Genomic DNA, 56895 nt, shown 5'->3' with positions numbered 1-56895 from the left:
GTTGGAGTTGGGCGGGCTTAACGCCTGCAGAGAGGCAATCTGCCCGCCCGAAAGGCGTAGCTCAGGCTTTGATGAGATCCAGCGGCGCAAACCGGCCCGCCAGCACCGATTGGGAATCCATCCCCCACCAGCGCTCCAGCACCGTGGCGTAAAGCGAGCGGAAATCGACCGACGGGTCGAGATTGCCGCCGCCGTCCAGGCGTTCCAGCACCGGCCCCTGCCCGGCCAGACCGCCCTTTACGCGGCCACCGGCCACGAAATGCGCGGCAGCCGTGCCGTGATCCGTACCGTTGTTCAGGTTCTCACGCGGGCGGCGGCCGAACTCGGAATACGTCACGATCAGCGTGTCGTTCCAGCGGCCCAGCTCCGTCAACGCGCTCTTGAGCGAAGCCATGCCCTCACCCAACTGGCGCAGCAAGTTCGCCTGCGTGCCCTGCTGATTGGTATGCGTATCGAAGCTGCCGAGCGACAGGCACACCACGGCAACATCCGCACCGCCATGGCCTGGCGCCGCCACCACCTGCATCGCCGCCTTGATCGAGTTGCCGAACCCGCCGTCGGGAAAGTGCGTGTGGAACGCAAACTTACCGGACTTTGGACGCAGCCCGTCGGCGGCTTTGACAATGTCCGCCTCGACCTTCAGCACGTGCGCGAGCGTGGCGTTGCCCATCGCGTGGGAAGGCATCGCGAGCTTGGCTTCGTTGAGGAACGCATCGGGATTGGCCAGCGCGACGGCACGTGCGCCGCCGTCGAGGGGGCCAAGATCCGCGCTGCCGATGATCACGCCATCGGCGCCGAACGATGGCGGCACGGGCCGCGCGGCAAACGCACGCGTCAACCAGCCTTCGCGCAGGTATTGATCGGAGCGCGAGGCGGTGTCCCAGATCTCGATCGAGCGAAAGTGCGAAAGATTCGGCTGCGGATACGACAGCCCCTGCACCACCGACAATTCACCCGCCTGCCACAGCGGCATCATCGCCTGCAAAGACGGATGCAGGCCGTAGCGGTCGTCCAGCTGCAGCACCTGCTCCCGCTTGATGGCGATGCGCGGGCGCAGCGCGTAGTACTGCGCGCTCGTGTACGGCACCACGGTGTTCAGCCCGTCGTTGCCGCCCTTGAGTTCAATGAGGATGAGCAGGTTGCCGTAGCCCTTGCGCTTGTCTTGCCCTTGTGCAAAGACAATCCCCGGCACTGCGCCACCCATGCCGAGCATGGCGCCCGCCTTCAGAAAATCGCGACGTTCCATGATGTGTGCTCCTGCAGCGGTGGCGTTACTTCAACTGGTACGCCGGGTCCATCATCAGCGTGCGCAGGTATGCCGTACCGGCCAGCTTGACGGGAATGGGCGCGGTCGGCTCGATCGGCAACACCGCGCGCTGGATTGAGATGCGCGGTGCAAGTTGCGGCGGCTCATCTCCGTCCGCACCGAACTGCGCGAGCCACTTGGCCGAGTTGAACGACACCATCGTCTGCGACTGCGCCAGCTTGAAGCGGCCTTCCTGCCCCATGCCCTTGAGCGCCTGGCCCAGGCCCTGCACGGTGCCGCCCTGCTTCAGGTCTTCGCGCATGGCCGCCACCATCATGCCGGGCTTCTGCTGTTGCGCCTGTTGCTTGGCCGGGGGCGCCTTCATCTCCGTCGAGCGGAACAGTTGATCAAGAAACTGCTTGCGCCCCAACAGCGTGGTCGAGTTGATCCAAGCATCCCCGCCGGGCCAGCCCTTCACGTTGGGCGGTGCCAGCAGGTTCTGCCCGAGCTGCGCGGACTTGATAGCAAACGGCGTCGGGTCGGTGTACTGCACGTTGAACTGCTTGAGCGTGCCGACGATCATCTCCACCGGCGACTTCACCAGCGTCGCGTGCGATTGCGGCGCCCAAAACGCCGGCGTCAAGAACAGCTCGCGCAACGCCACCTTGATGTCGTAGCCGCTTGCCCGGAACGCATCGGCCACGCGCTGCGCCTGTGCCGCATCCACGTCCGGCGAAACGAACTCGTGCCACAGCTTGGTGACGATGAAGTTGGCCGTCTCGGGGCGAGACAGCAGGATGTCGAGCATCTGGTCGCCGTCGTAATCGCCACTCTGGCCAAACACCGTCTTCACGCCCGTGTCGTGAATCTGCGGCCGCCAGACGTAGGCGAAATCGTGCTCGCGGTCGATGCTCCAGCCCGTATAGGTGCGCGCGGCTTCCTTGATGTCCTGCTCGGTGTAATGGCCCTCGCCCAACGTGAACAGCTCCATCACCTCACGCGCGAAGTTCTCGTTCGGCTTGCCCTTGCGGCTTTCGGCCCCGTCCAGGTAAATCAACATCGCCGGGTCTTTGCCGATGGCGTGCAGCATCGTGCCGAAGTTGCCCACGGCGTTCTGGCGCAGCAGCACGTTTTGCCGATACATCAACTGCGCGAACGGCACCTTCTGCGAACTGGAAACGAAGTGGTTGTGCCAGAACAGCGTCATGCGCTCGGTCAGCGGCGATGGCGTCTTGATCATCTCGCCCATCCACCACGCGCGCAGTTCCAGCTCGTGCGCGGCGTTCTTCTGGCGTGCCGCCTTGCGGGCGTCTTCGTCCGGCAGCTTGTTGTACGGGATGATCGGATCGTTCACCCAAGCTGGCGGCGTCTGTGTGGCAACGGTGCCCGTTTGAGCAAGAACGCGGTCGACAGCTTCGCGGTGCGTGAGCCCAGCGTAGGCATCGAGTTCACTCTCGGAAGGCGCAAAGCCGATGCGGGTGAGAAAATAGCGCGCATCGTCGCGGTCCAGGCGCTGCTCATCGGCGGCGGACGCCTTGGCTTGCGTGGTATGGCGATGCGGCTTGTCCTGCGTTGCCGCATGCGCAGTCTGCAGTGAAAGCGCGCCGGCGGTTGCCAGCGCCAAGAAGATCGTGGTGCTACGGATTCGCATGTCGGTCCCCCGAAACGACCCTACTGCCTCGCCGGGACAGCGACTCGCGCGCCTTTCCTCGGCCCTTACCTAGCCGCCACGGTGGTAGATATCCCGCGTGACGTCATAGATGTTCTGACGCAATTGCTTGCGTTCCTCGGGAGACAGCTTGCGTTGCGGAGCCCCACGATCGGCATTCTCTCCACGGCGGTTTTCCATCGCAGCGGCTCGGCGGCTACGTTCCTCGCCCCCGCGGCCGCGCGCCGGACCCTGTCCACCCTTCTTATCAGGCGCGCCGGCGTGCATCGCATGCCCGCCGCCGAAGAAGCCGCCGAATCCGCCAAAGCCACCGCGTTCGCCACGCGCGTGCGCCTGCGAGCCGGCCGCACAGAGGGCAAGAACACAGGTCAACAGCGCCGCGCGCCGCCGAGACATCACCGAGCGTTTCGAAAAAGGAAGTTGAGAAGCCACGTCTTTGTTGCTGGAAACCGATGCGCCATGCATCATTGCGCGACAATCGATAACAGGCAACCGCATTGCACGCCAGTCCCCTCCGCGGGGGTCGACAGACCCCAGACCGTTGCGAGGAACTGCCTGAGCAGTGTAGCTGCGCGTCCTACAGACTGTTCGCGTGACTCGGTAAATAATGTAACCGTCTGTTTCAATTGGGCTTTTCCTGCCTTCTGTTGTCCATTGGGCCCATGTTTTTGTCGTTACCATTAGCGCCATGGAAAATTCCGGTCAAAAGATTCTCGTCGTCGACGACGACCCCCGCCTGCGCGATTTGCTGCGCCGTTACCTCGGGGAACAGGGCTTCACCGTGCTGGTGGCAGAAAACGCCACGGCCATGAACAAACTCTGGCTGCGCGAGCGCTTCGATCTGCTCGTGCTCGACCTGATGATGCCGGGTGAAGACGGCCTGTCGATCTGCCGTCGCCTGCGCGGCGCAAACGATCAGACGCCGATCATCATGCTCACCGCCAAGGGCGAAGACGTAGACCGCATTGTCGGCCTCGAAATGGGCGCGGACGATTACCTGCCCAAGCCATTCAACCCCCGTGAGCTGATCGCGCGCATCCACGCCGTGTTGCGCCGCCGCGGTCCGGCGGAGATTCCCGGTGCGCCGTCTGAGACGCCTGAAACCTTCGCCTTTGGCGATTTCGTGCTCAATCTGGCCACGCGCACGCTCAAGAAAAACGACGAAGAGATCACCCTCACAACGGGTGAATTCTCCGTGCTGAAGGTGTTTGCACGCCATCCGCGCCAACCCCTATCGCGCGAAAAGCTGATGGAAATGGCGCGCGGCCGTGAATACGAAGTGTTCGACCGCAGCCTGGACGTGCAGATTTCGCGCCTGCGCAAGCTGATCGAACCGGACGCCAGCAACCCCCGCTTCATTCAAACCGTGTGGGGCCTGGGCTACGTGTTCATTCCCGACGGCGCCAAGTAAGCATCCGAGCAACCCTTCTTTTCCGCATCCGACTTGCGCATTCCGCGTCCGGCCGCGTTGCGGCGTCTGCTGATCAGTGTGTTTGGTTCGCTGTTCTGGCGAACCTTCATGCTGATCGCATTGCTCATCGCGATCTCTCTGGGCGTGTGGTTCCAGAGCTTCCGTATTTTCGAGCGCGAACCGCGCGCGCAGCAGATCGCCATGCAGGTGGTCAGCGTGGTCAAGCTCACGCGGGCCGCGCTGCTGTATTCCGATCCGTCGCGACGCCGCTTCCTGCTGCTCGATCTGGTGCAGAACGAGGGCATCAAGGTCTACCCGCGCGAGAAGGAAGACGAATACCGCGAGCCGCACACCAACCCGTATCTGACACAGCTCGTCCAACAGGAAATCCGCAACCGGCTCGGCGCCGACGCGGTAATCGCCACGGCCGTCAATGACATCCCCGGTGTGTGGGTGAGCTTCCAGATCGAGGGCGACGACTATTGGGTCGCCATCAGCCCCGACCGTTTCGAGCACGTGCCTGGGTTGCAGTGGCTGTGGTGGTCGATGGCAGCGCTGGTGCTGTCGGTGCTTGGCGCAGCGTTCATTACGTCACGCGTGAACCAGCCGCTCAAGCGCCTGGCCGATACGGCGCGCGCCATCAGTGCGGGCGACGATCCGAAGTCCCTGCCCGAAGGCGGCGGCACCGAAGTGGCGCAGGCGAATCACAGCTTCAACCAGATGGTGCGCGACCTCAAACAGCTTGAGGCCGATCGCGCCGTCATGCTGGCCGGCATCTCCCACGACCTGCGCACTCCGCTTACGCGCCTGCGCCTGGAAACGGAGATGAGCCCCGTCGACGAGCAAACGCGCGAACTGATGGTGGCCGACATCGAACAGATGGACGCGATCATCGGCCAGTTCCTGGACTACGCGCGCCCCAGCGGCGAGATGCTCGAAGACGTGGACCTGACCGAACTCGTGCGCGACACGGCGCCCGTCTACTCCGCACACGACGATATCGACCTGACGCTCAAGCTCGCGCCCGAGGCCATCGCCCGCTGCAACCGCATGGAAACGCAGCGCATTCTCGACAACCTGATCGAAAACGCACGACGCTACGGCAAGACCCCCGGCACGAACCGCGCCGAGATCACCGTCAGCACGTTCCTGCAAGGCAACGAAGTTGTATTGTGCGTAGCCGATCGCGGTGCGGGTGTGCCAACGGATCAGCTTGCGCTGCTCACACGGCCGTTCTACCGCCTTGAATCGGCACGCAGCGAAGCCAAGGGCGCCGGGCTCGGCATGTCGATCGTCAATCGCATCTTGCAGCGCAGCGGCGGCTGCCTCCTTCTTGAGAACCGCACGCCGCCTGAGACGGGGCTGCTCGTGAGCGCGTGTTACGCGCGCGCCTGATCCGGCACCCGGCCTCGATCTCCTCGGGCATATCCCCTGCTTCCCACCGCTGTCATGCGCCGCCGATAAGGTGCGGCGGCAGGCAGCACTATGGCCGGCGTTGAGAATATCAATTGGCCGGTTTCGAGTTCATCGCCAATACTCCAGCCGCCAGGCTGCGCGCCTGCGCGTTCTTCGTCTCCGTCCGATTCCCCCGTCGGACCCGGGCGGCCGGTGAGCGTGTGTCTGCAAGTCCCCGTTTGGGTTCCGCACCCATTGCCACACAACTCCAGGAGAAGCTCATGAAGACCATTGGTGACAAGCTCGAACCGTTCAAGGTCGTCGGCGTCAAGCCCGGGTTCAACAATCACGAGGAGAATGGCCAGTCGGCGTTTGAAGACATCACCGAGACCTCGTTCCCAGGCAAATGGAAAGTCATCTTCTTCTATCCGAAGGACTTCACCTTTGTCTGCCCCACCGAAATCGTTGCCTTCGCCAAACTGAACGACGACTTTGCCGATCGAGACACCATCGTGCTCGGCGGTTCGACCGACAATGAATTCGTCAAGCTCGCATGGCGCCGTGAGCACAAAGATCTGAACAAGCTGAATCAGTGGTCATTTGCGGATTCGACCGGCGCGCTGGTCGACCAGCTTGGCGTACGCGAGCACGAAGCCGGCGTTGCGTTGCGCGCCACCTTCATCGTCGACCCGGACAACGTGATCCAGCATGTGTCGGTCAACAACCTGAACGTGGGCCGCAATCCTGACGAAGTGCTGCGCATTCTCGACGGTCTGCAGACGGACGAGCTGTGCCCGTGTAACCGCGCGGTTGGCGGCGCGACGCTGTAACGGCCACGCAACGCCCTCCGAAGCCGAAGCCCGCCCTTGCGCGGGCTTTATTTTTTCGCTGCCGCTGATAGGAGAAATCGATGGAATTTCTGCAGACAATCAAGGGCCGGATTCCCGACTACGCCAAAGACATCCGCCTGAACCTGGATGGCACAATCGCGCGCTCGTCGCTGGAGGGCAATGACGCGGTGGGCGTCGCGTTGGCGGCCGCTTTCGCCACGAAGAGCAAAGTGCTGACCGACGCCATCCGCAATGCCGGCGTGCTCTCGCCCGAGGAGGTGAATGGCGCGCTGACCGCCGCCGCCCTCATGGGCATGAACACCGTCTGGTATCCGTACGTCGAGATGGCCGACGACTCCGACCTTGCGCAGCAGAAGGCGGAATTGCGCATGAACGCCTACGCCAACAACGGCGGCGTCGACAAGCGCCGCTTTGAGATGTATGCCCTGGCCGCTTCCATCATCGGGAAGTGTCATTTCTGCATTAAATCGCACTACGACTTGCTGAAGAATCACCAGGGGATGAGCGCGCAGCAATTGCGGGATGTTGGTCGCATCGCGGCCGTGATCAACGCAGCGGCGCAGGTCATCGCGGCCGAATAGCTACGCCGATTCCGCAAACGAAAACGGCAGCCCGGATCGCTGCGGTGCTGCCGTTTGCCTCGGCGTCATACCAACGCGAACTCAGTCTTGATCGGCGGCTTCTGCGCGATAGATCAACACCACGGCCTGCGCGACGATACCTTCCTCCTTGCCTTCAAAACCAAGCTTCTCGTTGGTCTTGGCCTTGACGTTGCACCGCTCGGGCGCGATGCCCAGGTCCTCTGCGAGGTTGGCGACCATGCCTGGCACATGTGGCGCCAGTTTCGGCTTCTGCGCAATGACGGTTGCGTCGACATTGCCGACCGCATAGCCCGCCTTGTGCACGCGGCGCACAGCTTCGCGCAGCAGCACACGGCTGTCGGCGCCGGCAAACGCCGGATCCGTGTCGGGAAAATGCCGGCCGATGTCGCCCAGGCCGGCGGCGCCGAACAACGCGTCGGTAATCGCATGCAGCAGCGCGTCAGCATCGGAGTGGCCGAGCAGGCCGCGGGTGTGCGGAATCTCCACGCCGCCCAGGATCAGCTTGCGGCCCTCCACCAGCGCGTGCACGTCGTAGCCCTGGCCAATGCGGATGTCCATCCAGTTCATGCTTGCGGTGCCTCGTTGGGTTGTGCGTTCTGCGCGAGGATGGCCTCGGCGAGCGCGAAATCGTCGGGATACGTCACTTTGAAGTTGCGCAGCGCACCCGGCACAAGCAGCGGCGGATGGCTGGCGGCTTCAATCGCGCTGGCTTCGTCGGTGACGATGCGATGTTGCGACAGCGCTTCCCGCAAGGCGCGCTCCAGCAGGCCAAGCGGAAACATCTGCGGCGTCTGCGCTTGCCACAGGCCATCGCGCGGCACGGTCGCGCCGATGTGCTGGGCTGCATCGGCACGTTTGAGCGTGTCAGCCACGGGCAGTGCAAGGATGCCCCCCGCAGCTTGCGTGCCTTCGGCCTCTACAGCCGCAACCAAACGTGCGATCAGGGCGGGCGTCAAGCCAGGGCGCGCCGCGTCGTGCACGAGCACCCAATCGTCATCGTGCGCACCCAGACCACGCAACGCCGCCAACCCGTGGGCGACGGATGCGTGGCGCGAATCGCCACCGCAATCGACCTCCACAAGCTGCGGCGCGTCGAAACCGCCGTCGGGAAAGCGCTGCACAAGCGGCTGTGCGCCGGGCGTCGTCACCACAAGCACGGCATCGATTTCGGGGCTGGCCAAGAACGCCTGAGCCGTGTGCCACAGCATCGGCCGCCCGGCGATCACCTGATATTGCTTAGGCAGATCGCCGCCGGCGCGCGAGCCGGTGCCGGCCGAGGGAATCAGCGCAAAACGGCGTCGGCCGGGGAGGGAAATCGACATGACAGGCGGAAATGTGAACGTGGGCGCGGCATTTGCGTGGTTTTGGTGCTCGTCAAGCGCGCGGCTGGCGCGGATTTTATAATAGCGGTCTGCGTCACGACACCCCGCCTGCAAATGCCGGCGGGGTGTCGTGCTTTGTCTTGCAGTCGTGCCCCACAGAACCTGACACCTCATGTCCGATTTTTCGCTCTCCGCCCTGCCCGCCGTCAAACCGGGCTCGCGCTTCGTCTTCAGCGGCCTGCAGGGCGCGGCAGACGCCCTGCTGCTTGCGCGCTATCTGGAGCAGCATCGCGCCGCCGTGCCGATGCTGGCGGTGGTTTGCGCCAATGCCGTCGACGCCCAGCGCCTGGCGGAAGAGCTGCGCTGGTTTGCCCCGCAGGCGCGCGTGAAGCTGCTGCCGGACTGGGAAACGCTGCCATACGACAATTTCTCGCCGCACCAGGACTTGATCTCCGAGCGGCTGGCGACGCTGCATGACCTGCAGAACGGTGCGTGCGACATCCTGCTCGTGCCGGCCTCCACGGCGCTGCAACGCGTGGCGCCCCCGTCATTCCTGGCCGCCTACACGTTCTTCTTCAAGAAGGGCGAAAAGCTGGACGAGGCCGCGCTGAAAGCGCAATTCACGCTGGCCGGCTACGAGCACGTCAGCGCCGTGATGCGCCCGGGCGAATATTCCGTGCGCGGCGGCCTGATCGACTTGTTCCCGATGGGCTCGCCGTTGCCATATCGGCTCGACCTGTTTGGCGACGAAATCGAGACCATCCGCTCGTTCGACCCCGACACGCAGCGCAGCCTCTACCCGGTGAATGAAGTCCGCCTGCTGCCGGGCCGCGAATTTCCGATGGACGAGGCCTCGCGCACCGCCTTCCGCGGACGCTGGCGCGAGGTGTTCGAAGGCGACCCGACGCGCTCGCCCATCTACAAGGACATCGGCAACGGCGTGCCCAGCGCCGGCATCGAGTATTACCTGCCGCTGTTCTTCGAAGAAACCGCGACGCTGTTCGACTACCTGCCCGGCGCCACGCATCTCGCCTTCGTGGGCGACATCGAAGGCGCGGTGCGCCGCTTCTGGGCCGACACCACGCAGCGCTACAACTTCATGCGCCACGATCGCGAACGGCCGCTGCTGCAGCCGTCGGCGCTGTATCTGGATGAAGAGGCGTTCTTCGTCGCTGCCAAGCCGCACGCTCGCCTGGTGTTGCGCGCCGAGCCCGGCGATGCACCGCTTTCGCTGCCGTTGCCGAACGTTGCCGTCAACCGCCGCGCAGAAGACCCGCTGGTCAATCTCGAATCGTTCCTGATGCGCAGCAATTGCCGCGTGATGATCTGCGCAGAATCCGCAGGCCGTCGCGAGACGCTTGCGCAAATGCTTGCCGCCAGCGGCCTGCACCCCGAAGGCGTCGCGGACTTTGCCGACTTGCTGAGCGGCGATGCCAAGTTCGTGCTGGGCGTGGCCCCGCTGTACCAGGGCTTCATCCTCGGCGACGAACGCATCGCGCTCATCACCGAGACCGAGCTGTACGCGCAAACCGTGCGCCGCGCCGGTCGCCGCAAGCAGGAACAGGCCACCGCCGTCGATTCGATGGTGCGCGATCTGGCTGAGTTGAAGATCGGCGATCCGGTGGTGCACAGCGAACACGGCATCGGCCGCTATCAGGGGCTGGTGTCCATCGACATGGGCAACGGTGAGGAAGAATTCCTGCACCTCGATTACGACAAGGGCAGCAAGCTCTACGTGCCGGTGCATCAGTTGCACGTGATCTCGCGCTACTCGGGCGCCGATCCGGAAACCGCGCCGCTGCATTCGCTGGGTTCAGGCCAATGGGAAAAGGCCAAGCGCAAGGCGGCGCAGCAGATTCGCGATACGGCCGCCGAACTGCTGAACCTGTACGCGCGACGCGCGTTGCGCCAGGGCTTCGCCTTCCCGCTCACGCCCGAGGATTACGCCACCTTTGCCGAGAGCTTCGGCTTTGACGAAACCCCCGACCAGGCTGCCGCCATCGCCGCTGTGATCGCGGACATGACGTCGGGCAAGCCGATGGATCGCCTCGTCTGCGGTGACGTCGGCTTCGGCAAGACGGAAGTCGCGCTGCGTGCCGCATTTGTTGCGGTGATGGGCGGCAAGCAGGTTGCCATCCTCGCACCGACCACGCTGCTGGCCGAACAGCACTACCAAACGCTGGTCGACCGCTTTGCCGATTGGCCGGTGCGCATTGCCGAGATTTCGCGTTTCAAGAACAAGAAAGAGATCGACACCGCGATCGAAGCCATCAACGCCGGCACCATCGACATCGTGATCGGCACGCACAAGCTACTCTCGCCGGATGTGAAGTTCAACCGGCTGGGGCTCGTCATCATCGACGAGGAACACCGCTTTGGCGTGCGCCAGAAAGAAGCGCTCAAAACATTACGCGCCGAGGTGGACGTGCTCACGCTCACGGCCACGCCGATCCCGCGCACGCTGGGCATGGCGCTGGAAGGCTTGCGCGATTTCTCGGTGATCGCCACTGCGCCGCAAAAGCGCCTGGCCATCAAGACGTTCCTGCGCCGCGAGGAAGACGGCGTGCTGCGCGAAGCCATCCTGCGCGAGTTGAAACGCGGCGGCCAGGTCTATTTCCTGCACAACGAAGTCGAGACCATCGAGAATAAGCGCGCCAAACTCGAAGACCTGATTCCGGAAGCGCGCGTGGTGGTCGCCCACGGTCAGATGCACGAGCGCGAACTGGAGCGCGTGATGCGCGATTTCGTGGCCCAGCGCGCCAATATCCTGCTGTGCACGACGATCATCGAAACCGGCATTGACGTGCCGACCGCCAACACGATCCTGATCCATCGCGCAGACAAGTTCGGCCTGGCGCAGTTGCACCAGTTGCGTGGCCGCGTCGGGCGCTCGCACCACCAGGCGTATGCGTATTTGCTGGTGCACGATGTGGATGGCCTGACCAAGCAGGCACAACGCCGTCTTGAAGCCATTCAGCAGATGGAAGAACTCGGTGCGGGCTTCTACCTGGCGATGCACGATCTGGAAATCCGTGGCGCCGGCGAGGTGCTGGGCGACAAGCAATCGGGTGAAATTTCCGAGATCGGTTTCCAGCTCTACACCGACATGCTCAACCAGGCGGTGAAGTCGCTCAAGGCCGGCAAGGAACCCGATTTGATGGCGCCGCTTGCGGCCACAACCGAAATCAACCTTGGCACGCCCGCCCTGCTGCCCCAGGACTACTGCGGCGATGTGCAGGAGCGCCTGTCGCTGTACAAGCGCCTGGCCAACTGCGAAAGCGGCGAGACCATCGACAACATTCAGGAAGAGCTGATCGATCGTTTCGGCAAGCTGCCGCCGCAGGCGCAGTCGCTCATCGAAACGCACCGGCTGCGCATTGCGGCCGCGCCGCTGGGCATTCGCAAGATCGACACGGGCACGAACGCCGTCACGCTGCAGTTCATACCGAACCCGCCGGTCGATGCCATCAAGATCATCGATCTCGTGCAGAAGAACCGGCAGATCAAGCTGGCGGGGCAAGACCGTCTGCGTATCGAGAACATTCCGGCCGAATTCGGCGCGCTGGCGCAGACCATTCGCCATGCCATGCGGCAATTGACGTGATCCGGTAGGATCGGCCGATCAGAACAAGGACACCACCATGAGCACCGCCCCCACACCGTTCTCCACCCTCGACTGGACGAACAAGCTCGTCAGCATCGACACCACCAGCCGCGGCTCCAACCTGGCACTGATTGAAACCGTGCGCGACTACCTGCGCGGCGTCGGTCTCGAATCGCATCTTTCGCACAACGACGATGGCAACAAGGCCAACCTGTTTGCCACGATTCCGGCAGCGGACGGCAGCGTGCAAGGCGGCATTGTGCTGTCGGGCCATACCGATGTGGTGCCGGTGGATGGCCAGAAATGGGATAGCAACCCGTTTGCGCCGGAAGTGCGCGATGGCAAGCTTTACGGACGCGGCACGTGCGACATGAAGGGCTTCATCGCTTCGTCGTTGGCGCTGGTGCCGTCGCTGCTGCAGGGCAGACTGCGCGAGCCTGTGCACTTCGCACTGTCATATGACGAGGAAGTCGGCTGCGTGGGGGCCCCGCGCATGATCGAAGACCTGATCGCGCGCGGCATCAAGCCCGCCGGCTGCATCGTCGGCGAGCCCACCGCCATGCGCCCGATCGTCGCGCACAAGGGCATCAACGCCTACCGCTGCCGAGTGCACGGACGCGCTGCGCATTCGTCGCTCACGCCACAGGGCGTCAACGCCATCGAATACGCCGCGCGCATCATCTGTTTCGTGCGCGACCTGGCCGATGAATTCCGCGCCAAGGGCCCGTTCGACGATGCATTTGACGTGCCGTTCACCACGGCATCGACCGGCCTCATCAACGGCGGTATCGCGCTGAACACGATCCCCGCGCTGTGCGAGCTGGTATTTGAGTTCCGCAACCTGCCGGGCGTGGATGCGCCGGCCATCCGCGCGCGCGTCGAGCACTACGTGCGCGAAACCATCGAGCCCGCCATGCAGCGCGAGCACCCGGATGCCCGCATCGAACTCGACGAGATTGCCGCCGCGCCCTCGCTGGACGCATCCGAGCAAGCCGCCATTACGCAGCTTGTGCGTGTGCTGACTGAAGACAACGACAAACGCAAGGTCGCCTATGGCACTGAAGCCGGTCTCTTCCAGCGCGCCGGCATTCCGGCCGTGCTGTGCGGCCCGGGCAACATCGAACAGGCGCACAAGGCCAACGAATACGTCGAACTCGCCCAGCTCGACGCGTGCGACCGCTTCCTCGCCAAGGTGGCGCGCAGCCTGATGGTCGAAACCGCGTCCGCCTAACGCTTACACTGCAACGCCTCACCTTTTGGTGGGGCGCATTCCGCCCGGGGCGTTCGCTACAATAGCGGGCTTCCCCGGCGCCGAACTGCCCGCTCCCCGCTCCTGCCACTCCATGCCCGTCATTCTGCAAAGCCTGTCGCCGCTGTCCACCGGCGACATTGAATCCATCCGCAGCCTGTTTGGCAGCGCCGCTTACGAGATGCGCGCGCCCAACGTCGCCGCCATCGAATGGGTGCACGAACTGCCCAGCGAATTGCGCGTCCAGCTTGATGCCATCTGCGCCAACCTGAAGATGGACTACGCGTGGATTCCCGACGAATGGACGTTCGGCGATTTTCGCGTGCTGGCGATGGACATGGATTCCACGCTCATCACCATCGAGTGCATCGACGAGATTGCGGATTTCTGCGGGCTCAAGCCGCAGGTGGCGGCCATCACCGAAGCGTCGATGCGGGGTGAGATCAAGGATTTCAACGAGAGCCTGACGCGCCGCGTCGAACTGCTCAAGGGCCTGGATGCGAGCGTGCTGGAGCGCGTCTACGCCGAGCGCCTGCAGCTCTCCCCGGGTGCCGAAAAGATGCTCAAGGCCGTACAAGCGCTGGGCATCCGCACGCTGCTGGTATCCGGCGGCTTCGAATTCTTCACCTCACGCCTGCAGGAGCGCCTGGGCCTGGACCGCACTCGCGCCAACACGCTGGAGATCGTCGATGGCAAGCTCACCGGCCGCGTTATGGGCGAGATCGTCAATGCGGATGTGAAGGCGCAGACGCTCAAGGCGTTCTGCCAGGATCTGGGCGTATCGCCGCACAACGCCATCGCCATGGGCGACGGCTCGAACGATCTCAAGATGATGGGCGTAGCCGGTCTGTCGGTCGCGTTCCGCGCCAAGCCCATCGTGCAGGCGCAGGCCGACGTGGCGTTCAACGTTGTCGGCCTGGATGGGCTGTTGAATCTGTTCCCGCAGCAGTAAGCCGCGATGGCGACTCGCCAACCTGCCCGCAGAAAACTCGCACCGGTGGTGCGAGAAACGGTGGATGCGCGGGATTACGCGGCCCTGCTCACCGAGGTCAGGGCGCGCATTCAGGCTGCGCAATATGCTGCCCTACGGGCGGTCAACAAAGAACTGGTGGGCCTGTATTGGGACATCGGACAGCTGATCGTGGCGCGGCAGCAAACCGACGGTTGGGGTAAAGCTGTCGTGCAGCAACTCGCTGCAGACCTGCAGGCGAGCTTTCCTGGCACGGGCGGTTTTTCAGCATCCAACCTGTGGCGGATGAAGGGATTCTTCGAGACCTACCGCGACGCAACAAAACTCGCACCACTGGTGCGAGAAATCGGCTGGAGCCATAACCTGCTTATCCTTGAGCGCTGCAAAGACGCTCAAGAGCGCGAGTTTTACCTGCGCATGACTCGCAAATTCGGTTGGTCAAAGAGCGTTCTAGCCCATCAGATCGATAACCAGAGCTACGAAAAATCACTCCTCGGCCAGACCAATTTCGACAAGGCGCTGACGCCAACCCTGCGCGCGCAAGCCAAGCTGGCGGTAAAAGACGAATACGCCTTTGATTTTCTCGAGCTCGGCGATCAGCATAGCGAACGGGAGCTGGAGCGCGCGCTGATCACCCGCATCGAAGATTTCCTGCGAGCGATGGGCGGAATGTTTGCCTTCCTGGGAAGCCAATACCGGCTCGAAGTAGATGGCGACGAGTATTTCATCGACCTGTTGCTTTTCCACCGCCGCTTGCGCTCGCTGGTCGCCATCGAACTGAAGATCGGCAAGTTTGAACCCGAGTTCGTCGGCAAGATGCAGTTCTACCTCGCAGCCCTCGACGAACGGGTTCGCCAGGAGGACGAGAACCCGTCGATCGGCATCATCCTGTGCAAGGAAAAGAAGCGCACCATCGTCGAATACGCACTGCGCGATGCAAGAAAACCGATTGGCGTCGCGACATACGCCATCACCAAGAGCTTGCCGAAGGAGTTGCAGGACCAGTTGCCTTCACCCGAAACCATTGCGCGCCTGCTTGAAACCCTGTAGCCGCGGCCATCAAAAACGGGGTGACACGATCGAATCGCACACCCCGCCATCGCCGCCCTCCGAAACTTGAAAGGTCAAGCTCGCAGGTGCGTCTCCATCGCCTGCTTCAAATCCGCAATCAAATCACGCGGATCTTCCAGCCCGATATACAGCCGCACGAAACCGCCCGCGTTCTCCCAATCGGCCGGTGGCCAGGCGGTCGCCGTGCGCATCGACGGGATGTTGTACGGCAGCGCCAGGCTGTGCGCCCCGCCCCACGAAAAGCCGATCGCAAAGTAGCGCAGGCCTTCGATAAAGGCATCGATCTGCGCCTGCGAATAGCGTTCGTGGAACACGATCGAGAACAATCCGCTCGCGCCGGTAAAGTCGCGCTTCCAGTTTTCGTGGCCCGGACAATCGGGCAGCGCCGGATGAAGCACGCGCACGACTTCGGGGCGGTCAGCCAGCCATTCGGCCACTTCGCGGGCGTGCGCGTCGTGCGCAGCCAGACGCGTCGGCAGGCTCGGCAGGCCGCGCAGCACGAAATAGCAGTCGTCCGCCGAAACGCCCCAGCCCATGCGCATGCGCGTGGCAAGCAGCTTGTGGTGCAGCGCCTCATCGTTGGTGATGGCAGCGCCCATGAGCACATCGCTGCCACCGGATTGGTATTTGGTCAGCGCCTGTACGGAGATGTCGATGCCGTGTTCAAACGGCTGGTAGTAAACGCCGCCGCTCCAGGTGTTGTCGATGGCGGTGACGGCGCCGGCCTTGCGCGCCACCTCCGCGATGGCCGTGCAGTCGGGCACTTCCATCGTCACGGAGCCCGGCGCTTCGAGCCACACGAGCTTGGTGTTGTGACGCATCAGGTCGGCAATGCCGGCGCCGATCATCGGGTCGTAGTAGCGCACGGTGATACCGAACTGGCGCGCCATCCATTCGCCATGGTCACGGTTTGGGCCGTAGGCGTTGTCCGGGATCAGCACATCGTCGCCGGATTTGATCAGCGAGAAGTACACCAGCGAAATCGCCGCCAGCCCCGACGGGAACAGCAGCGTGTGCGAGCCGCCCTCGATCTGCGCCAGCGCTTGGCACAGCGCGTCGGAGGTCGGCGTGGCATGCAGGCCGTAGCGCCAGTGCACCACGCTACCGCTGCCGAAGGCGCGCATGTCGGCGAGGTTCTTGAACACCACTGTCGAAGCGCGATGCGTGGCATGCGAGAACGCCGTGAAGCCCGGCGGAATCTGCAGTTCCGGATGGACAGCCTGGGTCGCGGGAAACATGGGCGGGAGCTTGGTGTCGTCGTTCACGAGGTTTCCTGTTTGATGGCGTATGAGCGATTTCCGGCCGCTTACCAGTGCGCGCTTGATCGCGTTGGACTGCTGGACGGTGGCGCAATCTGACCCGGCGCAGCGGGCACCAGCGGCGTCATTGGCGTTGCGGGCACTGCGGCATTGCTGTTGGCTGCGGCATCGTATGGCGGAATCACCACCACCGCGACGGGCCGCAGCACAAAGGGCAACGTGTGGCCGTCGTGGGCCACGTCCGTCCACGTGCCGCGCACAATGCCGTGACCGTCGATGGCGCCTTCCCAGGTGCCGGTGACGTGCGTACCGTCATCGGACTCCTCCATAAGAAAGCCGCCGTTTTCGTATTCGCCGGTCACCAGGCGCACGCCGGCCGCGTCGCCCGCAACGTATTCGCCGTGGACGCTGTCGATTTCACCGGTCTTGCGGCCAAGGCGCATGCGGATCGGCATGTCGCCGATCACGCCGGTATAGACGGGATATTTCGCGTAGTCGGGCTGCGGTTGCAGCAAACGGGGCGGCGCGGTCTGGGCGGAGAACCCGTTGTCGCCCTTCCCGGCCTGAGCGCGGCGCTTGTCGCCATCGGCAATGGCGCGGTTCAGGCCGAGGTCACCCGGCTGCACGTTGGCGCTGCCGGTCGACACGTCGTAGCCGTTGTTGGCGGCCGGCGTCTGCGCGGACACCGGCGCCACGCCTGCGGCCAGCATCAGCGCGAGCAGCGCGCCGACGGGCCGAATCAGACGTTCAATCGAGAAAATGCGTTCAGATGCGCTCGAACACCGCCGCAATGCCTTGTCCTCCACCAATACACATGGTCACCAGCGCGTAGCGACCACCGATGCGCTGCAACTCGTGCAACGCCTTGACCGTGATGAGCGCACCCGTTGCGCCGATCGGGTGGCCGAGCGAGATGCCCGAACCGTTCGGGTTGACCTTGGCTGGGTCGAGACCGAGTTCCTTCGTCACCGCGCAGGCTTGGGCAGCAAATGCCTCGTTGGCTTCGATCACATCCAGATCGTTGACCGACAGGCCTGCGCGTTCCAGCGCCTTGCGCGTAGCCGGCACGGGGCCGATACCCATGATCTTCGGATCCACGCCAGCGTGGCCGTACGACACCAGCCGCGCCAACGGCTTGAGGCCGCGCTTCTCCGCCTCCGAGCGCTCCATCAGCACCAGCGCGGCAGCCGCGTCATTCAGGCCCGAAGCGTTGCCTGCCGTGACCGTGCCGTTCTCTTTCGTGAAGACCGGCTTCAGCTTGGTCATGTCGTCGATGGTCGCGTCGTGGCGGACGTGCTCATCGGTATCGAACTGGATATCGCCCTTGCGCGACTTGATCGTCACCGGAACGATCTGGTCTTTGAAGTAGCCGGCCTGGATGGCGCGCGATGCACGCTGGTGGGATTCCAGCGCGGTCTGGTCTTGCTGCTCGCGGCTGATACCGAATTCGCGGGCGACGTTCTCCGCCGTCACTCCCATGTGCATAGCGTGGAACGGGTCGTGCAGCGCGCCAAGCATCATGTCGACCATCTTGGCATCGCCCATGCGCGAACCCCAGCGGGCAGCGGGTGCAAGGTACGGCGCACGACTCATGCTTTCTGCACCGCCGGCTATGGCAACGTCGGCGTCGCCCAGCAGAACGGTTTGCGCGGCGCTCACCACGGCCTGCAGGCCCGAGCCGCACAGGCGGTTGACGTTGAATGCGGGGGTTTCGGCCGACACGCCGCCGTTCACCGCAGCCACGCGCGAGAGATACATGTCGCGCGGCTCGGTGTTGATCACGTGGCCAAACACCACGTGGCCAACGTCTTCGCCCTTCACACTTGCGCGGGCCAGCGCCTCGCGCACGACGAGCGCGCCCAGTTCGCACGGCGCCACATCCTTCAGGCTGCTGCCAAACGTCCCGATTGCGGTGCGAACGCCGCTGACCACCACCACTTCACGTGCCATTGCTGTCTCCTGTGCCATCGAAATTGGATGGCGGTCAGTATAAACGCACGACCGTTCGCAAATTTTAGGTACGACTACCTAAGGGGATTAGACTTCGCCCCACAAGTCGTGACCATCGGCACCGGTAATCTTGACTGACACGAAATCGCCCGCCTTGTAGCGCTTGTAAGGCTTCGACGGCGGCGCGATATAGACCAGGCCGTCAATCTCCGGCGCATCCGCCGACGAACGGCCGATGCCGCCGTCCTGATTAACCTCATCCACGAGCACACGCAGCGACTTGCCAACCTTGCGCTGGAGGCGGCGCGCAGACACGCGCTCGGCGACTTCCATGAAGCGCGCGCGGCGCTCCTCGCGCACCTCGTCGGGCAGCGCGCCCGGCAGGTCGTTGGCGGTGGCGCCTTCGACCGGCGAATACGCGAAGCAACCCACGCGGTCCAGCTCGGCCTCGGCGATGAAGTCGAGCAGCGTTTGGAACTCTTCTTCCGTTTCACCCGGGAAGCCCGCAATGAACGTGCTACGGATGGTCAACTCCGGGCAGATCTCGCGCCAGGCGCGGATGCGGTCCAGCGTTTTCTCGGCGTTGGCCGGGCGCTTCATGCGCTTGAGCACGTCTGGGTGGGCGTGCTGCAGGGGCACGTCCAGATACGGAAGGACCTTGCCTTCGGCCATCAGCGGCATCACCTCATCGACGCTCGGGTACGGGTAGACGTAATGCAGGCGCACCCAGGCGCCGTACTGCGACGCCAACTCGCCAAGCGCGCCGACCAGCTCGGTCATGCGCGTCTTCAGCGGGCGGCCATTCCAGAAGCCCATGCGGAATTTGACATCGACGCCATAAGCGCTGGTGTCCTGCGAGATGACGAGCAGCTCCTTTACGCCGGCCTTCAGCAGGTTTTCCGCCTCCAGCATCACTTCGGCCACCGGGCGCGAAACGAGATCGCCGCGCATCGACGGGATGATGCAGAAGCTGCAACGGTGGTTGCAGCCCTCGGAAATCTTCAGATATGCGTAGTGCTTGGGCGTGAGCTTGATGCCCTGCGGCGGAACCAGATCGATGAACGGGTCGTGGGGCTTGGGCAGGTGCGTGTGCACCGCTTCCATCACTTCGCCCAGCGCATGAGGGCCGGTCACGGCCAGCACCTTCGGGTGCACGTTGGTGATGATGTCTTGCCCTGCGGCGTCCTTCTTGGCGCCCAGGCAGCCGGTCACGATCACCTTGCCGTTCTCCGCCAGCGCCTCGCCAATCGCATCCAGGCTTTCCTGCACGGCCTCGTCGATGAAGCCGCAGGTGTTGACGACCACCAGGTCCGCCCCGCCGTACGTGCCGGAGATCTCATACCCCTCCGCACGCAGTTGGGTGATGATCTGCTCGGAATCGACCAAGGCCTTGGGACAACCGAGACTGACGAACCCCACCTTGGGGCTCTGGGTACTGACGTCGGACATGGGAACAACCTGATGTGGGAGAGGATTTGCGCGGTGCACACAGGGTGTGCCGCGCGGTTGCGTATTTTAACCGTTCGCCGCGCCTGGGCGGCCAAGCCGAAGCTGCATCTGTTCAATCACGCGCTCGATTTCCAGCGCGTCCTGCAGCCGGCGGATCGCATCGTGCAGTTCCGCGGCCTGCGGCCACGTCCGCTTCAGATAGCTCAGCCAGAGTTTGACGCGGCCATGCTCATGCTTGGCCGAGATACGCGCATGCAGCTTTTTCAGATAATCGGCGAGATAGCCCAGCACAACCGGCCATTCCGCCGCAGACGGCGCTTGGTCCATCTGCCCGCGAATGCGCCGGGCCAGAAACGGGTCAGACACGGCGCCACGCCCGATCATCACGTCATTGCAGCCGCTGACGGCCCGGCAGCGCTCCCAATCGGCCACGGTCCAGACTTCGCCATTGGCAGTCACGGGGATGCTCACGGCGTCGGCGATGCGTGCAATCCAGTCCCAATGGGCGGGAGGACGGTAGCCGTGGTCGCGCGTGCGGGCATGCACGACGAGCGATTCGGCACCGCCTTCCGCCAGGGCCGTCGCACAATCAATCGCCCGGGAAGTATCGGAAACGCCGAGCCGCATCTTCGCCGTCACCGAAATGTTGGCCGGCACGGCGGCTCGCACGGCGTGCACGATGTCGTACAGCACTTCCGGCGTGGCGAGCAGCATGGCGCCGCCGCCGTGCCGGTTCACGACCTTGGCCGGGCAACCGAAGTTGAGGTCGATGCCATGCGGCGTGAGAGTCGCCGCGTATGCCGCATTGTGGGCCAGCCATTCCGGATCGCTGCCGAGGAGCTGGATGGTCATCGGCGTGCCGCTGGCGGTATAGCCGCCGTTGCCGATCTCAGGAGTCTCACGTTCGTACGTGCGCGCGGGCAGCAACGAGCCCGTCACCCGGACGAACTCCGAGACGCATCCGTCATAGCCGCCAGCTTGGGTCAGCACGTCGCGCATGACGTAATCCGCGACCCCTTCCATCGGGGCAAGCAAAAGACGGCTCATGCGAAAACGGAAGACGGCCGGCGCACAAGCCGGGAGCGAACATCAAACATGGGAGACCGAAGCGGGAATCGTGATGGTCGGTGAGGCGTACACCTCACCCGAAAGCCGAGCATTTTACCTCGCCGCCCTCACCCGCGCGCACCCAACAAAAAAGGCGAACCGCCACGCGATTCGCCTTTTTTCCAGCCCGCCGAACTTACTTCTTTTCGGGCGGCTGGTTGAACGGGAATGTCCCGAACATGTTCTTGGCTTGGCTCTGCATCTGCTCCTGCATCTGCACGAACAGGTTTTTGCTCTGCTCGATGTAGTTGCTCATCATGCCTTGCATCATCGGCCCCTGCATGTTCATGAATTGCGACCACATGTCAGGGTTGAAGGAGTTGCCGCTGTACAGATCCTTCGAGTTTTCGGCCAGCTTGCTCTGGATGTCGACAAACGCCTGGATGTTCTTTTCCAGATACGTGCCCATCATGCCCTGCATGGCGTTGCCATAGAAACGGATGATCTGAGCGAGCATCGCGCCGGAGAACATCGGCACACCGCCGGTTTCCTCTTCCAGGATGATCTGCAGCAGGATGCTTCGGGTCAGGTCTTCACCGGATTTCGCATCGACGACGCGAAACTCTTCGGTTTCCATCACGAGTTGTTTGACGTCTGCCAGCGTGATGTACGTGCTGGTTTGGGTATCGTAGAGCCGGCGGTTGGGATATTTCTTGATCAGCCGTTCGGTGCCCTTCTTGCTGGTGGCCATCGTGCCTTTCCGTGTTGGCGATGCTGCTGCGGTGCAGCCGATGCAGTGCGAAATGACTGCACCGAGCGATGCAGCAAAATGCGCGGTTGCCGGCTGTTCCGATCTGCGCGCCAATGCTGCATTCAATAGCAGCGCAGATGCATCCGGTTATGAGCGAACGCCCCGTGTCTCCCTGCGGAGCGCCTCCGTGATTGGATTCTATGCGGATCGCCCTGCAAAGAAAAGGCGACCTCCCCCGGTAAAAACCCGCAGCATTTTGATGCGGCTCACGCACTCGGACAGTTGTCCGGAAAGGATGCAAAAGCCTGCTGCGATGCAATCGAGCATCGCAGCATGCAGGCAAATTCAGGGGGAAAATTGCTGCGCCCATGCTGCAGCATCGCCGCAGCATGGGCGTGGGAGCGTCAGCCCATGTGCAGGCCGCCGTTGAGGGAGAAGTCCGCGCCGGTGGAGAAGCCGGACTCTTCAGATGCCAGCCATGCGCAGATCGAGGCAATCTCGGTCGGCTCGCCCAGGCGCTTGACCGGGATCGTGCCAATAATCTTGTCGAGCACATCCTGACGAATCGCTTTCACCATGTCGGTGGCGATGTAGCCGGGCGACACCGTGTTGACCGTCACGCCCTTGGTGGCAACTTCCTGCGCCAGCGCCATCGTGAAGCCATGCAAGCCAGCCTTGGCCGTCGAGTAGTTGGTCTGACCAAACTGCCCCTTCTGGCCGTTCACCGACGAGATGTTGACGATACGGCCCCAGCCGCGATCGGCCATGCCGTCGATGACCTGCTTGGTCACGTTGAACAGCGAAGTCAGGTTGGTGTCGATCACTGCATCCCAGTCGGCGCGGGTCATCTTGCGGAACACCACGTCGCGCGTGATGCCGGCGTTGTTGATCAGGACATCCACCTCGCCCACTTCGGCCTTGACCTTGTCGAACGCGGCCTTGGTGGACTCCCAATCGCCGACGTTGCCCTCGGACGGCACGAAATCGAAACCCAGCGCCTTTTGTTGTTCGAGCCATTTCGCCTTGCGCGGCGAGTTCGGGCCGCAGCCTGCGACAACGGTGAAGCCGTCGCGCGCCAAGCGCTGGCAAATCGCCGTTCCGATACCGCCCATGCCACCGGTGACGTATGCAATGCGTTTGGTCATGTCCACTCCTATTCCTTGTTGTTAGAACTGCCCGGACTCTTGCCAGGCAGCGGATGCTCAGGTGTCTCGGATTGGCGTGTGCGGTATTCGTTCCACCCCACGCCAATCCCACTGCAAAAAACTTACGGACGCTCGACCGCCAGCGCCACGCCCATGCCGCCGCCGATACACAGCGAGGCCAGGCCCTTCTTCGCATCGCGCTTCTGCATTTCGTGCAGCAGCGTGACCAGGATGCGGCAGCCCGACGCGCCGATCGGGTGACCGATCGCAATCGCACCGCCATTGACGTTGACCTTGGACGTATCCCAGCCCATCTGCTGATGCACGGCCAGCGCCTGAGCGGCAAACGCCTCGTTGATCTCCATCAGGTCTAGGTCGCCCACCGACCAGCCGGCGCGCGACAGGCAGCGCTTCGATGCCGGTACCGGGCCCATGCCCATGACCTTCGGGTCCAGGCCTGCGCTCGCGTAAGCGCGGATCGTAGCCAGCGGCGTCAGGCCCAGTTCCTTGGCCTTGGCGGCCGACATCACCACGACAGCGGCGGCGCCATCGTTCAGGCCCGATGCGTTGGCCGCCGTCACCGTGCCGGCCTTGTCGAAGGCGGGCTTCAACCCAACCATCGATTCGAGCGTGGCGCCATGGCGAACGAACTCATCCTGCGTGAAGGCAATCGGATCGCCCTTGCGCTGCGGAATCAGGATCGGAACGATTTCGTCATTGAAACGGCCCGACTTCTGCGCAGCTTCAGCCTTGTTCTGCGAAGCCACGGCAAACTCGTCCTGCGCTTCACGCGTGATGCCGTACTCCTTGGCAACGTTCTCGGCCGTGATGCCCATGTGGTATTGGTTGTAGACGTCCCACAGCCCATCCACAATCATCGAATCGATCAGCTTGGCATCGCCCATGCGGAAACCATCGCGCGAGCCCGGCAAGACGTGCGGCGCGGCGGACATGTTTTCCTGGCCACCGGCCACGACGATCTCGGCATCGCCGGCCATGATGGCGTTGGCCGCCAACATCACGGCCTTCAGGCCCGATCCGCACACCTTGTTGATGGTCAGACCGGGCACCATGTTCGGCAGCCCAGCCTTGATGACGGACTGGCGCGCCGGGTTCTGGCCCGAGCCGGCAGTCAGCACTTGGCCCATGATGACTTCGCTCACCTGGTCCGGTGCCACCTTGGCACGCGCCAGTGCTTCGCGGATAACGGCTGCGCCAAGCTCAGGCGCAGCGATCTTCGCCAGCGAGCCACCAAACTTGCCCACGGCGGTGCGTACCGCCGATACGATCACAACATCGGTCATTTGCTTACCTTCCACTGTCGAAAGAGAGGGTCGTTGGACACCGTCAGCGGCCGAAGCCGCGACGGCAACGGGGGTTCATGCGCGCGATCTTACGCTTTCTGTTTGACGTAGCGGCCAGGCGCCGGCTCGATAGCCGGGTAGTCCGCATTGCCGTAGCTCTTGGGTGCAGCCTTCTGCGCGCCGGCGTGTGATGCCAGCCAGGTAGACCAATCCGGCCACCAGCTGCCCGGATGCTCCTTGGCACCCTCGAGCCACGCATCGGCGGTATCGGGCAGCTTGGCATTGATCCAGTGCGAACGCTTGTTGGCCGCGGGCGGGTTGATCACGCCTGCGATATGTCCCGAGGCACCCAGCACGAAACGCCGCTTGCCCTTGAGCAGCGGCACGGAGCCATAAGCGGACTTCCATGGGACGATGTGGTCTTCACGCGAGCCGTAGATGTAGACCGGCACGTCGATCTTGCCGAGATCCACCGGCGTGCCGTTCACCTTCAGCTTGCCCGGCGTTTTGAGGTCGTTCTGCAGATACGTGTGGCGCAGATACCAGCAGTACCACGGGCCTGGCAGGTTGGTGGAGTCGCCATTCCAGTACAGCAGGTCGAACGGCGCGGGCGTCTTGCCCTTCAGATAATTCTCAACAACGTAGTTCCAGACCAGATCATTCGGTCGCAGGAACGAGAACGTGTTTGCCAGCTCGACACCACGCAGCAGGCCCGGGCCGGTCGGCGCATTGCTGCCGATGGTCTTCTCCCGCATTTCCACCTGAGCTTGATCGACGAACACGTCGAGAATGCCGGTGTCCGTAAAGTCGAGCAGCGTGGTCAGCAGCGTCAGGCTTGCCGCCGGATGCTCGCCGCGCGCAGCCAGCACCGCGAGTGCAGTCGACAGGATCGTTCCACCCACACAGAAGCCCAGCACATTGATCTGGTCCTGCGCAGAGATTTCGCGCGCTACGCGAATGGCCTCGATCGCGCCGCCTTCGATGTAGTCGTCCCATGTGCGGGACGCCATGCTCGCGTCCGGATTGCGCCACGACACCAGGAACACGGTGTTGCCCTGCTCCACCGCATAGCGCACAAGCGAATTGGCCGGCTGCAGATCCAGGATGTAGAACTTGTTGATGCACGGCGGCACCAGCAGCAGCGGACGCGCATGCACCTTGGCCGTCAGCGGCTTGTACTGAATGAGCTGGAAATAATCGTTCTCGAAGACGACGGCGCCTTCGCTGTTGGCGACATTGCGGCCGATCTCGAACGCCGTTTCGTCGGTCTGCGAGATCTTGCCCCGCTCCATGTCCTGCAGCATGTTCAGGATGCCGGTACGCAGGGATTCGCCACGCGATTCAATCAGATGCTTCTGGGCCTCTGGGTTGGTCGCAAGGAAGTTGGACGGCGACATGGCGGCCGTCCATTGCGACACGGCAAAACGCACGCGCTCGCGGGTCTTGGCGTCCGCTTGCACGGCGTCTGCCATTTCCATCAGCGTGCGGGCGTTGAGCACGTAGAACGCAGCGGCGTAGCCGTAGAGCGGACTCTTGCGCCAGGCATCGTTCGAGAAACGGCGATCAGACGGCGCCACAGCCTCGGCGCTTTCGCCGGTGCTCATGTGGCGCCAGATCTGGAGCCACTCTTCAAGATATTTCTGCTGAATTTCGGCCAGCCGCTCGTGCGGGATCAGCGCGAAGGGAACCGCGCCTTCGCCCATCGCTGCGCCGTTGAACTGGCCAAGACCCGGCGCCGCGGCACCGGGTTGTGCGAAGGCGCCCGCAAAGGCTTGCCATTGCTTGAACTGCTCTGCCCACTGCGTAGGGTCCGACAAGCCCTGCCAGGGAGCTTGAGTGTGGGCGCTAGATGCTTTGGATGATGTCGATTGACGCGATGCCATAGTGCCCTCGATCCGACGATATGCGCCGCTCCGGTTGGAACGGCGGCGCAACTCGTAGTATTGCGGGGCATTGTTGCCTTGCCGTTTCAAGGCTGTCAATCGGAGTTAGTTAATGATCGGCCGGAAACGTAGAGCCAGCGCGGGTTTTTGCACATTCGCCGAAAACGGCTCCGACCAAATGGTTAAGCACAGAACCGGGGCTATGGTCCAATTTGCGCAATTTCGTGCGAGACTGCTGCATTGCGCCAATGCCGGGCACCGCTTTTTCCCATGTATATCGTCGCCATCGCCTGGCTCTACGTCGTGTTGATGATGTCCTTGACTGAGCAATCTTGGATTGCCGGCATCGGCACATTTGTCTTCTACGGCGTGGCGCCGCTATCGCTCTTCCTCTGGATTGTCGGCACGCCGGCACGCAGGCGCCGCCGCAAGGCCCAAGAAGCCGCGCAGGACAAGTCGGACACCGCCCCAACACTGAGCAGCGACACAGGCGACGGCGCCGCCTGAACGCTCACTCTGCGCGCCAGACCAACGTGGCCATGCGGCCCGTGGTGCGCTCCCGACGGTACGAATAGAAGCGCTCGGCGTCCGTCATCGTGCACAGGCCGCCGCCGTACACGTCAGTACAGCCGGCACGTGCCAGCCGCAGTCGGGCCAACGCATACAGATCAGCGAAGAACTTGCCCGCGGATGCGCCTTCCACGAAAGCCGCCTGGGTAGCAGGTAATTCACCTGGCTGAGCGGCGTCGATAAAGGCCTGGCGCACTTCCGCACCCACTTCAAAGCACGATGGCCCAATGGCCGGCCCCAGCCATGCCAACCACGTTGGATCGGCTTCCTGGCCACTGGCGCGCAATCGTTGCGTCATCGCATCCAGCGTGCGCTCAATCACGCCACCGCATAGACCGCGCCACCCCGCATGCGCCGCACCCACGGTTACGCCGCGAGCGTCGCTCAGCAAGACAGGCAGGCAATCTGCCGTCATGACCGCGCAGACGCGATCCCGCCACGACGCCACCGCCGCATCGGCAACCACAGGCGCGGACGTGCCGACGAGTTGATCAAGATCCGCCACGCCGGTGCCGTGCACCTGCTCCATCCACGTCGGCTCGACGGGTAGCGCTGCACGCAAGATGCGGCGGTTCTGTTCAACGGCTTCCGGTGCATCGCCGACGTGCAGGCCAAGGTTCAGGCCACCGGGCAAGCCACCGGCCAATCCGTAAGGCCCTGTGCTGACACCACCCACGCGGGTCGTGGCCAGCGCTTTGACATGCGGATGCGCGGGCCAGTCGGGGACGATCCAGTCAGTTGATATCGGCATCGGGATCCAGGTCGAGGGCTTCCAGCAGATCGGCGAAATCATCGGGCACGCCGACTTCCCAATGCACCGATTTGCCCGACGCAGGATGCACGAGCCCCAGGCGCACTGCGTGCAGCGCCTGCCGCGTAAATGGCACCGGTAGCGGCGCCTTGATCGTCTGCGGCTTGCCACGGCGGAAATTGCGCGTATAGACCGGATCGCCAAGCAGCGGATGCCCCTCCGATTCAAAGTGCACACGGATCTGGTGTGTGCGACCGGTCTCGAGCTGGCAGCGCACCAGCGATACCTGTGCGCGCCCGAGGTCCACCACGTCCAGCGTCTTGAAATGCGTGCGCGCCGGCTTGCCGCTGGCCGTCTCGATGATGGCCATGCGCGTGCGGTCACGCGGGTCGCGGCCGATCGGGGCGTCAATCGTGGCCTCTTCGGGCGTTTCGCCCCACACGAGTGCGAGATAAGTCCGCTTGACGGTACGTGCCTGAAGTTGGCGGACGAGGTCCGTCTGTGCGGGCAGCGTGCGGGCGACCACCATCAGGCCGGAGGTGTCCTTGTCGAGGCGGTGGACGATGCCGGCGCGCGGCAACTCGACGGCGTCGGGATACCGGTGCAGCAGGCCGTTGAGCACCGTGCCACTCCAGTTGCCCGCAGCCGGATGCACCACCAGCCCGGCGGGCTTATTGATGACGAGCAGCGTGTCGTCTTCGTACACCACATCCAGATCGATGGGCTCGGCAACGAAGGCACTTTCGTCGGCCGCGCGCTGCGGGACGACTTCAATGCGGTCACCGCCTGAGATGGCCGCACGCGGGCGCACGACTTCACCCCGCAGGCGCACCGCACCTGCGTCGATCCATTGCTGCAGGCGGCTGCGCGAATAGTCGGGCAGCAGCTTGGCAAGCGCTTTGTCCAGGCGCTCGCCGTGCATGGCTTCGGGAATCTCGACGATGATCGGTTCGGCAGCCGGTGCCGCAGCGGCGGCAGGCAAATCGAGCGCTTCATCATCGAGCGCGTCTTCCGTCTCCGGCGCAGCGAGGGAAACGTCAGCCAGTGCGTCGTCTGACACAGGGCTTGGGCTATAATGCTTGATGCGATTTTTCATTCAGAAAAGGTGCCCATGTCGGTCACGAGCGTAAAGCAGGCGCGTATTGGCAGTCGAATCGGCAGTCGAATCCGCGCACAAATCGGAGCAGTGTTGGTGGCAGGCGTTGCATGTCTGACTATCTCGGCCTGCGGCATCCTGCCGGAACAGCAAGACGAAACTGCTGGCTGGTCAGCTAACAAATTATATTCGGAAGCGAAGGATTCGCTCGACGGCGGTGACTACGCCAAGGCGGTCAAGTACTACGAAAAGCTCGAAAGCCGCTATCCGTTCGGGCCATACGCCCAGCAAGCCCAGATCGAAACCGCCTACGCCAACTACAAGGATGGCGAGACGGCTGCCGCGCTGGCCTCGGTTGATCGCTTCATCCAGCTGCACCCGAATCACCCCAGCGTGGATTACGCCTACTACCTCAAGGGCCTGATCAACTTCAACGACAACCTGGGCTGGCTCGGCCGCTTCTCGAACCAGGACTTGAGCGAGCGCGACCCGAAGGCCGCACGCGCCGCCTACGACGCGTTCAAGACGCTGATCACGCGTTTCCCGAACAGCAAATACACGCCGGACGCCACGCAGCGCATGCAGTACATCGTGAACGCGATGGCCGAGCATGAAGTGGGCGCCGCGCGCTACTACTATCGCCGTGGCGCTTACCTGGCCGCTGTCAACCGCGCACAGGACGCCATCAAGGATTACGACCGCGCCCCCGCTGTGGAAGAAGCGCTGTACATCATGATGAAGTCGTACGAAGCGCTGGGCATGAAAGACATGCGCGACGATACCGAACGCATCATCAAGCAGAACTACCCGAAGAGCAACTTCCTCGCCTACGGCCAGCGCAAGAAAGACAAGCCCTGGTACCAATGGTGGTAAGCAAGGCTTGAACTGCACAGCAAAAAGCCCGGTCGATTGGCCGGGCTTTTTGTTTGTGCGTGCGAGTCAGTCATCCGTTTCGGTCGACTGCGGAACATCCGGATCCGGCCGCAGGGACCGCAGGAACTCGGCGGCGGTCTCGGCCTCGCGCGTACGCTTGAACGGCGGCAGGCTCTGCCAGATCTGGCGACCGTAGTTTTTCTCGACCAAGCGAGGGTCGCAGATCATCAGCACGCCGCGATCGGTCTCCGAGCGAATCAGCCGGCCGGCACCTTGCTTGAGCGTGATCACCGCATGCGGCAGCTGGTGCACAGCAAACGGGCTCAGCCCCTTTTTCTCCAGCGCTTCCATGCGGGCGCTCAGCACCGGGTCATCGGGCGGGGCGAACGGCAATTTATCGATGACGACCAGAGAGAGCGCCTCGCCGCGTACGTCCACGCCCTCCCAGAAGCTTTGACTGCCGATCAGCACGGCGTTGCCGAGCGCGCGGAAACGGTCCAGCAACTCCGTACGGCTGGCCTGGCCCTGCACAAGCAGCGGGAAATCCCACCCGCGTTGCGCGAATTCGTCCGTCAAGCGTTCGGCGGCGCGGTTCACGGCGCGCAGCGTCGTGCATAGCAGGAACGTCTTGCCACCCGCCGCTTCGATCAGCGGCAAAGTGGCGTCGAGTACCGCATCGGTAAAACGCGGATCGCTCGGCTGCGGCAGGTCGCGCGGCACATAGAGCAAGCCTTGCGATGCATAGTCGAACGGGCTGTCGAGCGTCATCGAGCGATCACGATCCAAGCCCAACTGTGCGGCGTAGTGCGTGAAGTTGCCGCGCACCGAAAGCGTGGCCGAGGTGAAGACCCACGCGCGCGGCTGGCCGGCACGTTGGCGCGAAAAAATTGGCGCGATCGATAACGGCGTCAGATGCAATTGCACGGAATTGGCGAACACCTCGACCCAGCGCACACGTTCGTCGACAGGGGCCGCGCTCTTGCCCTCCTTGCCCTCGTCGTCACTTTCCTTCTTTGGCGCCTTCGGGGGTTTGGGATCGACCCACGCCTCAAGCTTTTCACACAGCGCCACGGCGCGGCGATGGCACTGCTCGATGGTCTCTGCGCGTTCGGCCTGGGCTTCCAGCGCGCCGGTAAAGTCGGAAAGTGCCTGCTCCAGCTTCGGCAACACCTCGTAAAACGGCTTGGCGAGTGCCGCATCATTGTCGATCTGCTTGATCGACAGGCGTGAGCCGTCCTGGCGGAAAACAAGACGCAGATCGCGCGCGGCACGCTCCAGCGGCGCCGCAATCGCAACCCAATCCACCGCATCACGTGCGTGCGAAAGGCCTTCGGCCACGCTGTCGCGCGCAAGCTCGAGAATCTGGTTCGTGGAGATGGTCTCGCCAAAGAACAACGTGGCGGTTTCGGGCAGCTGGTGGGCTTCGTCGAAGATGATCGTATTTGCAGCGGGCAGCAGTTCGGCCATGCCGGTGTCCTTCAACATCACGTCCGCGAAGAACAGGTGATGGTTGACCACCACCACGTCAGCCTGCTGCGCCTCCTTGCGGGCGCGCATGACAAAGCAGTCTTTGTAATAGGCGCAGTCCGAACCCAGGCAGTTGTCGCGCGTGGACGTGACGAGGTTCCACACCGGCGCGTTCTCGGGCACGCTGGCAAGTTCGGCCTTGTCGCCAGTTTTCGTTGTCTTCAGGAAGAGGTTGATCTGGCGCAGCCACGCGGCGTCCTGGCGCGAAGAAAGGCGCCCGTTCTGCGACGTGCGCTCGACGTGGTAATGGCAGACGTAGTTGGCGCGCCCCTTGAGCAGCGCCACCGACACCGGCGCATTCAGCGCCTTGCGCACGGTCGGGATGTCGCGCAGGAAAAGCTGGTCCTGCAGGTTTTTCGTCCCGGTCGAGAGGATCACCTTGCCGCCCCAAAGCATCGCCGGGACCAGGTAAGCGTAGGTTTTACCGGTGCCAGTGCCGGCCTCGACGATGATCGAATCTGCGGCTTCGATGGCGTTGGCAACGGCCTGCGCCATCGTCAGCTGCGCACTGCGGGGCCGGTAGCCATCGATACCCTTGGCCAGCGTGCCGTCATCGGCAAAGAGCGTCGCCAGCTCGACATGATGGGCATCGGCAGGTGGAGAGGCAGCGGGAACCGAAGCGTCGCTGGCATCGGCGTCGGAATCAGCCGACGGCTCGGCCAGCGGGGAAAGCGAAGTCAACGCGGAATCCGTGGAGTCAAATGACGGAGGCCGCACGTGATTGCGGCCTCTCAGGATGAAAATCGAACCAACTTTGGGCAGGCGCTAAGCCGGCACGTCCGGCTCAAGCTGCAACTGTAGCAGGGTGATGGTGTCCTTGAGTTTCAGGCGGCGCTTCTTGAGGCGGCGCAGCTGCAACTCGTCGTGACCGGCCGTACCTGCCAGCCGATCGATCAGGAAATCGAGATCGCGGTGCTCGATCTGCAATTCAATGATGCGACGCGAGATCGTATTCAGATCGCTGTCCATCGCTCTCCTCCGGAAACCCGGCCTTGGCTGAAGTTTAGAACCCCAGCGGACTGGTGTTGTTCTGGTTTTGCTCTTTGCGGTGCTTGGTTTGTTCGCGGCGCTCTTCCAATTCCTTCTGGCGCTTGGCAGCGTCTTGCTGCTTTTCCTGGAATTGCTTGACGCTTTCCGCACGCTTGGCTGCATTGGCAGCGCCCTGCTCCTGCGCCGCCTTCAGCTTGGCGTCGTAATCGGCCTGCTTCTTGGCCTCAGCCTGCGCATTGGCGGCGCGCTGCGGCGCTTCGGCTTGGCGCTGCGCTTCATTCAGACGCTGCTGCTCCTGCTTGTTCGCGAAATCGGTGCGATTCTTCTGCTCGGCGGCTTCGCGCTGGGGACGCTCGGCGTTGTACTGAGCCTCGCGGATGGCGCGCTCCTGGTCGCGGCGGGCAGCGCGGTCGGCACGCTCGGCTTCGTCCAGTGCCAACTCACGTTCGCGGATGGTGTGGAGCTCCGTGCGACGCACATCCTTGGCCTTGTCGATGCAGCGCGTGACGAAGAATTTATCGTAGCAAGCGCGCTCGGCCTGGGCGTAGCGGTATTCCGCCCATGCTTTGGCGCTGGTGATGCGATCGTGTTCGGCACCGAAATCGGGCTGCGTGGCGGGCACCGCAGCGGCTGGCGCGGAGGCCGGCGGAGACTGGCTCCATGCGGGCGCGGCAAGCAGCGCAACACTAAGCACGGACGCCGGCAGAACCAGACGGGAAGCGCGGCGCGCAGCTGCGCGGCGACGGGCAGAAAACAGGAGCGTAGGCATAACGCGCATTTTATCACCGCGCCTGTGCGGCAAACGCCGCGCGGCCACGGATTTCAGCTCAGGAACAGGGTTCGCGTTGTGGCAAAATGCGCGGCTTTCCATCGCACTCTCTGGAAGCAATGACTGATTCCGTGTTGCAGAAGATCGTCTCCCGCATCGCCATTGAACTGGCGGTCAGGCCGCAGCAGGTTGCCGCCGCCGTGCAACTGCTGGACGAAGGCGCCACCGTGCCCTTCATTGCACGTTACCGAAAGGAAGTGACGGACAACCTGGACGACACGCAACTGCGCAACCTGGAAGAGCGCCTGCTGTACCTGCGCGAACTGGAAGGCCGCCGCGCAGCCATCCTGGCTTCCATTGAAGAGCAAGGCAAGCTGACCGATGCCCTGCGCACCGCCATCGAGGCGGCCGAGACCAAGCAGGTGCTGGAAGATCTCTACCTGCCCTACAAGCCCAAGCGCCGCACGCGCGCCCAGATCGCCCGCGAATGCGGCCTTGAGCCGTTGGCCCAGGCCCTGCTGGCCGACCCGACGCTCGATCCTCAAGCGGAAGCCGCCAAGTTCGTCAACGGCAATCCGACCGCCGATGGCGGCGTCCCCGACGTAAAGGCCGCGCTGGACGGCGCGCGCGACATCCTCTCCGAACAATTTGGCGAGACGGCCGAGCTGCTGGGCAAGGTGCGCGACCACCTTTGGAATCAGGGCCAGGTTTCGTCGACGGTGGTGGAAGGCAAGGAAACTGCCGAAGAAGAGAAATTCCGCGATTACTACGCCTACAGCGAACCGATCCGCAATGTGCCGTCGCACCGCGCATTGGCGCTATTCCGCGGCCGCAACGCGGGCGTGCTGTTCGTCAAGCTCGGTTTGGGCGAAGAACAGGACGCGCTGAGTCCCCACCCGTGCGAAGTCATGATCGCGCGCCATGTCGGCATCGAAAACAAGGGCCGCCCGGCTGACAAGTGGCTGTCGGATGTATGCCGCTGGTGCTGGCGCGTAAAGGTCCAGCCGCATATCGAAACCGAGCTGCTCACGCAGCTGCGCGAATCCGCCGAGGCCGAGGCCATCAAGATCTTCGGTCGCAATCTGCACGACCTGCTGCTGGCGGCGCCGGCTGGCCCCAAGGCAGTAATGGGCGTCGATCCGGGCATCCGCACGGGCTGCAAGATCGCCGTGGTTGACCACACCGGCAAGCTGCTTGAAACCGCCACGATCTACCCGCACGAACCGCGCCGCGACTGGAACGGTTCGCTGGCCACCCTCGCGCGGTTGGCCAAGCAGCACGGCGTGGCACTGGTTTCCATCGGCAACGGCACAGCAAGCCGCGAGACCGACAAGCTGGTGCAAGACCTCATGCGTAACGCGCCGGAGCTGAAGCTGACCAAGATCGTGGTGAGCGAGGCCGGCGCGTCGGTGTATTCGGCGTCGGAGCTGGCGGCCAAGGAATTCCCGGAGCTGGATGTGTCGCTGCGTGGCGCGGTGTCGATCGCGCGTCGCCTGCAAGATCCGCTGGCCGAACTCGTGAAGATCGACCCGAAGTCGATCGGCGTCGGCCAATATCAGCACGACGTGAACCAGCGCGAGCTGGCCCGCGCGCTGGACGCCATCGTCGAGGATTGCGTCAACGCGGTCGGCGTGGATGTGAACACGGCCTCTGCCCCGCTACTGGCGCGTGTCTCGGGGCTGAACTCGATTCTTGCCAAGAACATCGTCGAATATCGTGATGCCAACGGCGCGTTCACCAACCGCGACGCGCTCAAGAAAGTGCCGCGCCTGGGCGACAAAACCTTCGAGCAGGCCGCCGGCTTTCTGCGCATCAATGACGGCGACAATCCGCTCGATCGCTCCTCGGTGCACCCCGAGGCGTATCCGGTGGTCAAGCGCATTCTGGACAGCATCAAGAAAGGCATCGGCGACGTGCTCGGCAACCGCGAGGCGCTGCGCGGCCTGACCGCTCGCGACTTCACCGACGAGAAGTTCGGCCTGCCGACCGTCGTCGACATTCTTTCTGAACTGGAGAAGCCCGGCCGCGACCCCCGCCCCGAGTTCAAGACGGCGACATTCCAGGACGGCGTGGAAGACATCAAGGACCTGCAGCCGGGCATGGTGCTCGAAGGCGTGGTGACAAACGTGGCAGCGTTTGGCGCGTTCATCGACATCGGCGTGCATCAGGATGGTCTGGTACACGTGTCGGCGCTGTCGACCAAGTTCGTGCGCGACCCGCACGAGGTGGTCAAGCCCGGCCAGATCGTCAAGGTCAAGGTGATGGAAGTCGACGTGAAGCGTAACCGCATTGGTCTGACGATGCGCCTGTCTGACGAGCCCGGCCAGGCAGCTGCGCGTACCGGCGGCGGTGATCGCCCGAGCAGTAGCGGCAATCGCCACGGCGGCCAGCAGCGTCGCGCGCCGGAACCGTCCGGCGCCATGGCGGAAGCCTTCGCCAAGCTCAAGCGCTAACGCAGATTCTGTTTAGCGGAGCCCGCCCGGTTTTCGGACTCGGCGGGTTTTTTCATGGCTGAGCGCATCCGTTACAAGTCCTTACGCGCATGGATCTTTCCTAACACTCGCGCGTCGTCGACCCGCCTTATCGGCCCGTTATGGAGACACAGGCACACACCGCCTGGCACCCGCGAGGAGAAACTCCATGAAGACGAGCCACACCCTGATCGCTGCCCTGCTTGCTGTTGCCGGTACCGCCGCTTTCGCGCAGAGCACGCCGCCGGCTCCTGTGTCGCCTGTTACGCAAGTCCAGCAAGACAATCAGAAAATTCATCAGGACAACCGTGACATCCGTCACGACAACCGCGACATTCACCACGACCGTGCCGATATCGGCAAAGACAAGACCGCGCTGACTGACGAACGCGCCGAGCGCAACACCGCGCAACGCCGCGAAGACCGCGACCTGGCAAACGGCAACGTCAAGGGTGCCGAATACTGGAGCAAACAACGCGCTCAAGATCAGCATCAGGTCAATGCCGACAGCCGTGACTTGCATCAGGACCGCAAGGACCTGCACGCCAACGTCAAGGATCGCAACCACGACGTACACGCGCGCAACCACGAAGTGCACAAGCGCGACCACGACGCGTCGAAGATCTAACCCGAACATCGCCTGACACCCAAACAAAACGGCCCGTGCGTCTCTCTCGCACGGGCCGTTTGTTATGCAGCGATACGGTCGGTCAGATCTCGACCTTCGTACCCAACTCCACCACACGGTTCGCGGGGATGTGGAAGAAGTCCGAGGGCTTGGCGCCGTTCTGATGCATCCACGCAAACAGACGCTCGCGCCACATCGACATGCCCGGCAACTTGGACGGCACCACCGATTCGCGCGCGATGAAGAACGACGTATCCATCAGCTCGCAGCGCGTGCCGATCTGCGGCTGACCGAGTTCGAGCACGCGGTACACGTCCGGCGTTTCCTTGAAGCCGTATTCCGCCTTGACGATGTAGATGCCGCTGCCCAGATCGCGCACGGACACCCGGTTTTTGTCGTCCACGTAGGGAATATCGCGCGTGACGAAGCTGATAAAGATCACGCGCTCGTGAAGCACGCGGTTGTGCTTGAGGTTATGCAGCAACGACACCGGCACAAACTCGGTATTGCCGGTCAGGAAAACCGCCGTGCCCTCGACACGATGCGGCGGATGCGCCAGCAAGCCCGCCAAGAACGGTTCGAGCGGAATGCCATCCTCCAGGCTGCGAGCACGCAAAAGCTTCTTGCCCTTGTACCAAGTCATCAGCAGGAAGAACACACCGGCGCCCAGCGTCAACGGGAACCAACCTCCATCGCGAATCTTCAAGAGGTTGGCCGAGAAGAATGCCATGTCGACCACCAGGAAACAAAGGCTCACGAGCGTCACAAGCGCCGGGTGCCAACGCCAGACCGAGCGCATCACCACTGCCGCCAGCACTGTCGTGATGACCATCGTGGTCGTCACGGCAATGCCGTAGGCGGCGGCTAGGTTGTCGGACTTCTTGAACGCCAGCACCACGCCCACCACCAGGATCAGCAGCATCCAGTTGACCATCGGCACATAGATCTGGCCGATCTCGGCTTCCGAGGTGTAGCGAATGCGCATGCGCGGCACAAAACCCAGCTGAATCGCCTGGCTCGTCAGCGAAAACGCGCCCGAAATCACGGCCTGCGAGGCAATGACGGTAGCCGCCGCTGCCAGCACCACCATCGGGAGTTGCAACGCTTCCGGCACCGAACGGTAGAACGGGTTTTCGATGGTGCTCGGGTCGGTCAGCAACATCGCGCCTTGGCCGAAGTAGTTCAGCAGCAGGCTCGGCGCCACGATAAAGAACCACGCCCAGCGGATCGGACGGGCGCCGAAGTGGCCCATGTCGGCGTACAGCGCCTCAGCGCCGGTCAGCACCAGGAACACCGAGCCCAGCACAATGAACGCCTGCAGCGCATGGTCGTGCAGGAACGAAATCGCATACATCGGGTTAACGGCCACCAGTATCTGCGGCGCCTTCACCAGATTCATCATGCCCAGCGCGGCCAGCGCGGCAAACCACAGCAGCATCACCGGACCGAACAACTTGCCGACCACCGACGTGCCGCTGCGCTGGATGAAGAACAGCACTGCCAGGATCACGAGCGTGATCGGCAAGACGAACGGCGTCAATGCTGGCGCGGCAATTTCAAGACCTTCCATGGCCGACAGGACAGAGATGGCCGGCGTGATCACCGCATCGCCATAGAACATGCAGGCCCCGAAGACGCCCAGCATCATCAACAGCGACATGCGTTTGGAATTGGTATTGGCCGTACGCAGCGACAGCGCCATCAGCGCAAGGATGCCGCCCTCGCCGTTATTGTCGGCGCGCATGACGAACAGCACATATTTGAGCGACACCACGATCACCATCGCCCAGAACAGCATGGAGATGATGCCGAGCACCGCCCCGCTGGAGAAGGGAATGCCGTGCTCGGGGCTGAAGCACTCCTTGAGCGAATACAGCGGGCTGGTGCCGATGTCTCCGAACACCACACCCACGGCACCAATCACCATGGCGCGCAGGTTCACGTTGGTCTGGGGCGACCCTGTTGCTGTAAGAGCTTGACTCATGAACTTGGAAATCGGGCGGATTGCTGGCCGCTCAAAAAATCGTGCATTGCACAATGAGGGCGGATTGTACTCCCCGCCTCCGCCACGCCAACCCCTCGGGCGGGCATTCGTTGCCGCGGTGCATCACGCTGTACAGCCATACCGATAAAGCGTTCTGCAGGGCCGAAAAAACATTGCCCTGGCACACAGATACCGAATAAAGCACATTGTGCAGCGCGGGTCGGGCCCCTTGGTTCGCAGGCAACACGTTATGCATGCTGTGCTGCACATGGTCGAAAGTAGGACTGCAGCCGACAGAACTTTGTAGGAAAATGCCTGACAAACCTTTATTGCAAAATTATGTTGGGCGACTGGTAATCAGCCGCCCGGCATTTCCGAAACGGGGACGGCCTTGCCCCACTCATCCATCCGCATCTTGGGGCATTCCAAGCCTTCGCTGACCGCATTGATTGTGCTGCTGGTCGTGGCCGCCCTATTGTTTGCGATCCCGCGCATGATCCTGCCGTTGGCACAACCGGCTTTCATGCAGCGGCTCGACCCAACTGTGTGGGCCGATTATGCTGGCCCGTACGACTTGGCAGCCGCCGTGGTGGCCGCCAGCGCGCTCATCATCTTCCTGCTTCGCCGCTGAGCGCGGCCGCCTTCAATGCGCCAGTGCGCGGGCGCATTCCGCAACCAGCGCGGGGCCGCGATAGATCAACCCCGTATACAGCTGTACCAGCTGCGCGCCAGCATCGATCTTCTCGCGCGCATGCTCCCCGGCGAGGATGCCGCCCACGCCAATGATGGGCACCGCATCGCCCAGCAAACCATGTAATGCGCGAATTACCCGCGTCGAAGCCTCACGCACGGGCTGACCCGACAGGCCACCCGCCTCTTCCGCATGCGCCAGACCAGCGACGGCCTCGCGGCTGATCGTCGTGTTGGTCGCAATCACGCCGTCCATTTTGTGGCGCAGTAGCGCGTCGGCAACGTTGGCAATCTGGTCGTCATCCAGGTCCGGCGCAATCTTCAGTGCCACCGGCACGTAGCGCTTATGCTGGTCTGCCAGACGCTGTTGCGCGTCGCGCAGCGTACCGAGCAGGCTGTCCAGCTCGCTCGCGCCCTGCAGTTGACGCAGGTTCTTCGTGTTCGGCGACGAAATGTTGACTGTCACGTAGCTCGCGTGCGGATACACACGCTTGAGGCAATGCAGGTAATCGTCGACAGCGCGCTCGATGGGCGTGTCAGCGTTCTTGCCGATGTTCAGGCCGAGCACGCCGCCCGCCTCGCGCCACTTCGATGCCTTCACGTTATTGATAAACGCATCGACACCGCCGTTGTTGAAACCCATGCGATTGATGAGCGCATTGGCCGCCGGCAAACGGAACATGCGTGGGCGCGGGTTGCCCGGCTGCGCGCGCGGCGTGACCGTGCCGACTTCAATAAAACCGAAGCCGAGCGCGCCGAGCGCATCGATATACGCACCGTCCTTATCCAAGCCAGCCGCCAGCCCGACCGGGTTGGGAAACGTCACGCCCATCACCGTGCGCGGCTGCGGGGCTACGCGCGCACCGATGCAGCCCGAGAGCCCCATCGCGTGTGCCCGCTTGAGCTGGTTCAGCGTGAAGTGATGCGCCTCTTCGGGATCCATCGAAAACAGCAGCGGGCGGGCAAGCGGGTACAGGGCGTTGAGCACGATCGGAATCAAGAGAAGAACGCGAAAGGCGGCATTGTAAACGGCCGGCACGCCGCAATGCACCGTGCGCGCCGCTTTCGAACACGGCTAGGCACGAAGTGTCCAAAGACCAGTCCGCGCTTGGCTTCGCGACTCGTTACACGGGTAACGAGCACCATCAATATGCATGCCGCGTGAGAAAAGTGTTGCATCGCCGCACGGATGTCGCTATAATTTTTTATTCGACGGACGCGGGGTGGAGCAGTCTGGCAGCTCGTCGGGCTCATAACCCGAAGGTCGCAGGTTCAAATCCTGCCCCCGCAACCAGCCAAAGTAGAACGGCTCGCTCCAAGACCTGAGCCGAAACATCAAGCCCGCACACAGCGGGCTTTTTGCTTTTCTACGTCTCCACGCATCGTTTTGCGTGCAACTCAGTGGATACTCTCACCCCACCCTGCGCCGCGCGGGGCCGCTCCGCCGCGGTGATACACTGAGATATTCCACCCGCGACGATTCCCCATGAAATTCTGTTCCAACTGCGGCCAGTCAGTCGTCTCGCGCATTCCTGCCGGTGACAACCGACCGCGCGACGTTTGCGACCATTGCAATACGATTCACTATGTGAATCCGCGCAACGTGGTCGGCACCGTGCCCGTTTGGAACGATCAGATCCTCCTGTGCAAGCGCGCCATTGAACCCCGCTACGGCTTCTGGACCTTACCCGCAGGCTTCATGGAAATCGGGGAGACGACCGCCCAGGCCGCGAACCGGGAAACGCAGGAAGAAGCCGGCGCCAACGTCGAAATCGGCGAGTTGTATTCGGTACTCAACGTGCCGCACGTGCATCAAGTGCACTTGTTCTACCTGGCCAAACTAAACGATCTGGATTTCGCACCGGGCGAAGAAAGTCTGGAAGTCGCACTCTTCCGCGAGGCTGATATCCCCTGGGACGATCTGGCCTTCCCGACTGTCATCCACACGCTGCGTTGCTTCTTCGCCGACCGCGCGGCTGGCAAGCTGGCCGACGGCAGCTTCCGCCTGCACACGCTCGACATCTACAAGCCGATGCGCTCAGCCGCGATCGACACGCCGGCCACGACGCCGTAACGCCTACCTCACGTTGTCTGCATCATGATCGCCTGGCTGGATCCGCACGATCCCTTCCCGCCGGTCGATCGCGCGCTCGGGCCAGAATCCGAAGCGCCGGGGCTACTGGCCGCCAGCGCGGAGCTATCGCCGCAACGGCTGCTGATCGCGTATCGGCAAGGCATTTTTCCGTGGTATGCCCAGGGCCAGCCGGTGCTGTGGTGGAGCACCGACCCGCGCATGGTGCTTCGCCCCGAAGAATTTCGCGTCTCAACTACCTTTCGCAAGACGCTGCGCCGCGTGCTTGACGACCCGGCCTGGGAAATCCGCATCGACCACGCCTTCCGCGAAACGATGGTCGCGTGTGCCACCACCGCGCGCCCTGGGCAGCACGGCACGTGGATCACCGAAGACGTCATTCAGGCCTATACCGCCCTGCACCGCCGCGGCTACGCGCACAGCGTCGAGACGTGGCACGCCGGCCAACGCGTGGGCGGCTTGTACGGCGTGGCGCTCGGCCGCATGTTCTACGGCGAATCGATGTTTGCGCACCGCACCGATGCTTCAAAAGTCGCGCTGGCGGCGCTCTGCGCCTTCCTCGGCGGTCAGGGCGTCGCGATGATAGACTGCCAGCAGGAGACCGAGCATCTGGCATCGCTGGGCGGTGCCCCGGTGCCGCGCGAGGCGTTTCTCGCACATGTGCGGGAGGCGGCCAACGCGCCGGCCATTGTGCCGTGGCACTTCGACAAATCGGTGCTCCGCCGGTGGACCGTGCGCAATGAGCAAGCTTAAGGAACTCCCCCTCTCGGCATTGCAGTTCTATGCCACCGCGCCTTACGCATGCAGCTATCTCGATGGCCGCCTGGCGCGCTCGCAGGTCGCCACGCCGGCGCACCTGATCAATGCCGACGTCTATTCAAAGCTCGTGCGCGCCGGCTTCCGGCGTAGCGGCATCTTCACCTACCGCCCGCATTGCGATGACTGCCATGCATGCACGCCATGCCGCGTCGTCGTTGATCGATATGAGCCGTCGCGTGCGCAACGCCGTGCCGCCGAGCGGCATCAAGGGCTTGAGGCGCTGGTTGCACCGCTTACCTATGTCGAAGAGCACTATCAGCTCTATCTGCTGTACCAGTCGGTCCGCCATGCGGGTGGCGGCATGGACCACGACAGCCGCGATCAATACGAGCAGTTTCTGCTGCAGAGCCGGGTGAATTCGCGTTTGGTGGAGTTTCGAGAGCCGCCCGAATCGCCATCGGCTGGCAAGCTGCGCATGGTCAGCATGATCGACGTGCTGGAGGACGGGTTGTCGTCTGTCTACACGTTCTACGACCCGATCGAACAGAAGGCGAGTTACGGAACGTACAACGTCCTGTGGCAGATCGCCCAGGCGCAAGCGCTGGATCTGCCCTACGTTTATCTCGGCTACTGGATCGAACAGAGCCGGAAGATGGCCTATAAGGCGCTGTTCCAGCCGCTGGAACTGCTCGTCAATGGCGAGTGGCGACGGTTTGAGGACGTAGCGCCCCTAGCCACGGAGTGATGATCAGCGCGACGTGCGTTCGATCCCGACGTCGACTACGCCGTACGTGCTGATGTTGGAACTCTGGCTGTATTGATCGCGCGAAGTCGTACAACCTGCCAAGGCCCCGCCCACGCAAGCCAAACCTGCCGCCCACAGCGCGGCACGCTTCCACCAAGTCATTTCTCTCATAGGTCCATTCCTTTCAGGGAGCGGTCGAAAGCTGCTCAGCGAGCACCGTGTTGTATGCGCGGACCATCCCCGGGATCAGGAACATGTCCACCAGCACCCAAAGCCCGCCGATGACGGCCAGCACCCAGCCTGCGGTGTTACCCATGTCACGAAATGCCAGCCATGTGCCCCCGATGTTGGCAATGGCCTGTGCGATACCGCTGCCCGGCCGCTTCAGATAGAAGCGATGTGCCCCAAGAAAACCCAACAGAAACCACCAGAGGTAGGCTACGCCCGAACTCTTTTTCTGGGCGTCGTACAGCATGATTTCGCGAGCGGTTTGATTCATGGCATGGGCTGAAGCGGGAATAAGCAGTCAGACACTAGCACGCATCCCGCGTTCCATGTCGCCTCTCGATTACATGCTGGCGAGCTTGGCCTCAGCCTTGTCCGTCCACAAACGCATTTCCGCGAGCAACGACGATGGCGAGAACGAGCAGCTTTCCTCGCCAAACGACACCGCCATGTCCAGCCGCTGCAGCAAGGAACGCCGCACCTGGTCGTACGCCGACGGCAAGACCGCCAACGGCGCGAGCACGGCATCGTCGCGCCACTGGTTGAGCAAGCGCGGCAGGTCGGGCGACTTTGCGTGACGATCAAGCGCGTCGCGCAGTGTCTGGAGGGATTCGGCGGTGGTCATGCTCGGGCCTTCTTTTCACGGTACAGCTCGCGGAACGTTTTACCCGCGGGGGCCGGCATGTCACGTGTGTCGGTCCAACCTTTTCCGACGGGCAGCGAATGGATCAGCTTCTTGTCACCGCCCATCCAGCGCAGCACGCGTGCGGCAACCCAGGTGCCGGCCGAGTACAGTGCCGGTCGCCGAGCCATGAAGCCCCACATGCGCAAGCCAAGGCGCTCCGATTGCGGGCGCAGTTCGCGCTCCATTTGCTTCTCGCGCAGCGTGCGCAGCAAATCCGACAACGGAATGGACGCAGGGCACACGCGATTGCATTCGCCGCACAGCGTGGCCGCTTGCGGAAGGTCCAACGCGTTCGACAGACCAACGTAGCTTGGCGTCAGCACGCTGCCCATCGGGCCCGGATACACCCAGCCATAAGCATGACCTCCGATCTTCTGATAGACCGGGCAATGGTTCATGCACGCGCCGCATCGGATACAACGCAGCATCTCCTGGAATTCGCCGCCGATCAGGCCGCTCCGGCCGCCGTCGACGATGACGAAGTACATATGCTCGGGGCCATCCTTCTCGCCGGGCGCGCGCGGGCCAGTCAACAGCGAGAAATAGTTCGAGATCGCCTGCCCCGTGGCTGATCGCGGCAGCAAGCGCATGACGGTCGCGAGATCTTCGAGCGTCGGCAGCACCTTCTCGATGCCAGTCACGGCAACGTGCACGCGCGGCAGGATCGTGCACATGCCTTCGTTGCCTTCGTTCGTGACGATGGCAACGGAACCCGTCTCGGCAATGATGAAGTTTCCGCCCGTCACGCCCATGTCAGCGGACAGAAACTGGGGCCGCAGCACTTCGCGGGCCTCCCGCGTCATCTCAGGAATGTCGGTCAGGCGCGGCTTGTTGTGCGTCTTGGCGAAGAGATCGGCGATCTCCTCCTTGTCCTTGTGCACCACCGGCGCAATGATGTGCGACGGCGGCTCGCTGTCGTTGATCTGCAGGATGTACTCGCCAAGATCGGTCTCGATGCTCTGCACGCCCATCTCGCCGAGCACTTGGTTCAAGCGCATCTCTTCGGTCACCATCGACTTGCTCTTGATGACCTTTTTCACCTCGTGCTTGCGGGCAATTTCTGCGACCAGGCGTGCGGCATCGGCCGTGGTTTCGGCAAACAGCACCTTGGCGCCACGGCGCGTGGCCTCTGCCTCGAACGTGGCGAGCCAGACGTCGAGGTTTTCCAGCGCGCGGTTGCGGCGCTCCTTCAGCGCTTCGCGCGTGGCAGGAAAATCGATCTCTTGGATGGCCGCCGCGCGTGCGGTGACGAACTTGGTCGAGAGCTTGGTAAGGTTCTGTTGCAGGCGCTTGTCGGCGAGCTTCTGCCCGGCGCGCGCCTTGAATTCCATGCTGCGGACTTGCATGCGATTGCGTCTCCGTCGTGTTCTTGGCGTTGCGATTTACGCGTCGCCGGCAAGGACTTGCGCGATGTGCAGCACACGCGTGTGCGTGTCGCCCGTACGGCGCAGCCGGCCTTCGATGTTGAGCATGCACCCTACATCACCGAGCACCACGGCGTCGGCGCCGCTGGCCTTGATGTTGGCGCATTTTTCATCCGCGATGGCAGTGGAGATATCGCCGTACTTGATCGAGAACGTGCCGCCGAAACCGCAGCACGCCTCGCATGCAGGCATCTCGGTCAACTGCACACCCGGCAGTTTGCCGAGCAGCTCTCGCGGCTGTGTTTTCACGCCCAACTCGCGCAGGCCAGAGCACGAATCGTGGTACGTGACGTGGCCGTGAAATTGGGAATCGAGCGTTTCGACCCGAGCCACGTTGACGAGAAAGTCCGTCAATTCGTACACACGCGGCGCCAGGCGCTCGTAGCGGCCCGCGAGCTCCGGATCGTCTCGAAAGAGATCGGCGTAGCCCTTGCGGATCATGCCGCCGCACGAACCAGACGGGATGACGACGTAGTCGAACTGCTCGAATTCCTTGAGCGTTTTCTCCGCCAGATCGCGCGCCAGCGGCCGATCGCCCGAGTTGTAGGCGGGCTGGCCGCAGCAGGTCTGCGCAGGCGGCACGACAACGTCGTAGCCGGCCTTTTCCAGCAGTTTAAGCACCGAAAACCCGATGTCGGGCCGCATCAGATCAATGAGGCAAGTGACGAACAAACCTACGCGCATGGGAGTCTCTTGTGTTCTGCGGGAAGCCGCCATTATGCGCCCGCTGCCATGTCCGGCGCGGCCCTCAAGGCACAGAACTTCTTCATGTCAGTGGTGAGTGCGCTTCACGGGGCTCGTCAAGCACAGTTGCCGGCCGACCGAGAAAATCCTCAAAAATACCGGGAATCATGCGTCGGGATGGTGCGCATTTTCACATCGTGGGATAGAATTTTGCATCGCATCCGCAACCCACTGCACCCATGGCAGAAGCAGACAAGGACCCCGGCAAGACGTCCATCCAGGTCATCGAACGCATGATGATGCTGCTCGACGCGCTTGCCGATCACGCAGATCCGGTCAGCCTGAAGGCGCTCTCCGCCAGCACCGGCCTGCACCCGTCCACCGCGCACCGCATCCTGAACGACATGGTGGCCTGCCGCTTCGTCGATCGCTCCGACCCGGGCAGCTACCGTCTGGGCATGCGTTTGCTGGAGCTCGGCAACCTCGTCAAGGCACGCCTTTCGGTGCGTGAAGCGGCCCTCGCTCCGATGCGCGCCTTGCATCGCCTGACCGGCCAGACCGTCAACCTCTCGGTGCGCCAGGGCGACGAGATCGTCTACATCGAACGCGCATATTCCGAGCGCTCGGGCATGCAGGTGGTGCGCGCAATCGGTGGCCGCGCGCCGCTGCATTTGACTTCGGTCGGCAAGCTATTCCTGGCTGCAGACGAAGTCGGCCGTGTGCGAGCCTATGCCACGCGTACCGGTTTGTCTGGTCACACTCGCACCTCGATCACGGACTTGCCCAAGCTCGAACGCGAACTCAACTGGGTACGCACCAATGGCTACGCACGTGACAACGAAGAACTGGAACTCGGCGTGCGCTGTATCGCTGCCGGGATCTACGACGATTCGCGGCGGCTGGTAGCAGGTCTGTCGCTGTCTGCGCCGGCAGATCGGTTGCAGGAGAGTTGGCTCGACAACCTCAAGGACACCGCCCTACAGATCTCCAAAGGCATGGGCTACACATACGAAGGGGACGCCGTGCGCGCAGAGTGAGTGAGCCGCCGGTTTTGCCCAACAAAAAAGCGCGTTCGATGACGCGCTTTTTTGTTGGATGATGCCGTGATTCAGGCGCCGTGCTGCTCCGAAGCCAGCACGGTTGCCGGCTGCGTCGACACAGGTACATTCCGCAACGGCGCAGCAGCTTGCGTGGCCGGCTCGATGTGCGGGTTGCGCTCCAGCCAATTGCGCACGCGTGTGGCGTCTGCAAAGCGTGTGAGGTTGCCAGCCGAATCAAGGAACACCATCACCACGTTGCGGCCATGCACGTTGGCCTGCATCACCAGGCAGCGGCCAGCTTCGTTGATGAAGCCGGTCTTCTGCAGACCGATATCCCACTCGCCGCCACGCACCAGACGGTTGGTGTTGACGTAGTGCAGCGTGCGGCCGTTGGCGTTGACCGTGTGCTCAGGGGTGGTGGTGAATTGACGAATGAGCGGCACCTTGTAGGCAGCCATCACGATCTTGGCTAGGTCCTGTGCGCTCGACACGTTGCTGCTCGACAGCCCGTTCGAATCGACATAATGCGTGTCGTTCATGCCCAGCTCATGCGCCTTGCGGTTCATGGCGGCAACGAATGCCGGACGACCGCCTGGATAGTTGCGGCCCAGCGCCGAGGCTGCACGGTTTTCCGACGACATCAGCGCCAGCAGCAGGAGGTCTTCACGCGTGAGCATCGTGCCGAAGCGCAGACGCGAGCCAGTGTTGCGCTCGTAGTCACGATCTTCATCGGTGATTTCAAGCAGCTCGTCCATCGGCTGATGAGCGTCGGTCACGACCAACGCAGTCATCAGCTTGGTGATCGAGGCAATCGGCAACACAGCCGACGAATTCTTCTGGAACAGCACTTCGCCGTTGTTCTGGTCCATCACCAGCGCGACGGAGGAACGCAGCGCCAACGCATCGGGCGTCGAACGCAGACCCATCGCTTCACCAAGGGTCGGGGATGCCGGCACGAACGACGCACGCACCGGACGTGCACCGCGCTCGACCATGATCACGCGGCGCTTGCCTTTGACGGTGACGATCTTGCGGACTTTAGTGGAGGCGACCTCATCGCTGCTCGCCGCTGCGACTTTGGCGCTGGCCTTGCGATTGACGACGATCTTACCCTTGGATTTGACTTTGGCTTTCTTGCTGGCAGCGGGCTTTTTGTCGGTCGTGGCGGCGTTGGCCACGGTAGCGACGGAGACGGCAGCGAGCGCGACGGTCATCAGCGAAACGAAGCCGAGACGTCGAAAAAATGAGGAAACAGACCGTGACATGGTTCGATCACCCGCGCGTGAGATGGCGCAAGTGTAGGCAAAAACAAAATTCTTAGCAAGATGAAGGACTTAGCTCACGGCCTTAAAGTTTGACCTCGGGAGCCTTATCATTCGGTCATCATTTCGACGCAATTGTCTGCCGGGGCAGTGTTCCAATCGCGAAGAAAGTTGCGCAAGCTGCACATGACCAGCGGTGCGGAATCAGCACCGGAATCTGAGAGCGTACCCCGTGAATTCCGTCGTGCATGCCAACAATCACGGTTTACAACCAGCTCCAACACTTCCTCACAACACGCGCACGTCGCACGCTGAGTCGCAGATCAAAGTCTAACGACGGATCAGCCGTATCTGTTGACATAATTCGACGACTTTTCTCCGCCAATTCTCGCTTTGCACGAAGATGTGCGCTGTAGCGTGCAGGCGATCGCGCGATGACGACGTCAATCGAGGAAGCGAGTGAAGTCGGAGACAGGTGCGCGCTCAGTGATGAGCGTGTTCTCGATGGCAGCGGGGTTCGCATAACCCATCGACATGCCGCAGACGACCATCTCATCATCGGTCAGCGCGAGATGCTCGGCGATGATCCGATGGAACTGCGTGAAAGCGGCCTGTGGACACGTGTCGATGCCACGAGCACGCGCCCCGACCATCACGGCTTCCAGAAACATGCCGTAATCGAGCCAACTGCCCTGCTCCATCACACGGTCAATCGTGAAGATGATGCCGACCGGCGCATCGAAGAAGCGGAAGTTGCGCGCGTGCTGCGCGTGCATGCGTTCCTTGTCGGCGCGCTCGATACCGAGCAAGCCATAGAGATCCCAACCGACCTTGCGACGCCGGCTCTGGTACGGATCAATCCACGTACGCGGATAGTACGGATACTCCTCTCGATGCAGCGTATCGACCTCCGGATGGTCATACGCCGCCAACACGGACTCTGACAAGCGCGCCTTCGATTCGCCCGTCAGCACATAGACCTTCCACGGCTGCGTATTGCTGCCGGACGGCGCACGGCGCGCCACGTCTAGGATCGCTTCGATGTCTTCGCGGGCAACGGGCGTCGGCAGGAACGCGCGAACGGATCGGCGCGAAGTGATTGCCTGATCGACGAGTTCGACTTCTGCGGAGATGGGACGTCGGTCGGTCATGGCGAAGCGGAACATTCAAGCGGTGATATTGGACGCAAGCGGCTCAAGCACGGCACGCAGCGCATCGGGCAACGGCACCGGCCGACGTGTTTCGCGGTCGACATAGACGTGCACGAAATGGCCCTGCGCGGCGGCCTCTTGCGCGTCGCCGCGGAAGAGGCCTACCTCATAGCGCACGCTCGTATTGCCCAGGCGTGCAACGCGCAGCCCCGCCACCACGGGATCGGGAAACGACAGCGGCGCGAAGTAGTTGCATTGCGTCTCGATGACGAGGCCGATGGTGTCGCTGCGCTCGGGGTTCAGGACGCCCCGCTCGATCAGGTAGGCGTTCACCACGGTGTCGAAGTAGCTGTAATAGACGACGTTGTTGACGTGGCCGTAGACATCGTTGTCCATCCAACGCGTGGTGATGGTGTGAAAGTGGCGATAGTCGTCGCGCGTCTGGCGTGGCGTGCTCATGGGCAGCGGGCAGGTGACGGTGGAAAGTGATCAGGATACGCCAGCCGCTAAACCTCGATCACTTGCGGATGACGAGCGCCACACCACACGCGGCAATCACCATGCCCAGCGCTGCGAGCGGCGGAAAACGTTCACCAAAAAGCGCCCAGGCCATCACGGCGGTCGTCGGCGGTGTGAGATACAGGAGCGACGTCACCTTGGTGGCCGCGCCTTTACGGATCAGCACAAACAGCAGCGAGATTGCGCCTATTGATAACGCCAGCACCGACCACACCAGCGAGCCAATCATCGGCAGCGTCCAATGCACCTCGCGCGTCTCAAACAGAAACATGAACGGCAGACACAGCAGCGCCGATGCCCCGAACTGGATGCACGCGCCCATCCGCAGGTCGAACACCGGGCAATGGCGCTTTTGATACAGCGTGCCGACGGTGATCGACAGCAACGCGCCCACACAAAGCGCAAGCGTCGTCACGCCGACGCCCGCCAGATGCAGCTTATTGGCCACGACCAGACCCACGCCTGCGATGCCGCACAGCAGCCCCGCCCATTGTCGGCCCGACACGCGCTCCCCACGCATCGAGACATACAGCGCGGTCAGAATCGGCTGCATGCCGACGATCAGCGCCGTCATGCCTGCCGGCATGCCCAGCTTGACCGCTGCCCAGACGCCCGCCAGGTAGCCCCATTGCATCAGCAAGCCGGCCACAGCGATGTGGCCGACCGTCACCCAATCGGTCTCGGCCGTGCCGGCGCGCCGTGGCAGCGGCACGCGCGCCAGCCATACCAGCGGCAGCAAGCACACCAGCACGCCAACGAAGCGGAAAAACAGGAACGTGATCGGCTCGGCGTACGGCATCCCGTACTTGGCCACGATAAAGCCCGTGCTCCAGATCAGCACGAACAGCCACGGCATGGCGACGAAAAACAGGGAGCCGCGCGCTGAGGCTGGCGCGACGGAAGACGCTGGGGTCATGCGGAAAGCGAAAGAGAGTTCGATGCGGCAGCCTCGTCGCGAGCCGCCCAACGCTGTGCGTGCCGGGCAGCCAGCGCGATGGTCTGCGCGTGAACGGCCACGGTATCGTCAATATTGTTGCCGTAGCCGCCCGCCATGGTAACGGCAATCGGTATGCGACGTTGATAGGCGAAGTCGAAGACTTCCTGATCGCGCCGGGCCAGACCCTGCAGGGTCAATTTGAGCCGGCCGAGGCGATCGCCTTCATGCGGATCCGCGCCGGCCAGATAGATGATCAACTGCGGCTTAAAGCGCCCCGCCAAGATATCGAGTGCGCCAGTCAGCGCCTGTAGATAGTCCTCGTCGCCGCAGCCATCGTGCAGGCCGATGTCCAGATCCGACGCTTCCTTGCGGAAGGGATAGTTCTTCTCGCCGTGCAACGACAAGGTGAAAACGGTGGCGTCATCGCGCAGGATTGACGCCGTGCCGTTGCCCTGATGTACGTCCAGATCAATGATGGCGACCGGAAAATCCGCCGGCGACCTGCCTGATTGGCGCTGCATCCAGCGCGAGGCGATGGCTGCGTCATTAAAGACACAGAACCCGCCGCCCTTGTCCGCATAGGCATGGTGCGTCCCGCCCGCCAGGTTGACGGCAATCCCCTCCGCCAACGCGGCCTCGCTCGCGGCCATAGTGGCGCCCGCCGAACGACGGCTGCGCTCCACCATTTCCGGCGACCAAGGAAACCCGATCTCGCGCTGGCGCGCCGGGTCAAGCCGACCAGCGCTTACCGCCTCAACATATTCGGGCGTGTGCGCCAGCAGCAACGCGTCGTCCTCGGCGCGCGGCGCCTCATGCAGGGACAGCCCCGGCACGTCGGCCAAAACCCGTGCCCGCAGGTCGCTGTACTTGCGCATCGGGAACCGATGGCCCGGCGGCAGCGGCAAAACAAAATGGTCGGTGTAGAGCGCCCGCATGTGAATAACAAATCGCAACGCAACAAAAATGGCACCCGGGCGCATCCTAACCTACGCTGCACTCGTATGTTTTTTGAGACGGAATTACCGCCGGAAGTGGTCAAATGCATTTCACCTGCACCACGGACGGGCATTTTTCTGCCACAAAAAATTACGCCAAACGGTTGGTCGCGCAATTCCTGTGCACGAAAAATCAACGAATTCTGATTTTTGTGCGATGCACAAATGGCGCTTGACACTGGTTTGACATTCAACAACAATGAAATTGTTGCGATGCACCATCCCTAATTTGATCGCGATGTCGCCTGGAAGGCCCGACGCTGACCGTCATGCTTTGTACATCTGGGCGATCTAAATTTTCATTTTGATTCCCCGACCCACCTTTGTATTTGGAGAGACAACATGCTGACTCAGGAACAAATCGCTGCGGCGCACAAGGCCAACCTGGAAACGTTCTTCGGCCTGACCAACAAGGCATTTGAAGGCGTCGAAAAGCTGGTCGAGCTGAACCTGCAAGTCGTCAAGGCTACCCTGGCCGAGAACGTCGAACACGCCAAGAAGGCACTGACCGCCAAGGACGCTCAAGAGCTGCTGTCGGTGCAAACCGCCGCCGTGCAGCCGCTGGCTGAAAAGGTTCTGGCTTACAGCCGCCACCTGTACGAAATCGCTTCGGACACGCAAACCGAATTCAGCAAGGCTGCTGAAGTGCAAATCGCTGAAAACAGCCGCAAGCTGCAAGCGCTGGTCGACAACGTGTCGAAGAACGCTCCGGCCGGTTCGGAATCGGCAGTTGCCCTGGTGAAGTCGGCTCTGTCGGCCGCCAACAACGCCTACGACTCGGTGCAGAAGGCTACCAAGCAAGCTGTGGAACTGGCTGAAAGCAACTTCCACGCTGCCGCCAACGCTGCGAGCAAGGCAACTGCCCAAGCTTCGGCCCAAGCGCGCGCTGCTACCGGTAAGAAGTCGGCAACGACCGCTGCCTAAGCGCTAAGCTGCTGCAGCTACCTGCTTGTTCAAGCGGGCCTCCTCCGGGAGGCCCGTTTTGTTTTGACCGTCGAGCCACTCCTCCAAACGCGTCGTTTGCGCGCATTTGCGCGGAACCCAAATGCGCGGGCGGTGGTCCATTCAACCGTGTTCGTTCGATTGTCTCCTCGGTCCCGCTATCGAAACCTGTCCTCAGTGGTGATCAGTGGGTACCTTTAGCCCGGCTTCGGCCGGGTTTTTTGTGTGCATGGGAAACGTCTCGCTCTTCAAATTGCGAACTTTTACACGCAGCCGACGCTCCATTCTGTATTGCGGTTCGCCGCCCTCCTCTCCTTCCCAATGTCTCGCGAATCCATGGCCAAGCGAAGTCTGATCGTCGCGGCTGCGCTTATCCTGCTGTTAGAAGAGTGGATCTGGAACGTCATGCAGCGGGTAACCGCCCGTCTGGCGGCGCATCCCTGGGTCCAAGCGGCGGAGCGGAAGTTGGCGCAGTTGGAGCCCATCGAAGCCCTCTGCGCCTTTGCCCTGCCAATGCTCGCATTGCTTCCGTTCAAGCTGGCGGCCGTCTACGTGCTGGCGCGGGGCCATCTCATTGCAGGCGCCATAGTTCTGGTCGCAGCGAAAATCGTCAGTACGGGGCTGGGCGTGCGCATTTATTCCGCCGTTCGGCCACAGTTGCACACGATCGCGTGGTATGCGCGCTGGGAATCCGCGTTTCTGGCATGGAAGCAGCGCATGATTGCCGCCCTGCAGGCAACCCCGACCTGGCAAGCGCTTCAGGTGCGAATTGCCGTCTGGCGCGCCCGGCGGCATGGGTTAATGCAACAGATATGGCGCCGCCTGATCGCGGCGGTGCGCCTGCTACGCCGGCATCGGCGCCGAACCGAGCCTCGACACTGACCGGCCAACGATCACGCCAAAGACAAAGGGCCGCCCAATCGAGCGGCCCTTCTCTTTGTCAGCCAGACTTCGAAGTTGGCTCTAAAATACGGCGGTTAATTGCAGTTCAACGCTTGCGAGCCGGCGGCACGTCCGTGCAAACGCCTTCGTAGATTTCTGCAGCCATACCCACCGACTCACCCAGCGTAGGGTGCGGGTGGATGGTCTTGCCGATATCCACAGCATCCGCGCCCATCTCGATGGCCAGGCAAACCTCGCCGATAAGGTCACCCGCATGCGTGCCGACGATGCCGCCGCCGATGATGCGGTGAGTTTCCTCGTCGAAGATGAGCTTGGTGAAGCCCTCGTCGCGGCCGTTGGCAATCGCGCGGCCCGATGCAGCCCATGGGAACACGCCCTTGCTGTACTTGATGCCCTGCGCCTTGCACTGGTCTTCAGTCAGGCCCGCCCAAGCCACTTCCGGATCGGTGTAGGCGACCGACGGAATCTGCTTGGCGTCGAAATACGCCTTTTCGCCGTGCGCAGTTTCCGCCGCCACATGGCCTTCATGCACGGCCTTGTGTGCCAGCATCGGCTGACCCACGATGTCGCCGATCGCGAAGATATGCGGCACATTCGTGCGCTGCTGCTTGTCGACGTCGATGAAGCCGCGGTCGGTCACGGCCACGCCGGCCTTTTCCGCGCCGATGCGCTTGCCGTTTGGCGCGCGGCCCACGGCCACCAGCACCATGTCATAGCGTTGCGGCTCGGCGGGTGCGGCTTCGCCTTCGAACTTGACGTAGATGCCGTCCGGCTTGGCTTCCACCCCGACCGTCTTGGTCTTGAGCATGACCTTGTCGAAGCGGCTCTTGTTCATCTTGTCCCACACCTTGACGAGGTCGCGGTCAGCGCCCTGCATCAGGCCGTCGAGCATTTCCACCACATCGATACGGGCACCCAGTGTGCTGTACACCGTGGCCATTTCCAGGCCAATGATGCCGCCACCGATGACCAGCATCTTGGCCGGCACTTCGCGCAGCTCCAGCGCGCCGGTCGAATCGACGATGCGCGGGTCTTCCGGAATAAACGGCAGCTTCACGGCCTCGCTACCCGCAGCGATGATCGCCTTGGCGAAGCGGATGACCTTCTTCTCACCGGTGGTCGCTTTGCCAGCGCCATCCGTCAGCTGGACTTCCAGATGGTTCGGATCGAGGAACGTGCCGACGCCGCGCACGACTTGCACCTTGCGTGCCTTGGCCATGCCGGCCAGCCCGCCGGTCAGTTTGCCGATGACGGATTCCTTGTGCTTGCGCAGTTGGTTGATATCAACCGTCGGCTCGCTGTAGACAATCCCGTGTGCGGCCATCGCCTTGACTTCGTCCATGACAGCCGCCGTGTGCAGCAGCGCCTTCGACGGGATGCAGCCCACGTTCAGGCAGACACCGCCCAGCGTGGAGAAACGCTCGACCAGCACGGTGTTCATGCCCAGATCCGCGCTGCGGAAGGCTGCCGAGTAGCCGCCCGGGCCGGAGCCGAGGACGAGCATGTCGCATTCGATGTCAGCGCCGCCGGCGTGCTTGGCGGCTTGCGGTGCGGGAGCCGATGCTGCCGGTGCGGCAGCAGGCGCCGCGGCCGCAGCCGGTGCTTGAGCAGGCGCCGGAGCCGCAGCCGTGCCGGCTTCCGCCGTCGCGATCACCATGCCCTTGCTGACCTTGTCGCCCACCTTGACCTTCACGTCAACGATCTTGCCGGCCACGTCCGACGGCACTTCCATGCTTGCCTTGTCGGATTCCAGCACGATCAGCGACTGCTCGGGCGCCACGGTATCGCCCGCCTTGATCAGCACTTCGATGACTTCCACTGCATCGAAATCGCCGATGTCCGGCACCTTGATTTCCACCACGCTCATTCCTGACTCCTTGTTCTTGTCGTCGGCACCCGGCATCGCCCGGGCCCGCTGACGCTTTTCAATCCTGCAGACGGACTGTGTGCACTTCGATCGGGCCGCCCGAACTTTTGTCGAACTCCACACCTGCGGACACGCCAACCTGTGCAACGTCCGCCGCCGACTTGCCCGGCATATCGAACACCGCCGACATGGCTCCCAGCGCAAAGTTGCGCCCCGAGCCGATGCCCCAGAAGCGGTCGAATGCAAACACTTCGCGGTACGAATAGACGCCGTAGATGCCGGTTGCGTTGGCGATCAGGCAGGTGATCTGCGACGACTCATACGGGTCGTCGTCGTCTTCCTTGGTGTTGACGAAATACTCGTCCTTGAGCTTTTCATGCACCTTGAGGAAGGTCCGGAAGACGTCGTCGCGCGTGCCGAGGCGGCACTCATCGGCCAGCCCCGCCAGCAGGCTCCGCATGACCGGGAAGTGGGCCGTCGTGCCCGCCAGAGCGATCAGCGAATCGCCTACCTGGAATATCTTCTGGTTCTGCTCGTAGCCGCGCGCCAAGCGTGTATCCCCGAACGTCACCAGTGAATCGGCCGCAATCGCTACTTCGCCGTCTTTCTTGACCACCACGCACGTCGTCATGTCGTCCTCGCCATCAGTCCACTGACCAGTCCGCCGACCGCTGCAAACCCAGCCGGGCCGGCACGCACAGGCCCGAAGCCAGATGCGTGCCGGGCCCGTATGGGCTTACAGGCTAACGCGGCGGAAGTCCGCCAGCACGCTGGCCAGATACGCGTTGAAGCGCGCAGCCTCCGCGCCGTCGATCACGCGGTGATCGTACGACAGCGACAGCGGGAGCGTCAGGCGCGGCACGAATTGCTTGCCGTCCCAAACCGGCTTCTGATAGCCGCGCGACAGGCCCAGGATGGCCACTTCCGGTGCGTTGATGATCGGCGTGAAGTTCGTGCCGCCAATACCACCCAGCGACGAGATCGAGAAGCAGCCGCCCTGCATCTGGTCCGGCTTGAGCTTGCCTTCGCGGGCAGCCTTCGACAGGTCCGCCATTTCCTTGGCGATGTCGATCAGGCCCTTCTTGTCCGCATCGCGGATCACCGGCACCATCAGCCCGTTGGGCGTATCGGCGGCAAAGCCGATGTGGAAATACTGCTTGAAGACGAGGTTGTCGCCGTCCAGGCTCGCGTTGAAGGTCGGGAATTTCTTGAGCGCACCAACGACTGCCTTGATCACGAACGCCAGCATCGTGAACTTCACGCCGGCCTTTTCGTGGTCCTTGTTCATCTGCACGCGGAAGGCTTCCAGCTCGGTGATGTCCGCTTCGTCATTGTTGGTGACGTGCGGAATCATGACCCAGTTGCGGTGCAGGTTCGCACCCGAAATCTTCTTGATACGCGACAGTGGCTTCGGATCGATCGGGCCGAACTTGGTGAAGTCGACCTTCGGCCATGGCAGCAGGTTCAGCTCGCCACCGCCAGCTGGTGCACCCGCTGCAGCCTTGCCCGGCGCCGCGGCCTGGCCGCTCATCACGCCCTTGACGTAGCGCTGCACGTCTTCCTGCGTGATACGGTTCTTCGGACCCGTGCCACCGACGAGGTTGACGTCCACGCCAAGCTCACGCGCGTACTTGCGCACCGAGGGGCTTGCATGGGCAGCCTTGCCGACCGTACCAACGGTATCGGCGGTGTACGTAGCGGGCGCTGCGGCCGGAGCAGCTGCGGGCGCAGCCGCAGGGGCCGGGCTCGGTGCAGCGGCAACCGGTGCGGGTGCCGGAGCTTGAGCCGGTGCGGGGGCAGCAACTGCGCCGCCTGCGCTTTCCAGCAAGACGATCAGCGTGCCTTGCGACACGGCATCGCCAACCTTCACGCGGATTTCCTTGACGACACCAGCGGCCGGGGAAGGCACATCCATCGTGGCCTTGTCCGATTCGAGCGTGATCAGCGACTGCTCGGCTTCCACCTTGTCGCCCACCTTCACGCTGATCTCGATGACCGGCACGTCGGTGTAGTCGCCGATGTCCGGCACTTTCACCTCAACCGTACCGCCACCCGCAGCAGCGGGCGCGGAGGCCGGTGCTTGTGCGGCAGGTGCGGGCGCCGGCGCAGCAGCGGCCGGAGCCGGTGCAGCTTGGGGC

Annotated in this window: 53 protein-coding genes and 1 tRNA gene; 20 read left to right on the top strand and 34 right to left on the bottom strand. The window is 62.9% G+C overall.

What is annotated here, in order from left to right; translation table 11 throughout:
- Positions 1 to 61 precede the first annotated feature (61 nt).
- From ACCD03_RS13115 to ACCD03_RS13105, 3 genes are all read right to left on the bottom strand, one after another.
- Positions 62 to 1246: a DUF1501 domain-containing protein gene (locus ACCD03_RS13115; RefSeq protein WP_413411896.1), complete on the bottom strand. Its 1185-nt coding sequence runs from the start codon at positions 1244 to 1246 to the stop codon at positions 62 to 64.
- 25 nt (positions 1247 to 1271) lie between these two features.
- Complete coding sequence (locus ACCD03_RS13110; protein ID WP_413411894.1) at positions 1272 to 2897, bottom strand: DUF1800 domain-containing protein; 1626 nt, start codon at positions 2895 to 2897, stop codon at positions 1272 to 1274.
- A gap of 69 nt (positions 2898 to 2966) precedes the next feature.
- Positions 2967 to 3383 (bottom strand): hypothetical protein, encoded by a 417-nt coding sequence (locus ACCD03_RS13105; RefSeq protein ID WP_325652376.1) that lies wholly within the window; start codon positions 3381 to 3383, stop codon positions 2967 to 2969.
- 220 nt (positions 3384 to 3603) lie between these two features.
- Between ACCD03_RS13105 and ompR the strand changes: the two genes are divergently transcribed.
- The 4 genes from ompR to ACCD03_RS13085 all read left to right on the top strand — a co-directional run bounded on the left by ompR (position 3604) and on the right by ACCD03_RS13085 (position 7153).
- A complete protein-coding gene (gene ompR / locus ACCD03_RS13100; protein WP_004627064.1) occupies positions 3604 to 4326 on the top strand; it encodes a two-component system response regulator OmpR in 723 nt (240 codons plus the stop codon).
- 33 nt (positions 4327 to 4359) lie between these two features.
- A complete protein-coding gene (locus ACCD03_RS13095) occupies positions 4360 to 5721 on the top strand; it encodes an ATP-binding protein (protein WP_413411891.1) in 1362 nt (453 codons plus the stop codon).
- Between the two features lie 281 nt (positions 5722 to 6002).
- Positions 6003 to 6551, top strand: a complete 549-nt coding sequence (locus ACCD03_RS13090; protein WP_253539610.1) for a peroxiredoxin — start codon at positions 6003 to 6005, stop codon at positions 6549 to 6551.
- 80 nt (positions 6552 to 6631) lie between these two features.
- Positions 6632 to 7153: a carboxymuconolactone decarboxylase family protein gene (locus tag ACCD03_RS13085; RefSeq protein ID WP_413411888.1), complete on the top strand. Its 522-nt coding sequence runs from the start codon at positions 6632 to 6634 to the stop codon at positions 7151 to 7153.
- An 81-nt stretch (positions 7154 to 7234) separates the two neighbouring features.
- Here ACCD03_RS13085 and ispF read toward each other — a convergent pair whose 3' ends face one another.
- Together ispF and ispD are read right to left on the bottom strand one after the other, a co-directional pair.
- Positions 7235 to 7741, bottom strand: a complete 507-nt coding sequence (gene ispF, locus ACCD03_RS13080) for a 2-C-methyl-D-erythritol 2,4-cyclodiphosphate synthase (protein WP_045202941.1) — start codon at positions 7739 to 7741, stop codon at positions 7235 to 7237.
- Positions 7738 to 8496 (bottom strand): 2-C-methyl-D-erythritol 4-phosphate cytidylyltransferase, encoded by a 759-nt coding sequence (gene ispD / locus ACCD03_RS13075; protein ID WP_413411886.1) that lies wholly within the window; start codon positions 8494 to 8496, stop codon positions 7738 to 7740. The genes ispF and ispD overlap by 4 nt, the downstream gene beginning before the upstream one ends.
- Before the next feature lie 172 nt (positions 8497 to 8668).
- Here ispD and mfd point away from each other — a divergent pair, with 172 nt between their 5' ends.
- The 4 genes from mfd to ACCD03_RS13055 all read left to right on the top strand — a co-directional run bounded on the left by mfd (position 8669) and on the right by ACCD03_RS13055 (position 15369).
- Positions 8669 to 12100, top strand: coding sequence for a transcription-repair coupling factor (mfd, locus tag ACCD03_RS13070; RefSeq protein ID WP_413411884.1), 3432 nt, complete (start codon positions 8669 to 8671; stop codon positions 12098 to 12100).
- A gap of 37 nt (positions 12101 to 12137) precedes the next feature.
- Positions 12138 to 13331 (top strand): acetylornithine deacetylase, encoded by a 1194-nt coding sequence (gene argE / locus ACCD03_RS13065; RefSeq protein WP_413411883.1) that lies wholly within the window; start codon positions 12138 to 12140, stop codon positions 13329 to 13331.
- A 112-nt stretch (positions 13332 to 13443) separates the two neighbouring features.
- Positions 13444 to 14301, top strand: coding sequence for a phosphoserine phosphatase SerB (gene serB / locus ACCD03_RS13060; protein ID WP_413411881.1), 858 nt, complete (start codon positions 13444 to 13446; stop codon positions 14299 to 14301).
- A 6-nt stretch (positions 14302 to 14307) separates the two neighbouring features.
- Positions 14308 to 15369, top strand: a complete 1062-nt coding sequence (locus ACCD03_RS13055) for a PDDEXK nuclease domain-containing protein (protein WP_413411880.1) — start codon at positions 14308 to 14310, stop codon at positions 15367 to 15369.
- Between the two features lie 74 nt (positions 15370 to 15443).
- On the opposite strand, the gene ACCD03_RS13050 is transcribed toward ACCD03_RS13055, so the two are convergent.
- The 9 genes from ACCD03_RS13050 to phaC form a co-directional block, all read right to left on the bottom strand.
- Complete coding sequence (locus tag ACCD03_RS13050; RefSeq protein WP_413411879.1) at positions 15444 to 16655, bottom strand: cystathionine beta-lyase; 1212 nt, start codon at positions 16653 to 16655, stop codon at positions 15444 to 15446.
- A gap of 41 nt (positions 16656 to 16696) precedes the next feature.
- Entirely contained in the window at positions 16697 to 17440 is a 744-nt protein-coding gene (locus ACCD03_RS13045; protein ID WP_325652392.1) for a hypothetical protein, read from the bottom strand.
- On the bottom strand, positions 17415 to 18599 hold the full coding sequence (gene bktB / locus ACCD03_RS13040) for a beta-ketothiolase BktB (protein ID WP_413411878.1): 1185 nt from the start codon (positions 18597 to 18599) through the stop codon (positions 17415 to 17417). The genes ACCD03_RS13045 and bktB overlap by 26 nt, the downstream gene beginning before the upstream one ends.
- Before the next feature lie 87 nt (positions 18600 to 18686).
- Positions 18687 to 20048, bottom strand: a complete 1362-nt coding sequence (rimO, locus tag ACCD03_RS13035) for a 30S ribosomal protein S12 methylthiotransferase RimO (RefSeq protein WP_253539625.1) — start codon at positions 20046 to 20048, stop codon at positions 18687 to 18689.
- A gap of 66 nt (positions 20049 to 20114) precedes the next feature.
- On the bottom strand, positions 20115 to 21095 hold the full coding sequence (locus ACCD03_RS13030; protein ID WP_413411877.1) for a tRNA dihydrouridine synthase: 981 nt from the start codon (positions 21093 to 21095) through the stop codon (positions 20115 to 20117).
- Positions 21096 to 21291: 196 nt separating this feature from the next.
- On the bottom strand, positions 21292 to 21846 hold the full coding sequence (phaR, locus tag ACCD03_RS13025; protein WP_024975563.1) for a polyhydroxyalkanoate synthesis repressor PhaR: 555 nt from the start codon (positions 21844 to 21846) through the stop codon (positions 21292 to 21294).
- Positions 21847 to 22250: 404 nt separating this feature from the next.
- Positions 22251 to 22991 carry a 3-ketoacyl-ACP reductase gene (locus tag ACCD03_RS13020; protein ID WP_024975562.1) on the bottom strand — a complete coding sequence of 247 codons (741 nt, stop codon included), beginning with the start codon at positions 22989 to 22991 and terminating at the stop codon, positions 22251 to 22253.
- Between the two features lie 122 nt (positions 22992 to 23113).
- Entirely contained in the window at positions 23114 to 24295 is a 1182-nt protein-coding gene (locus ACCD03_RS13015; RefSeq protein ID WP_045202952.1) for an acetyl-CoA C-acetyltransferase, read from the bottom strand.
- Between the two features lie 89 nt (positions 24296 to 24384).
- The gene (phaC, locus tag ACCD03_RS13010; protein WP_045202953.1) at positions 24385 to 26178 is read right to left on the bottom strand and encodes a class I poly(R)-hydroxyalkanoic acid synthase; all 1794 of its coding nucleotides are present in this window, start codon (positions 26176 to 26178) and stop codon (positions 24385 to 24387) included.
- A gap of 270 nt (positions 26179 to 26448) precedes the next feature.
- Between phaC and ACCD03_RS13005 the strand changes: the two genes are divergently transcribed.
- Positions 26449 to 26685: a hypothetical protein gene (locus tag ACCD03_RS13005; protein ID WP_045202954.1), complete on the top strand. Its 237-nt coding sequence runs from the start codon at positions 26449 to 26451 to the stop codon at positions 26683 to 26685.
- A gap of 4 nt (positions 26686 to 26689) precedes the next feature.
- Here ACCD03_RS13005 and pgeF read toward each other — a convergent pair whose 3' ends face one another.
- Both pgeF and ACCD03_RS12995 read right to left on the bottom strand, forming a co-directional pair.
- Entirely contained in the window at positions 26690 to 27499 is an 810-nt protein-coding gene (gene pgeF, locus ACCD03_RS13000) for a peptidoglycan editing factor PgeF (protein WP_413411875.1), read from the bottom strand.
- Entirely contained in the window at positions 27483 to 28595 is a 1113-nt protein-coding gene (locus ACCD03_RS12995; RefSeq protein WP_325652402.1) for an RluA family pseudouridine synthase, read from the bottom strand. The genes pgeF and ACCD03_RS12995 overlap by 17 nt, the downstream gene beginning before the upstream one ends.
- Positions 28596 to 28610: 15 nt before the next feature.
- Between ACCD03_RS12995 and ACCD03_RS12990 the strand changes: the two genes are divergently transcribed.
- Positions 28611 to 29468: an outer membrane protein assembly factor BamD gene (locus tag ACCD03_RS12990; protein WP_413411874.1), complete on the top strand. Its 858-nt coding sequence runs from the start codon at positions 28611 to 28613 to the stop codon at positions 29466 to 29468.
- Positions 29469 to 29534: 66 nt separating this feature from the next.
- Here ACCD03_RS12990 and ACCD03_RS12985 read toward each other — a convergent pair whose 3' ends face one another.
- The 3 genes from ACCD03_RS12985 to ACCD03_RS12975 all read right to left on the bottom strand — a co-directional run bounded on the left by ACCD03_RS12985 (position 29535) and on the right by ACCD03_RS12975 (position 32763).
- Positions 29535 to 31676: an ATP-dependent DNA helicase gene (locus ACCD03_RS12985; RefSeq protein WP_413411873.1), complete on the bottom strand. Its 2142-nt coding sequence runs from the start codon at positions 31674 to 31676 to the stop codon at positions 29535 to 29537.
- A gap of 84 nt (positions 31677 to 31760) precedes the next feature.
- Positions 31761 to 31964, bottom strand: coding sequence for a DUF465 domain-containing protein (locus ACCD03_RS12980; protein ID WP_024975554.1), 204 nt, complete (start codon positions 31962 to 31964; stop codon positions 31761 to 31763).
- Positions 31965 to 31998: 34 nt separating this feature from the next.
- Positions 31999 to 32763 (bottom strand): hypothetical protein, encoded by a 765-nt coding sequence (locus tag ACCD03_RS12975; protein WP_045202959.1) that lies wholly within the window; start codon positions 32761 to 32763, stop codon positions 31999 to 32001.
- 110 nt (positions 32764 to 32873) lie between these two features.
- On the opposite strand from ACCD03_RS12975, the gene ACCD03_RS12970 reads away from it, so the two are divergent.
- Positions 32874 to 35207 carry a Tex family protein gene (locus ACCD03_RS12970; protein ID WP_413411872.1) on the top strand — a complete coding sequence of 778 codons (2334 nt, stop codon included), beginning with the start codon at positions 32874 to 32876 and terminating at the stop codon, positions 35205 to 35207.
- A 187-nt stretch (positions 35208 to 35394) separates the two neighbouring features.
- Entirely contained in the window at positions 35395 to 35853 is a 459-nt protein-coding gene (locus ACCD03_RS12965) for a hypothetical protein (RefSeq protein ID WP_413411871.1), read from the top strand.
- 82 nt (positions 35854 to 35935) lie between these two features.
- Here the strand turns inward: ACCD03_RS12965 and ACCD03_RS12960 are convergent, their stop codons facing one another.
- Complete coding sequence (locus ACCD03_RS12960) at positions 35936 to 37837, bottom strand: potassium transporter Kup (RefSeq protein WP_413411869.1); 1902 nt, start codon at positions 37835 to 37837, stop codon at positions 35936 to 35938.
- 391 nt (positions 37838 to 38228) lie between these two features.
- On the opposite strand from ACCD03_RS12960, the gene ACCD03_RS12955 reads away from it, so the two are divergent.
- Entirely contained in the window at positions 38229 to 38468 is a 240-nt protein-coding gene (locus ACCD03_RS12955; protein ID WP_045202963.1) for a hypothetical protein, read from the top strand.
- 12 nt (positions 38469 to 38480) lie between these two features.
- On the opposite strand, the gene ACCD03_RS12950 is transcribed toward ACCD03_RS12955, so the two are convergent.
- Complete coding sequence (locus ACCD03_RS12950) at positions 38481 to 39515, bottom strand: quinone-dependent dihydroorotate dehydrogenase (protein WP_413411868.1); 1035 nt, start codon at positions 39513 to 39515, stop codon at positions 38481 to 38483.
- A 229-nt stretch (positions 39516 to 39744) separates the two neighbouring features.
- Between ACCD03_RS12950 and ACCD03_RS12945 the strand changes: the two genes are divergently transcribed.
- From ACCD03_RS12945 to ACCD03_RS12930, 4 genes are all read left to right on the top strand, one after another.
- Positions 39745 to 39821 (top strand) — tRNA-Met (locus ACCD03_RS12945).
- Between the two features lie 192 nt (positions 39822 to 40013).
- Positions 40014 to 40601 carry an NUDIX hydrolase gene (locus ACCD03_RS12940; RefSeq protein WP_413411867.1) on the top strand — a complete coding sequence of 196 codons (588 nt, stop codon included), beginning with the start codon at positions 40014 to 40016 and terminating at the stop codon, positions 40599 to 40601.
- 24 nt (positions 40602 to 40625) lie between these two features.
- Complete coding sequence (gene aat, locus ACCD03_RS12935; RefSeq protein ID WP_413411866.1) at positions 40626 to 41372, top strand: leucyl/phenylalanyl-tRNA--protein transferase; 747 nt, start codon at positions 40626 to 40628, stop codon at positions 41370 to 41372.
- On the top strand, positions 41359 to 42123 hold the full coding sequence (locus tag ACCD03_RS12930) for an arginyltransferase (RefSeq protein WP_413411865.1): 765 nt from the start codon (positions 41359 to 41361) through the stop codon (positions 42121 to 42123). Before aat ends, ACCD03_RS12930 begins: the two co-directional genes overlap by 14 nt.
- 3 nt (positions 42124 to 42126) lie before the next feature.
- Here the strand turns inward: ACCD03_RS12930 and ACCD03_RS12925 are convergent, their stop codons facing one another.
- The 5 genes from ACCD03_RS12925 to ACCD03_RS12905 all read right to left on the bottom strand — a co-directional run bounded on the left by ACCD03_RS12925 (position 42127) and on the right by ACCD03_RS12905 (position 45141).
- On the bottom strand, positions 42127 to 42294 hold the full coding sequence (locus tag ACCD03_RS12925; RefSeq protein ID WP_045202967.1) for a hypothetical protein: 168 nt from the start codon (positions 42292 to 42294) through the stop codon (positions 42127 to 42129).
- Positions 42295 to 42307: 13 nt separating this feature from the next.
- The gene (locus tag ACCD03_RS12920) at positions 42308 to 42622 is read right to left on the bottom strand and encodes a TM2 domain-containing protein (protein WP_413411864.1); all 315 of its coding nucleotides are present in this window, start codon (positions 42620 to 42622) and stop codon (positions 42308 to 42310) included.
- 69 nt (positions 42623 to 42691) lie between these two features.
- Entirely contained in the window at positions 42692 to 42973 is a 282-nt protein-coding gene (locus tag ACCD03_RS12915; protein WP_413411863.1) for a hypothetical protein, read from the bottom strand.
- Positions 42970 to 44379 carry a LutB/LldF family L-lactate oxidation iron-sulfur protein gene (locus ACCD03_RS12910; protein WP_045202970.1) on the bottom strand — a complete coding sequence of 470 codons (1410 nt, stop codon included), beginning with the start codon at positions 44377 to 44379 and terminating at the stop codon, positions 42970 to 42972. Before ACCD03_RS12910 ends, ACCD03_RS12915 begins: the two co-directional genes overlap by 4 nt.
- A 36-nt stretch (positions 44380 to 44415) precedes the next feature.
- Complete coding sequence (locus tag ACCD03_RS12905; RefSeq protein WP_413411862.1) at positions 44416 to 45141, bottom strand: (Fe-S)-binding protein; 726 nt, start codon at positions 45139 to 45141, stop codon at positions 44416 to 44418.
- A 239-nt stretch (positions 45142 to 45380) separates the two neighbouring features.
- Here ACCD03_RS12905 and ACCD03_RS12900 point away from each other — a divergent pair, with 239 nt between their 5' ends.
- A complete protein-coding gene (locus tag ACCD03_RS12900) occupies positions 45381 to 46178 on the top strand; it encodes an IclR family transcriptional regulator (RefSeq protein ID WP_232042937.1) in 798 nt (265 codons plus the stop codon).
- Positions 46179 to 46249: 71 nt separating this feature from the next.
- Here the strand turns inward: ACCD03_RS12900 and pbpG are convergent, their stop codons facing one another.
- The 5 genes from pbpG to ACCD03_RS12875 form a co-directional block, all read right to left on the bottom strand.
- Positions 46250 to 47446: a D-alanyl-D-alanine endopeptidase gene (gene pbpG / locus ACCD03_RS12895; protein ID WP_413411861.1), complete on the bottom strand. Its 1197-nt coding sequence runs from the start codon at positions 47444 to 47446 to the stop codon at positions 46250 to 46252.
- 440 nt (positions 47447 to 47886) lie between these two features.
- Positions 47887 to 48594: a nitroreductase gene (locus tag ACCD03_RS12890; protein WP_413411859.1), complete on the bottom strand. Its 708-nt coding sequence runs from the start codon at positions 48592 to 48594 to the stop codon at positions 47887 to 47889.
- A gap of 15 nt (positions 48595 to 48609) precedes the next feature.
- Complete coding sequence (locus ACCD03_RS12885; protein ID WP_045202974.1) at positions 48610 to 49053, bottom strand: acyl-CoA thioesterase; 444 nt, start codon at positions 49051 to 49053, stop codon at positions 48610 to 48612.
- A 58-nt stretch (positions 49054 to 49111) separates the two neighbouring features.
- Positions 49112 to 50029: a DMT family transporter gene (locus tag ACCD03_RS12880; protein WP_413411858.1), complete on the bottom strand. Its 918-nt coding sequence runs from the start codon at positions 50027 to 50029 to the stop codon at positions 49112 to 49114.
- Positions 50026 to 51030, bottom strand: coding sequence for a histone deacetylase (locus ACCD03_RS12875; RefSeq protein WP_413411857.1), 1005 nt, complete (start codon positions 51028 to 51030; stop codon positions 50026 to 50028). The genes ACCD03_RS12880 and ACCD03_RS12875 overlap by 4 nt, the downstream gene beginning before the upstream one ends.
- A gap of 357 nt (positions 51031 to 51387) precedes the next feature.
- Between ACCD03_RS12875 and ACCD03_RS12870 the strand changes: the two genes are divergently transcribed.
- Positions 51388 to 51969, top strand: coding sequence for a phasin family protein (locus tag ACCD03_RS12870; RefSeq protein ID WP_024975535.1), 582 nt, complete (start codon positions 51388 to 51390; stop codon positions 51967 to 51969).
- A gap of 339 nt (positions 51970 to 52308) precedes the next feature.
- Positions 52309 to 52869 (top strand): hypothetical protein, encoded by a 561-nt coding sequence (locus ACCD03_RS12865; RefSeq protein WP_253539672.1) that lies wholly within the window; start codon positions 52309 to 52311, stop codon positions 52867 to 52869.
- Between the two features lie 106 nt (positions 52870 to 52975).
- On the opposite strand, the gene lpdA is transcribed toward ACCD03_RS12865, so the two are convergent.
- From lpdA to aceF, 3 genes are all read right to left on the bottom strand, one after another.
- Positions 52976 to 54757: a dihydrolipoyl dehydrogenase gene (lpdA, locus tag ACCD03_RS12860; protein ID WP_413411855.1), complete on the bottom strand. Its 1782-nt coding sequence runs from the start codon at positions 54755 to 54757 to the stop codon at positions 52976 to 52978.
- A gap of 58 nt (positions 54758 to 54815) precedes the next feature.
- A complete protein-coding gene (locus ACCD03_RS12855; protein WP_252691464.1) occupies positions 54816 to 55388 on the bottom strand; it encodes an MFS transporter in 573 nt (190 codons plus the stop codon).
- 105 nt (positions 55389 to 55493) lie between these two features.
- Positions 55494 to 56895: dihydrolipoyllysine-residue acetyltransferase (gene aceF / locus ACCD03_RS12850; RefSeq protein ID WP_413411854.1), on the bottom strand; the 1402-nt coding region annotated here is incomplete at its 5' end.

The organism is Ralstonia sp. Ralssp135 (genome assembly GCF_047304345.1).
Taxonomy (GTDB): Bacteria; Pseudomonadota; Gammaproteobacteria; order Burkholderiales; family Burkholderiaceae; genus Ralstonia; species Ralstonia chuxiongensis.
Note: the sequence above shows the minus strand (reverse complement) of the source record. Positions and strands in the feature narration are given on the sequence as shown.

Coding starts and splice junctions, on each gene's coding strand:
- ACCD03_RS13115 (WP_413411896.1), bottom strand. CDS start 1,246: ATGGAACGTCGCGATTTTCTGAAGGCGGGCGCCATGCTCGGCATGGGT.
- ACCD03_RS13110 (WP_413411894.1), bottom strand. CDS start 2,897: ATGCGAATCCGTAGCACCACGATCTTCTTGGCGCTGGCAACCGCCGGC.
- ACCD03_RS13105 (WP_325652376.1), bottom strand. CDS start 3,383: ATGATGCATGGCGCATCGGTTTCCAGCAACAAAGACGTGGCTTCTCAA.
- ompR (WP_004627064.1), top strand. CDS start 3,604: ATGGAAAATTCCGGTCAAAAGATTCTCGTCGTCGACGACGACCCCCGC.
- ACCD03_RS13090 (WP_253539610.1), top strand. CDS start 6,003: ATGAAGACCATTGGTGACAAGCTCGAACCGTTCAAGGTCGTCGGCGTC.
- ACCD03_RS13085 (WP_413411888.1), top strand. CDS start 6,632: ATGGAATTTCTGCAGACAATCAAGGGCCGGATTCCCGACTACGCCAAA.
- ispF (WP_045202941.1), bottom strand. CDS start 7,741: ATGAACTGGATGGACATCCGCATTGGCCAGGGCTACGACGTGCACGCG.
- ispD (WP_413411886.1), bottom strand. CDS start 8,496: ATGTCGATTTCCCTCCCCGGCCGACGCCGTTTTGCGCTGATTCCCTCG.
- mfd (WP_413411884.1), top strand. CDS start 8,669: ATGTCCGATTTTTCGCTCTCCGCCCTGCCCGCCGTCAAACCGGGCTCG.
- argE (WP_413411883.1), top strand. CDS start 12,138: ATGAGCACCGCCCCCACACCGTTCTCCACCCTCGACTGGACGAACAAG.
- serB (WP_413411881.1), top strand. CDS start 13,444: ATGCCCGTCATTCTGCAAAGCCTGTCGCCGCTGTCCACCGGCGACATT.
- ACCD03_RS13055 (WP_413411880.1), top strand. CDS start 14,308: ATGGCGACTCGCCAACCTGCCCGCAGAAAACTCGCACCGGTGGTGCGA.
- bktB (WP_413411878.1), bottom strand. CDS start 18,599: ATGGCACGTGAAGTGGTGGTGGTCAGCGGCGTTCGCACCGCAATCGGG.
- rimO (WP_253539625.1), bottom strand. CDS start 20,048: ATGTCCGACGTCAGTACCCAGAGCCCCAAGGTGGGGTTCGTCAGTCTC.
- ACCD03_RS13030 (WP_413411877.1), bottom strand. CDS start 21,095: ATGAGCCGTCTTTTGCTTGCCCCGATGGAAGGGGTCGCGGATTACGTC.
- phaR (WP_024975563.1), bottom strand. CDS start 21,846: ATGGCCACCAGCAAGAAGGGCACCGAACGGCTGATCAAGAAATATCCC.
- ACCD03_RS13020 (WP_024975562.1), bottom strand. CDS start 22,991: ATGACCAAACGCATTGCATACGTCACCGGTGGCATGGGCGGTATCGGA.
- ACCD03_RS13015 (WP_045202952.1), bottom strand. CDS start 24,295: ATGACCGATGTTGTGATCGTATCGGCGGTACGCACCGCCGTGGGCAAG.
- phaC (WP_045202953.1), bottom strand. CDS start 26,178: ATGGCATCGCGTCAATCGACATCATCCAAAGCATCTAGCGCCCACACT.
- ACCD03_RS13005 (WP_045202954.1), top strand. CDS start 26,449: ATGTATATCGTCGCCATCGCCTGGCTCTACGTCGTGTTGATGATGTCC.
- pgeF (WP_413411875.1), bottom strand. CDS start 27,499: ATGCCGATATCAACTGACTGGATCGTCCCCGACTGGCCCGCGCATCCG.
- ACCD03_RS12995 (WP_325652402.1), bottom strand. CDS start 28,595: ATGAAAAATCGCATCAAGCATTATAGCCCAAGCCCTGTGTCAGACGAC.
- ACCD03_RS12990 (WP_413411874.1), top strand. CDS start 28,611: ATGTCGGTCACGAGCGTAAAGCAGGCGCGTATTGGCAGTCGAATCGGC.
- ACCD03_RS12980 (WP_024975554.1), bottom strand. CDS start 31,964: ATGGACAGCGATCTGAATACGATCTCGCGTCGCATCATTGAATTGCAG.
- ACCD03_RS12975 (WP_045202959.1), bottom strand. CDS start 32,763: ATGCGCGTTATGCCTACGCTCCTGTTTTCTGCCCGTCGCCGCGCAGCT.
- ACCD03_RS12970 (WP_413411872.1), top strand. CDS start 32,874: ATGACTGATTCCGTGTTGCAGAAGATCGTCTCCCGCATCGCCATTGAA.
- ACCD03_RS12965 (WP_413411871.1), top strand. CDS start 35,395: ATGAAGACGAGCCACACCCTGATCGCTGCCCTGCTTGCTGTTGCCGGT.
- ACCD03_RS12960 (WP_413411869.1), bottom strand. CDS start 37,837: ATGAGTCAAGCTCTTACAGCAACAGGGTCGCCCCAGACCAACGTGAAC.
- ACCD03_RS12940 (WP_413411867.1), top strand. CDS start 40,014: ATGAAATTCTGTTCCAACTGCGGCCAGTCAGTCGTCTCGCGCATTCCT.
- aat (WP_413411866.1), top strand. CDS start 40,626: ATGATCGCCTGGCTGGATCCGCACGATCCCTTCCCGCCGGTCGATCGC.
- ACCD03_RS12930 (WP_413411865.1), top strand. CDS start 41,359: ATGAGCAAGCTTAAGGAACTCCCCCTCTCGGCATTGCAGTTCTATGCC.
- ACCD03_RS12925 (WP_045202967.1), bottom strand. CDS start 42,294: ATGAGAGAAATGACTTGGTGGAAGCGTGCCGCGCTGTGGGCGGCAGGT.
- ACCD03_RS12920 (WP_413411864.1), bottom strand. CDS start 42,622: ATGAATCAAACCGCTCGCGAAATCATGCTGTACGACGCCCAGAAAAAG.
- ACCD03_RS12915 (WP_413411863.1), bottom strand. CDS start 42,973: ATGACCACCGCCGAATCCCTCCAGACACTGCGCGACGCGCTTGATCGT.
- ACCD03_RS12910 (WP_045202970.1), bottom strand. CDS start 44,379: ATGCAAGTCCGCAGCATGGAATTCAAGGCGCGCGCCGGGCAGAAGCTC.
- ACCD03_RS12905 (WP_413411862.1), bottom strand. CDS start 45,141: ATGCGCGTAGGTTTGTTCGTCACTTGCCTCATTGATCTGATGCGGCCC.
- ACCD03_RS12900 (WP_232042937.1), top strand. CDS start 45,381: ATGGCAGAAGCAGACAAGGACCCCGGCAAGACGTCCATCCAGGTCATC.
- pbpG (WP_413411861.1), bottom strand. CDS start 47,446: ATGTCACGGTCTGTTTCCTCATTTTTTCGACGTCTCGGCTTCGTTTCG.
- ACCD03_RS12890 (WP_413411859.1), bottom strand. CDS start 48,594: ATGACCGACCGACGTCCCATCTCCGCAGAAGTCGAACTCGTCGATCAG.
- ACCD03_RS12885 (WP_045202974.1), bottom strand. CDS start 49,053: ATGAGCACGCCACGCCAGACGCGCGACGACTATCGCCACTTTCACACC.
- ACCD03_RS12880 (WP_413411858.1), bottom strand. CDS start 50,029: ATGACCCCAGCGTCTTCCGTCGCGCCAGCCTCAGCGCGCGGCTCCCTG.
- ACCD03_RS12875 (WP_413411857.1), bottom strand. CDS start 51,030: ATGCGCCCGGGTGCCATTTTTGTTGCGTTGCGATTTGTTATTCACATG.
- ACCD03_RS12870 (WP_024975535.1), top strand. CDS start 51,388: ATGCTGACTCAGGAACAAATCGCTGCGGCGCACAAGGCCAACCTGGAA.
- ACCD03_RS12865 (WP_253539672.1), top strand. CDS start 52,309: ATGTCTCGCGAATCCATGGCCAAGCGAAGTCTGATCGTCGCGGCTGCG.
- lpdA (WP_413411855.1), bottom strand. CDS start 54,757: ATGAGCGTGGTGGAAATCAAGGTGCCGGACATCGGCGATTTCGATGCA.
- ACCD03_RS12855 (WP_252691464.1), bottom strand. CDS start 55,388: ATGACGACGTGCGTGGTGGTCAAGAAAGACGGCGAAGTAGCGATTGCG.